We start from the raw sequence: 57,671 nt of genomic DNA, 5'->3' as shown, positions 1-57,671 counted from the left end.
GATGGGCCAGTTAGGTAACCTGTCCCAATCAAAGGTTCGTTGACTAAGGGGTTGCCCCTAGAAAACACCCCCCATGACTGTCCCGACACGTATCTCCAATATCACTCTAGACACTGGATCACCTCCTTTCAAATGTGTTGCCGATAGGGGTAGCCTGACACAGATTTTGTGCCTGTCAAACCCTTTTACGCAATCGGTGCGTTCATTTTTCTGACAATGAGGCGGAAAGGCAAAAGTGCCGCCAAAGCGAGCAAAAGCTTTACCCCCCAGTCGGCAACGGCCATTGACACCCACAGCGGTGCCGCAGGGCCAAGACCCAACAGCGGCAGAACCTCATTGGCCCAGGATACGTCATTGCCCGGTTCCAGTCCGGCCAGCGGAGTCGAGAAGGCAATCGAAAAGAACAGCGCCGTGTCGAGCGACGACCCGATCAGCGTCGACACCAGTGGCGCGCGCCACCATACACCACCACGAAAGCGGTCAAACACCGCCACGTCCAGCAGCTGCGCGGTCAGAAACGCCACCCCCGAGCCGATGGCAATCCGCCAGGTCACCAGCGGGCCAAACTCGCCCATGATCTGCGTGCCGATCAGCGAACAGGCGACCCCGACGGCAAAGCCCACAAACACCACCCGCCGCGCGGCCTGTGCGCCATACAGCCGGTTGGTCAGGTCTGTCACCAGAAAGGCAAGCGGATAGGTAAAGGCACCCCAGGTCAGCCATTGGCCGAACAGAAACTGCACCAGAATATTAGAGGCCACGACAGTCGCGGCCATGGCAAAAATGCCAGGCAGAAGTTTTTGCATCATGTGATCCGTTTTTTATGCAAGGTCGCGGAGACTTGCCCCCCGATGGAATAGGGACGTGCTGCCCTAATGCAGCCCGCAAGGCCTGTCAATCCGCCAGCCGGTATTCCACAATCTCGGTGCGCAGGAGCGACAGGAAGTTGTCATCCGAAACCATCGTCAGCCGGATCGCCCCACTGTCGTCTCGCCAGACCGACATCCCCTCCAGGTTGCCATGCTGCCCGGTCGATGTCTGCAGATCCACCCGCGGGTCGGTCAGGCCCTTTGCCGCCACCCGGAACGACCGCACCCGGCTGGCAAAGCCGGCAATACCGTGAAACGACCGCTCCAGCACATACAGCCGCCCGTCCGGCCCGAAATCAGCCGACACCGGCAAGAAGCCACCCTCGCGCGGCAGATCAAACGGCTGCGTCCATTTCCCCGCCGCAAAGCGCCAGACCGGAAAATCCCGTCCTTCGATGTTTGGCTTTTGCCCGGTCAGCAGCCGGATCGGTTTGGCATAGGTCACTTCTTCGGGAATGGTGTAGAGCACCCCCTGCGCGTCAATCGCCAGCGACTCCAGCGACGCATTATGCGGAAACCGTGCAAATTCGGGCGGGGTCGGCAGGTTTTCGGCCTGACCATGAATGTCACGGTAGCGCAGCACGCGTGTAACGCCCTCGAACGAGACATAGGTGGTCCCGTCCGCCGCCACGGCAATGCCCTCGCTGTCATTGCGTCCGGGGGCGAGCGGGGTGTCGGTGTTCGACTTCAACCGCGTCACCGGACCCGCCTCCACCGCCGCGATTATTCCCTCCGCCGTCCGGCGCAGTTGCCCCTGCACAAAAGCCCCGCGATCATTCAGCGCGATAAAACGGCTGCCATCCGCCGACAGGTCAATCGCCGAAAAGCCGCCAAAGCGTGCATCGGTCATCGACCAGCGAAATGCCCCGAGAAACCCCGGGGGCGGGTTGGGGTCAGCGCTTCCTTGCAGCCCGAGGGCAACCACCAGCGCCGCCGCGATTACCGCGAGGCGAGAACGTCTTGGCATTGATTGGGCAGATCCGCCATGGTGAACTGGCGCGGATGGCGCGCGCGCGGCACATCCGGGTCAACAGGTTTTTTCGTCGTGCTCTTGGGCGGATTCAGATAGTCGGTCACCCACCAGTTCAGCGTCTCGTCACAGCCGTTGCCGCCCTTTGACAGCTCGTTCACAGTCGGGGTCTGGGTTTCGCACAGCCGCGCGCCCTTGGGGCATTTCAGCCGCACATGGAAATGGGTGTCATGCCCCGCCACCGGGCGGATCTTTTGCAGCCATTTGGTGTCGGCGCGCTTTGCCGTCTTGCACATCTCGATCTTGACGGCCGCCGCGACAAAGATCCGGTCCACGCGCGGGTCGAGCGCTGCCGCCCGCATCACCGCCTGATGGCGCGCCGTCCAGTTCCGGGTCACCGATTTCTGGTTGGCCGAGCGCACCGGGATCGACGAGATGTTTTCGCGCTCGCGCCGGGTCAGGTTCAGCCGGTCAGGCGGCAATTGCCAGATATCCGCATCCAGCCCGATCTGATGGCTGGCGTGGCCGCTGGTCATCGGCCCACCGCGTGGCTGGCTGATGTCACCGATATACAGCCCCGCCCAGCCAATCTGCTGTGCTGTCCGGCTCAGATCAACCAGAAAATTGATCATCTCCGGGTGGCCGAAATTCCGGCCCCGCGACAGACGCATCGCCTGCCAGCTTGGCCCGGTTTCCGGCAATTCCACCAACCCAGCCGCACAGCCCTTGGCATAAGACCCCACCGGCATCGGCTTTTGCTGGCTGGGGGCGGCATGCGCGCCAAACAACTGATTGGCCAGCTGCTGCGCCTGCGCCATGCCCGGCAAGCACAAGGCCGCCGCCAGTATCAGGGGTCGGATCATGCGTACTCTCCCTCCGGTTTCACCCAGAATAGCAGGAACAACCCGATCAGGAACAGCACGATCAACGGGGTCACGCCAAGTTGTTGGCTGCCGGTCAGATCGGTCACCACCCCGATCGACAAAGGCGCAATAAACGACGTGGCCTTGCCCGCCAGCGCATACAATCCGAACGCTTCGGTCATCCGCCCCGGCTCTGCCTGCCGCACCATCATCGTGCGGCTCGACGATTGCAGCGACCCGCCGCCCGCGCCGATCAGCGCGCCAAGGATATAAAACCCCACATCGGGCAAGATGCTGTCCGGCCCGACCGGCACCCCAAGCACGCTGTCCCGGCTGACAAACACCACCGCAACCGCGACCAGAGTCAGCACCACCACGTTCAGGATGATGACCGGCTTTGGCCCCATCCGGCTGTCCATCTCGCCGCCGAGCCACGCAAAGATCGCCCCGGTCAGCGCGGCGATTATGCCGAAAATCCCCACATTGGTCACCGACCAGCCCAGCACCCCCGCCGCATAGATACCGCCAAACACATACATGCCGTTCAGCGCATCGCGGTAAAACATCGACGCGCCCAGATAGGCAAACAGGCTGCGCTGCCGTGGCAGACGCGCCAGCGTCGATTTCAGCTCCGGCCAGGCGGCGCGCAAGGCTTGCCGGATGCCCATCGCATCCGGTTTGCGCGGCTCCTTCACCCATAGGAAAAACGGGATCATGAACACCGCATACCAGATCGCCACCAGCGGCCCGACCGACCGCGTGCCTTCGCGCGTCTCCGGGTCCAGTCCGAAGATCGGCGATATGCCCAGTAAGGTCCGCCCGGACGCACCTTCGGCCAGCAACAACAACATGATGATCAGCGCGACAATCCCGCCCAGGTAGCCAAAGGCCCAGCCATTGCCCGACACCCGGCCCAGATCCGCGCGCGGGCAAAGGTCAGGCAGCATGGCATTGGTGAAGGTTGTGGCAAACTCCATCCCGATCAGGCCGATGCAAAAGAACAGCATCACGAACCAGACATTGAAATCAGCAGGTGCGGAAAACCACAGCATCCACGCGCCAAGCACATAGAGCGCGGAAAACAGCCAGATGAACACCATCCGCCCGCCTGACTTGTCGGCCACCGCCCCCAGCAGCGGCGACAGTACTGCAATGATCAGCCCCGCCGTGCCGATCCCATAGCCCCAGATCGCCTGCGCGGCCGATCCATCACCGATCACCGACACCACATAGGGCCCGAAAATGAAGGTCAGCAATAAGGTGTTGTAGGGCTGACTGGCCCAATCAAAAAAGTACCAGCCCCAGATCCGTTTGCTTGCCGCCGTCATTTCAGTCCCCCGCTGGCCCTTGTGGGCTTTGGCGGGATCAAGCCCGAAAAGGATGACGGGCGCAAGACGGGCCTGTGGCCGGGGCGGGGGCTATTGCATCGGCGGCCAGGGCCGCTGCGCATCCGCCGCAACCCAGGCGGTCACCCAGTCCGGCAGGGCCGGGCTTTCGGGCGACAGCCCGAACGCCCGCGCCATCTCGGCCGGGGGCACAATGCCGCCCTTGCCGCGCTCGCCTGCCCCGGTCACCGCTGACCGGATCAGGATATGCGAGGTGCACTCGCCACGCCGCCACATCGACTGCTCGATATACAGGAACCGCGCGTCCCAACCGATGATCCGCGTCCGCATCTCCAGCCGGTGAAACATCTTGACCCGCTTGCGATAGCGCGTGGTGTTGCCCGCCACCGCCAGCCCCCAGCCGCGCGCCTTCAGCACCTTGTGCAGCCCCATCCGCTGCCCCAGCGGAATCCGCCCCAGATCATACAGCGTCAGCGTGCGGCCATTGTTCAGCTCCATCCACGGGTCGATATCCCAGGGCCAGCAGATGTGATGGCTGACATGCGTGTCAAAAAGCCCCAGCTTTGGCGCGTTGCGGAATTTGAACAATTCCTTGAACATTCGGGCATAAGGGTACATGCGCGGCCTATCGGTTTCGAACCCCTCTCCCCTGCCCCGCCCTTACCCGAACGTCAAGTCAGACGCAGCGGAAGGCGGTTGCCCTTTGGGGGGCCGGTTGATACCACTGCCACAACAGCTTGTGCCAACCTGCGGCACCACCACATCCATGGCTTCTGGAGGCCCCGAATGACCTCGGTTCTGCAAATCCTGCTGCTGATCCTCGACATCGTGCAATGGATCATCATCGCCCATATCATCATGAGCTGGCTGATCAATTTTCAGGTGCTCAACCTGCGCCAGCCGCTTGTGGCCCAGATCTGGGATGGCATCAATCGCCTGCTGGACCCGGTGTATTCCCGCGTCCGCTCGGTGCTGCCCAATCTCGGCGGGCTGGATCTGGCGCCGCTGGTGGTTCTGCTCGGGGTCTACGCGCTGCGCATCATTCTGATCAACAACGCCGCCCTGTTCCTCTGAAAGCCGCCCGCGTTTCATGCACGACCCCCACCAGCTCTTGCAGCAGATCTTCGGCTTTCCCGGCTTTCGCCCGGGACAGGAAGAGATTGTGCAAGCCGTGCTGGCGGGCCGCAACACGCTTGCCATCATGCCCACGGGAGGCGGCAAGTCGCTGTGCTTTCAGCTGCCCGCGCTGTGCCGGGAGGGCATCACCGTCGTCATCTCGCCGCTGATTGCGCTGATGCGCGATCAGGTCCGCGCGCTGAAGGCGGCGGGGGTGGAGGCCGGGGCGCTGACCTCGGGCAACACCGATCAGGAAACCGAGGATGTGTTTGCCGCGATTGACGATGGCCGGTTGAAACTTCTTTACATGGCGCCCGAGCGCCTCGCCTCCGGTGGCGCAATGGGGCTGTTGCGCCGCGCCAATGTCACGATGATTGCCGTGGATGAGGCGCATTGCGTGTCGCAATGGGGCCACGACTTCCGCCCCGATTACCTGCGTATCGGCGAACTGCGCCGCGCGCTCAACGTGCCACTGGCGGCCTTTACCGCCACCGCGGATGAGGAAACCCGCGCCGAGATTGTCACCCGGCTGTTCGATGGCACCCAGCCCGAAACCTTTCTGCGCGGCTTTGACCGCCCCAACATCCACCTTGCCTTTGCGGTCAAGGACAAACCCCGCGACCAGATCCTGCGCTTTGCCGCTGCCCGCAAGGGCCAGTCCGGCATCGTCTACACCGCCTCCCGCGCCCGGACCGAGGTGCTGGCCCAAGCCCTGCGCGAAGCCGGTCATTCCGCCTGCCACTACCACGGCGGGATGGAGGCGGAGGAGCGCAGGCGGGTGGAAATCCGTTTTCAGCAAGAAGACGGGTTGATCGTCGTCGCCACCATCGCCTTTGGCATGGGCATCGACAAACCCGATATCCGCTGGGTCGCCCATGCCGATCTGCCGAAGTCGATCGAGGGCTATTATCAGGAAATCGGTCGCGCCGGGCGCGATGGTGCCGCCGCCGAAACCCTCACCCTCTATGGCCCCGACGATATCCGCCTGCGCCGCACCCAGATTGACGAAGGCGCCGCCCCCCCCGACCGCAAGGCCGCCGACCATGGCCGGCTCAACGCCCTGCTCGGGCTGGCCGAGGCGACAGCCTGCCGCCGTCAGGTGCTGCTGGGCTATTTTGGCGAAACCTCCACTCCTTGCGGCAATTGTGACCTCTGCGACCGTCCGGTGGAGGTGTTTGATGCCACCGAATCCGTGCGCAAGGCGCTGTCCGCCATCCTGCGCACCGGCGAATGGTTCGGCGCGGGCCATCTGATCGACATCCTGACCGGCAATGCCACCGCCAAGGTCCGCGAAAAGGGCCATGATCAGCTGCCCACCTTTGCCGTGGGTCGCGACCTGACCAAACCGGCCTGGGGGGCCGTGTTCCGCCAGATGATGGGCCGCGATCTGGTGCGCCCCGACCCCGACCGCTTTGGCGCGCTGAGGATGACCGAGGCGGCCCGCCCGATCCTGCGCGGCGAGGCGAGCATTTCGCTGCGCCGCGATACCATCACCTCGGCCATCCCGCGCGTGGCCGTCAAGACCTTGGTTTCGGACGAAGATGCGCCGCTGTTGTCCGCGCTCAAAGCCAAACGCCGCGCGCTGGCCGAGGCGCAGGGCGTCCCCGCCTACGTCGTCTTCCCCGACCGCACCCTGATCGAGATGGCCGAACGCAAGCCCGCCACGCTGGATGACATGGCAGGCGTCACCGGGGTTGGTGCGAAAAAGCTGGAAAGCTATGGCGCGGCCTTTCTTGCCGTCATCAATGGCGCGGCAGAGTCGCTGCACCCCGCCCGCCAACGCCTTGCGGGCAGGCCCTCCGGCCCGATCTACGACCGTCTGGCCGAGGTGCAGCTGACGCTGTTGCGCGGTGAGGATGGCACCGGCAAACCGCTCAGCCTGTCGCCCGGCATCCTGCGCCGCATCGCCGAAGCACGCCCCTCCACCCTCTCCGATCTCGACCGGGTGGGGGAGCTTGGCCCGGCAAAGATTGAGCGTTTTGGCACAGCCTTTCTCGACGTTCTGCGCGACGCCTGACCCCATAGGGGTTTACACCACCGCACCACACCATATCTTGTGGGTCCAAGGAAAGGGCCTGCCATGCTGACCGTGATCTCCCCCGCCAAAAAGCTCAAAGAAGTGCCGCAGGCCCTGCCCGACGGCCATCAGATGACCGAGCCGGAGTTTGCGGCGGAGGCCCTTGAGCTGGCCACCCTTGCCCGCGCGCTGTCGGTCGATCAGCTGCGCAAACTCAGCCACATTTCCGAGCCGCTGGCCCGGCTGAACCGCGACCGCTTTGCCGCGTTCAGTGCCACGCCCGCGCCCGGCACGATCTATCCGGCGGTGCAGTGCTTTGCAGGCGACACCTATCAGGGGCTGGAAGTGCGCACGATGCCCGCCCCCCCACTGGACTGGGCCGCCGGGCACCTGCGCATCCTGTCGGGTCTCTATGGCCTCTTGCGACCGTTTGATGCCATTCAAGCCTATCGGCTGGAAATGGGCAGCCGCCTTGCCAACCCGAAAGGCGCCGATCTGTACGCCTTCTGGGGCGACCGCATCGCCCAAGCACTCAACACCCTTGCCGCCGAACAGAATGCCACCGCGCTGATCAACTGCGCCTCGGTCGAGTATTTCAGCGCGGTCGACAGCACTGCCCTGCGCCTGCCGGTGATCACCCCCGTCTTTCTCGAAGAGCGCGACGGGCAGGCCAAGACCGTCAGCTTGTGGGCCAAGCGGGCCCGTGGGGCGATGGCACGCTATATCTGCGTACATCAGATCACCAGCCCCGCCGACCTGCGCGGTTTCACTACTGGAGGTTACAGCCACCGCGCCGACTTGTCTGCCAACGGCCAGATGGTGTTTCTGCGACCCGCCCCGGCACAACAAGCTGCCTAGGCCGCAATACCCACGGGCCGTGCCTCGTCTGGGCAAAACGCCTCCATCACCTCCAGAATCGTGGACTTGCGCAGAGGTTTGGTTAGATACCTGTCCAGCCCTGCCGCCAGTATATCGGTGCTGTCCCCATCCATGGCATGGGCGGTCAGCGCCACGATCGGCACATGGCTGCGGCCATCCTCGATCAGGCGTATCGCACGTGCCGCCTCACGCCCGTCCATTTCGGGCATCGAAATATCCATGAAAATCAGATCCGGCTTCCAGCTCTGATACAACTCCACCGCTTCCCGCCCGTTGCTGGCGAATTTCAGGTCGATGTCGATATCCTTGACCATCTTGGCAAACACCAGCTGGTTGGTGCGGTTGTCTTCGGCCGCAAGCACCCGCATCTGACGGCGCCCGCTGACCGGCACCGGCGGGCTCGCCACAGCGACCGCCCCGGCCCCCGGCACGCACACGGACAGAGCCTGCAGATGACGATACAGATCCGACCGAAGCAACGGCTTTTGCAAAATCGCCGTCAGATCCGCATCGCCCCCGGCCTCGCGCGCGGCACAGGGATGCGACGATAGCATGATCAGCGGCATACGGTGCCCCGCCGCGCGGATCTGCCGCGCCAACGCCAGCCCGTCCATCTCGGGCATGTCGTGGTCGGTCAACACCACGTCAAATCCGCCATCCCGCGCCAGCGTCGCCAGCGCCTCGGACCCCGAGCGGCACAGCGTGACGGCGATGCCGTGCGGGGTCAGCTGACGTTCCAGAATGGTGCGGTTCAGGAACTGGTCATCCACCACCAGCGCCCGCCGCAGCATGATCGGCAACCGCGACTCGGGCGTGTCGTCCGACACCGGCAGACGGATCCTGAACCCAAAGCACGCGCCTTTGCCCTGCTCGCTGTCGACCCAGATCGTCCCCTCCATCCGCTCGATCAGGCGGCGGGTGATGGCAAGGCCCAGACCAGTACCCTCAAACTTGCGGTTCTGCTGATCTTCGACCTGATTGAACTCGCCAAAGATATGCTCAACATTGGCCGCAGAAATCCCGATCCCGGTATCCTCGACCGTGACATGCAGTTGCTGGCTGCCCTCTGCCTCTTCCGGGCCGACCACCCGCACCAGCACATGCCCCTGATCGCTGAATTTGACCGCATTGCCGATCAGATTGGTCAGCACCTGCCGGATCCGCCCCGGATCACCTACAAAGCGGGTCGGCAGGAACATGTCGTAATCAATCATGAGGTCAAGCCCCTTGGCCCGTGCGCGGGGCTGCAGCAGCATTGTCACCTCATGGATTGTGCGTTCCAGATCAAAAGGTTCGGGGTACAGGGTAAGCCGCTCAGCCTCGATCTTGGAATAGTCCAGAATGTCGTTGATGATCACCAGAAGCGCCTCACCCGATGAACGGATGGTTTCGGCAAACAGCCGTTGCTCTTCCGAAAGCTGCGTGTCGCACAGCAGCTCGGCCATGCCCACCACGCCATTCATCGGGGTGCGGATCTCATGGCTCATGTTGGCCAAAAACGCCGATTTCGCCCGGTTTGCCGCCTCGGCCTGCAAGCGCGCGGCCTCCAGCGCCGCCTGCTGCTCTTTCCAATCGGTGATATCGACCCGAAGACCGACGCGGCCGCCATCGGGCGTGCTCTGTTCCAGCACGCGCAGCCAGCGGCCGTTGCCGTATCGTTCTTCATGGATCGACGACGGTGCCCGGTGCGCCGCCATCCGTTCCGACATCCATTCCGCCTCACGCCCCACTGCCTCGGCATATTTTCCACGCGCAAGTCCGTGGCGCAGAATATCTTCAAACGTGACGCCGGGGCGCAGAATTTCCGCGCTTTCAGCGTGAAGGTCACGGTAACGTTGATTGCAGGTCAAGAGCCTGTCCTCCCTGTCAAAAAGCACAAATCCATCTGGTATCGCCTCAATCGCGGCCCAGATCCGCATCTGTTCAGTGATGTCGACCGCAAGGGTGACCAGATCGCCGTCGCGGGCACGACGATCCATCAGGCGCAGATAATTGCCGTTGGTCATCTGTACGACCACCGGTTCAATTCCCTCCGCCTCCAGCCGCGCCAGCATCCGCGCGACCCAATCCGCCACCGGCTCGCCTTCCAGCCGGACCAGCCCCTGTTCAGCCGCCAGCTGCAACATCGCGCCATAGCTGACCCCGGAGCTGGCCGCTTCCACCGCAAAGGCTGTCAGAAAGGCACTGTTCGCAGCCACCATCTGCAGGCCGGAATCAAACACCGCAAAGCCATCACGGATCGTGTCAATCGAATCCCACAGCCGCCGCTCGGCCATGACCGCCAGCGTATGCGCCTGCTCCAGCGCGGTAACGAATCGCGCATTTTGCCCTTTCAGCGCCTCGGCTTCCGACTGCGCCTCACGCACCACAGTACGCTGCACCACAATTTCATCCGACAGCACGCGGGCATGCACCGCCAGTTTTTCATTGGCAGCGAACAATTCCCGGCTTTTCTGTTCCAGCAAACGTTGAGCTGCCAACCGGGCGCGCCGTTCCTTTGCCAACCGTTCCGTCATGTCCATCGCGACCCGTTTCCCCGTTCCGCTTTCTGCCGCGGGGCCCAGACCGGACCATAACGGCATCAGAATGAACGGAGGATTAACATGACAATTCGTGTCATCGCCTGCAGGGCGCTTGCGCCGCACGGCCCGGCACATCATCATGCGCCTGTTCAGACAAGAGGTTTTGACATGCGGTTTTTTGCTCCGGTCCTTGCGGCGTCTCTGGTTTTCGCCCTGCCCTCCTTTGCGCAGGACCAGTCCTTTGTGCCGGAAAAACGCGCGGTGCTGGCGCAAGATACCGATCTGCCCGGCGGCGATGTCGCGCAACTTTTCGACACCACGCTGGAGGCCTGCGAGCGCGCCTGTCTGAGCAACACGCAATGCACGGCATTCACCTTCAACACCCGCAACGGATCGTGTTTTCCAAAGGCCAATCCCGGTGCAGCGGCCCCCTATCAGGGTGCTGTTTCGGCCCAGATCCTGCGCGCCGATCCCGGGTCTGAGGCCCGCGCCAGCACCCGCCGGGCCGAGCTGCGCTTTCTGTCTGATTCCGACCTGCGCGCCGCGCGCGATCAGGCCGAATCGCTGGGCCGGACCCATATGGCCAACGGCTTCCCCGCCGAGGCCCATGCGCAAGCCTCGTCCGAGGCCGAAGCGCGGGACGATCTGGCCGCTGCGGTCCGCTTTGCTGGCGCCGCGCTCAGCCTGCGCGACACGCCGGACGCCTGGCTTGAATACGCCCGCCTGTCGCTCAACGCCGCCAATCGCAACGCCTCCGGCCAGAGCGCACTGCGCGAACAGGCGCTGCAAGCCACCGTCAACGCCTATCTGCGCGCCGAAGCCGCCCCCCAACGCCACACAATCCTTGTCACCATGGGCGACGCGCTGGAGGTGACGGGCCGGGGCCGTGACACCGTGGGCGCGTTGCGCTTGGCGCAGTCGCTGCAACCGCGCGACGACACGGCCGCAGCGCTTGATACCGCCATCGGTAAATATGGCTTCCGCATCACCGACCACGAGGTGCAGGCCGATTCCCTGCGCCCGCGCATCTGCGCCAGCTTTTCCGAAGATCTGGTCAAGGCCGGGGTGGATTACGAAACCTTTGTCCAGCTACCGCAACCGGGCCTGACCGTCACCTCTGACGGCTATCGCAGCCTGTGTGTCGAGGGGCTGGCCCATGGAGCGCGCTATACCGTGACCTTCCGCGAGGGGTTGCCTGCCGCCGACGGGCAGGACATGGCGAAATCCGTCGCCATCACAGCCTATGTCCGCGACCGCAGCGCCGGGGTCCGCTTTCCGGGCCGCGCCTATGTGCTGCCAAAAGGCGACTCAGCCGCGATCCCGGTCGAAACCGTCAACACCGACAAGCTTGACCTGACCCTGTTCCGCGTCACCGACCGCAACCTCTTGCGCGCGTTTCAGAACGGCTATTTCAGCCAGCCGATTTCCAACTGGCAGGAAAACGACTTCAGCGGCGAAGTCGGCGCGCAGGTCTGGTCCGGCAACGCCACCGTGGGCCTTGACGTCAACCGCGACGTCACCACCCGCCTGCCACTGACCGAGGCGCTGCAGGGCCAGCCTGCAGGCGTCTACGCGCTCAAGGCCGCCATCCCGGGCGAAGACCCGTATGAGGTGCCCGCGGGCTGGCAATGGTTCGTAGTGTCCGATCTGGGCCTCACCACCATGTCGGGCGTGGACGGGCTGCATGTCTTTGTCCGCAGCCTTGGCACGGCGCAGGCCACGACCGGCGCAACGGTCGAACTTCTCTCGACCGCGAACGAAGTCCTTGCCACCGCCACCACCGATGCCATGGGCTATGCCCGTTTTGATGCAGGCCTCACCCGTGGCACCGCAGGCGCTGCTCCGGCCCTGATCGTGGCGCGCGATGGGGCTGACGACCTCTCCTTCTTGTCGCTCACCGACCCGGAGTTCGACCTGTCGGATCGCGGGGTTGAGGGGCGCGCGCCCGCCCCGCCGGTCGATGTCTTTCTGACCACCGATCGCGGGGCCTACCGCGCGGGTGAAACGGTCTACGCCACCGCACTTGCCCGCGACAGCACCGCTGCGGCCGTTCCCGGTCTGCCGCTCACCGCCCGGCTGAAGCGCCCTGACGGCGTCGAATACTCCCGCTCACTCGTCGAAGATGCCGGCGCGGGCGGCCATGTCTTTGCCCTGCCCATCGCCGGCACCGCCCAGCGCGGCGTCTGGCGGCTGGAGGTCCTGGCCGACCCCGATGCCGAGCCGCTGACCTCGCAGACCTTCCTTGTTGAGGATTTTCTACCCGAGCGCATCGACTTTGATCTGTCGCTTGCCGAGGGGGATCTGCGCCTTGGTGACACCCCTGACCTGACCATCAACGCCCGCTACCTCTTCGGTGCCCCCGGCGCTGACCTTGCCATCGAAGGCGAGGTGCTGTTGCGCGCCGCCAAAGAAATTGCGGGCTTCACCGGCTATGTCTTCGGCCCGCACGATGAACCCTTTGACGCCCGCATGGAATCTTTCGGCGGCGAGCGTACCGACGACTCCGGCGTGGCCACAATCTTCCCCGCCTTCCCCTCTGCCGACGCCCCGCAGCAACCGCTGGAGGCGCGGTTTACCGTCCGCGTTGCCGAAGGCTCGGGCCGCCCGGTGGAGCGTCAGCTCACCAAACTCCTGACCCCGACGACCCCGATGATCGGCGTCCGCCCGATGTTCGAAGACGTGGTGGCCGAAGGCACTGAGGCCCGGTTCAACCTGATCGGCCTTGGCCCTGACGGCAAACCCGCCGACATGGACGTGGAGTGGCAGGTCACCCGGATCGAGACCAATTACCAATGGTATCAAAGCTATGGCAGCTGGAACTGGGAGCCGGTGATCTCACGCAGCATCACCGCCGAGGGCAATGCCAAGCTGGGTGCGCAAGCAACGGAAATCAAAGCCCCCGTGCAATGGGGCGAATATGAGCTGCGGGTGAAAGCTGCCAATGGCGCCGTCACCTCCACCACCTTCTACGCCGGCTGGTACGCCCCCGCCGATGTGACCTCCACCCCCGACACGCTGGAATTGTCGCTCGACAAACCGGCCTACAAATCCGGCGACACCGCCACGCTGCGCATCGTGCCGCGTGCGGCGGGCACCGCGTTGGTCACCGTGCTGTCCAACCGCCTGATCGCCATGCAGGCGGTCGAGGTGACAGAAGGCGAAAACCTCATCACCCTGCCGGTCACCGATGACTGGGGCGCGGGCGTTTACGTCACCGCATCCGTCCTGCGCCCAATGGATGTGGCCGCCGGCCGCAACCCGGCCCGCGCGCTTGGCCTGACCCATGCTGCTGTTGATCCCGGAGCCCGCCAGCTGGAAGTGACGGTCGAGACGGTCATCGAAGCCGCCCCGCGCGGTCCGCTGGATGTGGCGATCAAGGTTGACGGCATCACCGAGGGCGAGGCCGCATGGGTCACCATCGCGGCGGTGGATCAGGGCATCCTGAACCTGACCGCCTTTACCCCGCCCGACCCCTCGGGCCATTACTTCGGCCAGCGCAAGCTGGGCATTGGCATCCGTGACGTTTATGGCCGGTTGATCGACGGGCTGAACGGCGCCACCGGCACCGTCCGCTCTGGCGGCGATGCGGGCGCGCAGGCCCGTCTGCAAGCCCCGCCGCCCACCGAAGAACTGGTCGCCTATTTCACCGGCCCGGTTCAGGTCGGTGCCAATGGCTATGCCCGCACCACATTCACCCTGCCCTCCTTCAACGGCAGCGTCAAAATCATGGCCGTGGCATGGTCTGCCAAAGCCGTGGGTCAGGCCAATGCCGACGTGTTGGTGCGTGATCCGGTCGTGGTCACCGCCAGCCTGCCCCGCTTCATGGCCCCCGGCGACAGCAGCCGGATGCTGCTGGAAATCGTCCACGCCACTGGCCCCTCGGGTCGCATGGGCCTTGACGTAACCGCCAGCGGCGTGACGCTTGGCGCGGTTCCCTCCGGCTTTGACCTCGGCGATCAGGCCAAAACCGTCTTTGCCGTGCCGGTCACGGCGCGGGACGCGGGCATCCAGACCATTACCGTCGCCCTCACCACCCCGGACGGCAAGCAACTGGTCAAAACCCTCACCCTGCCGGTGCAATCCAACGATCCCGAGGTTGCCCGCACCACCCGCATGACCCTTGCCCAAGGCCAGACCCTCACACTGGACGATACCATCTTCGCCGGTCTCGCCCCTGCCTCTGCCAAGGCCAGCATGGCCATCGGCCCCTTGGCCCGGATGGACGCACCCGGCCTCTTGGCCGCGCTCGACCGCTACCCCTATGGCTGCACCGAGCAGGTCACCTCCAAGGCCCTGCCGCTCTTGTACTTCGATCAGGTCGCGCAAGCGATGGAGCTGAAAGGGGCCGACAACATCCGCCTGCGCATCGAACAGGCGGTTGCCGAGATCCTGACCAATCAGGGCGCCGAGGGTGGCTTTGGCCTGTGGTCGCCAGGCAGCGGGGATCTGTGGCTTGATGCCTATGTCACCGACTTCCTCAGCCGCGCCCGGGCGCAGGGCCATGCGGTGCCTGACCTCGCCTTCCGCCGCGCGCTCGACAGCTTGCGGGCACAGGTCAACTACGCCCCCGACTTCGACGCCAATTCCAACGGCGGCGGCGAAGCCTTGGCCTATGCGCTCATGGTGCTTGCCCGCGAAGGCGCTGCCGCCATCGGCGATCTGCGCTATTATGCCGATGTCAAAGGCGACGATTTCCGCACCGCCCTCGCTCAGGCCCAGCTTGGCGCAGCCCTTGCCAGCTACGGCGACCAGCCCCGCGCCGACGCGATGTTCCGCCGCGCCGGTGCGCGGGTTCTCGCGCTGACCGCGACGGAAACGGAGCAGACCTTCCGTGCCGATTACGGCACCAACTTCCGCGACGCGGCCGCGATCCTCACCCTCGCGGTGGAATCCGGCACCGAAGCCATCAACCAGGAGGCGCTGACGATCCGCATCTCCGGCAATGCAGCCACCCTGTCCACGCAAGAAGCGACATGGGCGCTGATGGCGACCAACGCCCTGATCGACCGTCCGGGACTCGACGGCATCACCCTGAACGGCGCAGCCCTGAGCGGCCCGCTGGTCAAGGTGCTGACCGCAGACACCGGCCCGGTCGCGGTGCAGAACAGCGGTGCCGACACCCAGCTGACCCTCACCGCTTACGGCGTGCCGCTGGAGCCGGAACCCGCAGGCGGCAACGGCTATGCCATCACCCGCAGCTACTACACGCTGGAAGGGGAGCCTGCGACGCTTGACAGCATCCGCACCGGCGACCGGCTGGTGACGGTGCTGGAGGTGACCCCCTATGGCAAGGGGGAGGCGCGGCTGATGGTCTCTGACCCGCTGCCCGCCGGGTTCGAGATCGACAACCCCAACCTGATTTCCGGCGGTCAGGTGGCCAATCTGGAATGGCTGAACCTTGAAGCCAACGTGGCCCATAGCGAGTTCCGGCAAGACCGCTTCCTCACCGCGATCGACCGCACCAATGGCGATGCCTTCCGCCTGGGTTACATCGTCCGCGCCATCTCGCCGGGCGATTTTCACCACCCCGCCGCCTCGGTCGAGGATATGTACCGCCCGTCGTTCCGCGCCCGGTCCGACACCGGCCGGATGACGATTGCCGAGTGACGGACACAGGGGGATGCGCGCAAGATACGCCTTCGCCCTCGCCGCGGGCCTGTTCCTGACCGGACTGGCCCGCGACCGCTTTGACGACTGGATCACCGCCACCGCCCTGCCCCAGCTTGCGCTGGAAACCTCGGTCGAGGTGACAGACCGCGACGGCACCCTGCTGCGCGCCTATACCGTGGCCGATGGCCGCTGGCGCATGGCGGTCGATCTGACACAGGTGGACGAAGACTACCGCGCCATGCTGATCGCCTATGAGGACAAGCGGTTCTACGACCACGCGGGCGTCGACCTGCGCGCGATGAGCCGCGCCGTGGCACAGGCCCTGCGCAATGGCCGCGTGATCTCGGGCGGCTCTACCCTGACCATGCAGGTGGCCCGTCTGCTGGAGGCTTCCGGCACCGGCGCGATGGCGGGCAAGCTGCGCCAGATGCGCGTGGCCTGGGCGCTGGAGCGTCGGCTCAGCAAAGACCAGATCCTGCAACTCTACATGCACCTCGCCCCGTTTGGCGGCAATCTCGAAGGTGTGCGCGCCGCCTCCTTCGCCTATTTCGGCAAGGAACCCCGCCGCCTGACCCCGGCAGAGGCCGCGCTGCTGGTGGCCATTCCGCAAGCCCCCGAATCCCGCCGGCCCGACCGCGCCCATGCCCGCGCAGTCGACGCGCGCGAACGCGTTCTGGCCCGTGCCCTGCGCGATGGCATCGTGGCGGGCGATATGGCGCAGGGCGCGCTGACCGAGCCGGTGCCGCATGCCCGCCAGCCCTTCCCGGCCCTTGCCCCGCATCTGGCCGACCGCGCCCGCGCGCAGGCCCCCACGGCAACCCGCCACATCCTCACCCTGCGTGCCAGCCTGCAACGCAGTCTGGAATCGCTGGCCCGCGACGCGATCGCCACGCAGGGCGAACGCCTGCAGATCGCCATCGTCGTCGCCGACCACACCTCCGGCGAGATTCTCGCCTCGGTTGGCTCCGCCGCGTTTCAGTCCGACCAGCGCGCCGGGTTTGTCGACATGACCACCGCGCTGCGCAGCCCCGGCTCCACCCTGAAACCGCTGATCTACGGCCTCGCCTTTGATCAGGGCCTCGCCCATCCCGAAACCATGATGGAGGACCGCCCGCAGCGCTTTGGCACCTACGCGCCGCAAAACTTCGACCGCCAGTTTCGCGGCACCATCCGGGTGCGTGACGCGCTGCAACTGTCGCTGAACCTGCCGGTGGTGCAACTGCTGGATGCCATGGGCCCGCCACGCCTGCTGGCCGCTTTCGACAAGGCTGCCATTCGTGCCGTGGTGCCCGGCGGCCAGCCCGGCCTCGCCATCGGCCTCGGCGGCATCGGCATCAGCCTGACCGACATGGTGCAGCTTTACGCCGCCATCGCACGCGGCGGTGTGGCGCTGCCGCTGACATGGAGCATGGAGGGCACACGGGCCGAAGGTCAGCGCCTGCTGTCCGCCGCTGCCGCCTGGCAGGTCGGCGATATCCTCGCCGGTCTGGCGCCGCCGCCCGGCGCGCCTGCCAACCGGCTGGCCTACAAGACCGGCACCAGCTATGGCCACCGCGACACCTGGGCCATCGGCTATGATGGGCGGCATGTGGTCGGTGTCTGGCTGGGTCGCGCCGATGGCACGCCGGTGCCCGGTGCCTTTGGCGCAGACCTTGCGGCCCCGGTGCTGTTTCAGGCGTTCAGCCGCATCGCGCCCCGGCTGGAGCCGCAGCCGCCTGCACCACCCTCAACGCTTCTGGTGTCAAACACCCAGCTGCCGCAACCGCTGCAACGCTTCCGCCCGCGCGACAGCCTCGCCGCCGATGCCGATGCGCCTGCCGTCGCCTTCCCACCCGACGGGGCCGAGGTCGAACTGCTGAATGGCGCGCTGATGGTCAAGGTCTCCGGCGGACGCGCCCCCTTCACCTGGCTCGCCGATGGCGTGCCGGTCGTGATACAGGACCGCGCACGGCAAGCGCTGCTGACCCTGCCCGGCACCGGCTTTGTCAATCTTTCGGTCATAGATGCCTCCGGCCGCTCCGCCCGCGCCTCAGTGCGCCTGCGTTGACGTCAGCAAGATCATCGCATCGACCTGTAGTTTGCCAGTCCGACGGAAAGACCTTTTCGGTCCTTCACCTAGCTCTTTCTCAGCTTGGCCTGTTCAAGCGACCAGTATTCCATTTCAAACAGTCGTAGCGGATGAAGCGGCGCAAAAATGCCGTAGCGTTCTGCCGCAGAAACAACACGCACCATCTGCATGGCCAGATCGGCCACAATCCTGGCGTCACCAGCGGATTTTCCGATTCCGAAAAGACCCAAGCCCGGAACAAGAACCAGCCGCGGCAACGGATCAAGCATGATCTTGGACTCAGCCGTCCGGGCCGCGCCCTGATCAAAATACTGCCGGTACCGGGTGGCGAAATCGCTCAAAGCGGCATCAATGTCAGCCATTGTCGCATTGCGCCGGAGCACAAGCGGAAACGGCTTCAACCGGATGACATGATCCGGTGTGACAGTGCCGCGTTGCAGCGCCTGCACATATTCCGGCTGGTCAAGGATCGCCCGGATCAGCTCAGACGTGCGGAAATCAAGCACCGCTGTCGCCCAGCCATGGCCGCGCTTGTTCATCGCCTGCTGCAGACGCTGCCCAAAATCCCGGTCCCGTTCCGGCAGTGCACAGTCCGCACCCGGCTCAGGGTCCAGTGCGGCACCCTGATCGGATAGATAACCCTCTGCCATCGCAGCAAACTCGATCATCCGCTGGTAGGATTGTTGCGCCGTTTCGCCAAAGGTGAAGAGACCATGATTGACCAGCCACAGCCCTTCGCAATCCGGATTGCTGTCATATATCCGGGCCGCTTCAATAGAAAGATCATAGCCTGGCATCACATAGTCAACGATGGCCAGTCGTTTGCCATAAATATCGGACCCGATCTGCGCGGCATCTGGTTGGTTGGCCAGCGCCAACACGGCAGAGGCGTGCGAATGATCCACGAATTTGGCGGGCAGGAATGCGTGCAGCAGGGTTTCCAGCGACGGGTTCGGCGCCGCCGGGTCCATCAGATTGGCCCGCAGAAAGGTAACCATTTGCTCATCCGACATCCTTGGCAGATCGCGCGCGGATTGCAGCGCCTCAAGGTCGAGCGCCGGCAGGCCCTCTGGCTCTATCGTGGCCAGATCCCAGCCGCTTCCCTTGACATGCAGCGTCGCGCGGCGTGATCCGTCGGGCCACAAACGAACGGTCTTTACCGAGGTATTGCCCCCGCCATGCAGCACCAGATCAGGATCTCCTCCGATCAGCCGCGACGTGTAGACCCGATCCGCCAGATCAACATCTGCCGGGTCTGGCCCCGCCGAAACACGATTATGGGCCGCTTCGGCATCATTCCAACGTGACTGCATGGCCCCCCCTTAATGCGCGGGATGAGAGATCAGGTCAGACATGCGCAGGTGATACAGATCCTTGCTGCGCGGGCCTTCCATGATGTCGTCTAACAGCGCGACCGTTTGGCGATAGTGCTCTGTCTTGCGGTGATCATCCACCGCCTCCGCTGTGCGGAAAACCTCGACGATGGTGAATTGCGTCGGTTCATCGCGATCCTGCAAAACATCGAAACGGAGATTTCCGGGCTCTTGTGTTGTGCCCTCATAATTGATGCGAAAGGCGTCGAGAAAAGCGTCAATTTTGTCAGGCTTCACCCTGATGTGAACCAATTGCACGAACATGCTCACTTCACCCCCGTCATGCCATGTTTGACGTTCAGCGCGTGGCGTTCGGTCCAGCTGTCGGGAACATCGCCGCCGGTGTTGTCGAACCACTCCTTGACCGGGATGCCCGAGATCAGCGCGACATTGCCCCAGGGCATCCAGCCGCCGGTGCGTACAATGTATTTGGCACCGTGATACCCTTCCTCGTGGAACCAGCTGTTCGGGCGGGTGTCGGGCAGGGCGTCTGGAAACACCTCATTGGTGGTGCCCCAGGCGTTGGGATTGTTGGCCTTGGCTTCCTCGATCATGTAGAAGGCTTCGACCCACATGTCCTGCCGGATGGCACTCAGCACCGTACGCAGGTCGGGCACGCCGGGGCACAGGGCAAGGTCGATGACACGGTCATCATAGACCATGGGAAAGCCCGCATCGACGACAAGCATGATGTCGTCATGCCCCATTTCAGAAATGGCGCGGCTGAGTTTGACGTTCAGAATACCTTTGCGACGCATGGTCGGTCCTTTCGTGGAAAAGCAGGTTCAGGCGTGACCCTGAACAATGAGTGAGATGATTTCGTCCTGGCTGGTCTCGGCCATGTTGCGGATCCCGGCCATCCGGCCCAGATGCAGGATGGCGACGCGATCACAGACCTTGCGCACATGGCCAAGGTCATGGCTGACCATGATGATGCCGATGCCCTGATCGGCCAAGTCGCGGACGATCGCCAGAACCTCGTCGCGTGCCGATGGCGACAGGGCAGATGTCGGCTCGTCCAGAATGATGTAGCGGCTGCCAAAGGCCGTGGTGCGCGCCAGCGCCGAAACCTGACGCTGCCCGCCCGACAGATGGCCCGACGGCGTACGCACATCAAAGGGGCGCACCGAAAAGCTGTTGACGATCTCTTGCGCCCGCTTGCGCATTGCGCCGTAGCGCAGAAAGCCAAAGCGGTTGGTGATCTCGCGCCCCAGAAAGATGTTGTGGACGACCGACATGTCGTCGCACAACGCCAGATCCTGATACAGCATTGCAATTCCGGCATCCCGCGCCGCGCTGGAATTGGCAAAGTTATAGGTTTCGCCATCCACCATGATTGTTCCGGCATCAGGGGCGGTGGCCCCGGCCAGAATCTTCATCAGGGTGGATTTGCCCGCCCCGTTGTCACCAAGAACGCCCACGACCTCGCCGGCTTCGACGGTCAGATCAATGTCTTCGATCGCCTTGACCGCACCGTAGGATTTCGCAATGCCGCTCAGAACCACGCTCATCGACTTGCCTCATTTTCTGGAAAGCCCGCTTGCGGGCAGGTGTGATCCGGGGTCGCAACCCCGGACCCTTGTGCTGTCTAGCGGTCAAGCTTGCCCGAGTAGCGGAACGCGTAATCCGTCTCTGTCGTGATCTGTTCCGGTGTCAGCCGGTAATCCAGCGCCTTGATGGTGGCGGCCAGAACCACCGGCACCGGCTGACCCTCGGCATGGGCGCGGATCGCTTCGGCGACAGCAGTGCCCCAGTCATCATTCACGCGGAAGGCCGTTACCTTCAGCCCGCCGTCCATGATCGACTTCAGCTCATCCGCGCCGCCGCCCCAACCGTTGATGATCACATCATCCAGCACCCCGCGTTCCGTCGCAGCAGCCAGCGCACCAAGGGCGATGGCGGTGCTGGCCGCATGCAGCATCTTGATGTCGGGATGGCGGCTGAGCAACGCATTGGCCCCCGAGAACGACAGCTCACGGTCGCCGTTTGCCTCGAAATGATCAACGATCTGCAGATTGGAATTGTCTTCGACGCATTTGGCAAAATGGTCAGACCGCTGCGAGTCGATCAGGCCCGGAATATAGCGCAGCAGCGCAATCTTGCCCTCGCCTCCGGTTTCCGCAATCGTCCAGCGGCAAAGCTCTTCGGCGCCGATGGTGTGGTCAAAACCGACATGGGTGATCGGCTGGTTCGCCGTGCCCAGCAGGTCGACAAACGGGTTGACCACATTCATCACCAGTGTCGGCACTTCGGCAGACAGGCGGGCGATGTTGGATTTCTGCACCTGATATTCGGTCGGCCCGATCACGACATAATCGAAATCACTGGCCAGGATCTGTTCAACCTGCGCGCCCTGACGGTCATGTTCATCGGGTTTGACCATGTATTCCACGATCTCGAACGGCACGCCCATTTCCTCCATCCGGGCGCGGATCGACAGGTTCAGTCGCGCCCAGGCATCCGAGGTTTCAAGGCTGGGAAACATCAGCGCGACTTTCAGCGGCTTGTCATAGGTCTTTTCCGAAGTAACCGCTGCGGCCTGCACCTTCCCCATGAACGCGGTCATGGCATCGCGTTCGGCAGGCAGCATTTCATGCAGTTCGGGCAACAGCAGATAGCCCCGCTCTTTGGCTGCATCCGGCACGGTTTGCGCGGTCGCATGCTGGGCAAGGCCCGAGATCAGCAGACCTGACAGCAACAGGCCTTTCAGAGACATCTTTCCGTTCATGGCATTTCCTCCCATTTTTGGTTCAGTGCATCCGGGTTGTTGGTCCTGCGCTCACTCTTCGGCGCGGGTGTTTCTGCGGGAATAGAGGGCGATGGTGATCAGGATCACCGCACCAGCGGCGACGTGCTGCCAGAACGCTTCGAACCCCAGCATGACGACGGCATTGGTGATGGTGGCCAGCAACCAGGCCCCCAGCAGCGTGCCGATGATTGATCCGCGCCCGCCGAACAGGTGGGTTCCCCCCACGATCACGGCGGCAACGGTGTTGAGCAGAATGGTCACGGCGCCCGAAGCCACCACCGCATCCAACCGGCCGGTCAGGATGATGCCGCCAATGGCCGCTATGATGCCCATGAAGACATAGACACCAACGCGATAGCCCGTGACGCTGATGCCCAGACGCTTGGCCGCCGTCGGGTTACCCCCGACCGCGTGCAGCCGCATTCCGACCCGGTGATAGGCAAAGATGCAATGTGCCACGACAACCAGCGTCAGCGCGATGATCAGCGGCATCGGCACACCCATCACACGCCCCCGACCGAGGAAGGTGATGACTTCGGGAAAGCCGAAAAAGACCCCTCCGCCGGCATAGACCAGCGCCAGACCGCGAAACACCAGCTCCGAGGACAGGGTTACGATGAAATCCGGCATCCGCAGCCGGGTAATCAGCAAACCATTGAACAGCCCGCACAGCGCGCCCACGGTCAGACCAACGAAGATCGACACCCAAAGCGGCAGGCCGAAATCCTTGAGCGCGGCAGCGAATGCCACGCTCGACAGGGTCAGGATTGCACCGATTGACAGGTCAATCCCACGCGCAGTGATCACGGCCGTCATGCCGATCCCCAGCAGCATGATCAGCGACGCATCCAGCGCAATCGCGCGCAGGTTGCCTACCGCAAAAAAGTTGGGGGCTGCCAGAGCCATACCAACCGCAATGATCGCCAGCATGGCAATCGGGGCAGCAAGCGGAACCTGGGTCGGGCCCAGAAGCGGTGGCATGGTGGCACGCCAGCCCGTTTCCCCCAGAAGTGCAGCGCGGCGTTCGTCGGCCGATGACATGTTGTCGGTCGCGGGCGTCATCTCGTCTCCTGCAGTGTTCAAATGTTCACAATAAAATCATATGAACAGAACAACAGGTTTTGTGTCAAGCGCTAGCTGAAAAGAAAACGGCCCGCCATCAAGGCGGGCCTGCGCGACAAGTAGACAGGTCAGCCCAGAAGAGCGGGAGCCGTTTCTTCATCCGTGATGAAAATATTGATAAATCCCCCGCGCAAGGCGGCGCGGATGGCCTGCACCTTTTCTGCGCCGGCCGCAGCCGCGATCACCCTTGGCCCGTTGCGCAAATCGGACAAAGGCACCCCAACGACCCTGTGATGCAGCGGCAGATCCACCTCTGCCCCGTCCGAGTCGATGAAGCGGCACAGAACATCCCCCACCACCCCGCGCCGCCGCATCGATTCAACTTCGTTCGGATGCACATAGCCATGCCGGATCACTGTCGCTTCCGGCGTCAGCCCACCGATGCCCACCAGCGCGAAATCGGCCTGCATCGACATTTCCAAAATGCTGCGCACACTCGCCTCATTGCGCAAGGCGGCCGCAATGTCGCCGCTTTCCACAATCAAGGGGGCTGGCACCAGATAGAATTTCTGCGCCCCGCCGACGATGCGCAACCCGTCTGCATAGGCTTGTACGCCGCCGGTCAGGCTGACCAGATCCACCCGCCGATCAGTGGCCAGATGGCCCAGACGATGAATCGCCGCCCCCACCATTTCGCCCCAACCAACCGCCAGCAAGCTGTTTTCCGGCAGATGCCGCATCAAGTATTGCGCCGCGGCCTGCCCCAGCCTTTCACTGACACGTACACCGTCCAGCCGGGGAATCACCCGGACTTCGGCAATACCGAAGTGCTCTTCGATGCGGCGCTCAAGGTTCAGACACCCCTGCAAAGCGGAATTGATCCGCAATTCCAGCAGACCGGTCCGCCGCCCCATTTCCAGCAAGCGTGACACCTTGATACGCGGAATCCCAAGGCGCTCGCCGATTTCCTGCTGCGTTTGGCCGTCGTTGTAATAATACCAGGCCGCCCGCGCCATCAGAGCTTCTTCATCATCTATCAAAGGGTGATCCAAAACCGCTACCTCCGCGCATATCGGTGTGCCCCGAGAAAAAACCTTGACCCGCACACTTAGTCACTGTTCATATGTTTACACTAGAAACTTTTGGTCTATTCGCAAGCGGTGACGCACAGAATCTCCCACGTGTTGCGCCCGCGAACATACCTATAGAAACACAGAGGGCGACATGTCAGGGCCAGACGGGAAAACAGCACAGTATGCGCGCAATATGCGTCTGATCGGACACTGCGATCAAGGCGGGCGTAGCGACGGCACACAGATCATGGTTGCGGATGGTTTTGCCTATGTGGCACATATCTTCTCGCAAGGCTTCAGTGTGCTCGATGTGCGCGATCCCACCCGGCCGAAGACAATCCGCCACATCGCTGCCCCTGCCAACACTTGGACGTTGCATCTTCAGCAAGCTGACGGTCTTTTGTTGGTGGTGCACGCACAAGACCAGTTTCGCCGCGCCGACATTCGCCATGAGGCTGACTATTACAAGGCCGACACCCGCGACACGGGCAAATCCACCGCCACCGGCCAGCGTGACTATTCCGCTGGGATGGCGGTGTATGACCTTTCTGATCCGGCGGACCCAAGACAGATTGGCTTCATGGCAGTCAATGGCATTGGCCTGCATCGCATCTGGTATGTGGGCGGACGCTGGGCCTATGCCTCGGCCCAACTGGAAGGCTTTAGCGACTTCATCCTGATCACCATCGACATGGCCGACCCGACCCGGCCGGAAATCGTCGGGCGGTTCTGGTTGCCGGGAATGAACATCGCAGCGGGAGAGGTGCCGGACTGGCCACTTGAACGCGGGCGCTACAGCCTGCATCATCCGATTGTCCATGATGACATCGCGTACTGCGGCTGGCGCGACGGCTGCCTTGTGATTGTCGACCTCGCCGACAAATCCGCCCCGAAGCTGTTGGCACATCGCAACTGGGCACCGCCTTTTGGCGGCGGCACCCACAACTGCCTGCCCTTGCCCGACCGTGACTTGCTGGTGGTAGTGGATGAAGCCGTGCTCGACAATGGCGAGGATGGTGACAAGCCGATCTGGCTGTTCGACATCCGCGACAAGACCAATCCTGTCAGCATCTCGACCCTCCCCAAACCATCCGACCGCGATTATCTGGCCGTGGGGGGCCACTTTGGCCCGCATAATATCCACGAGAACCGTCCCGGCAGCTTTGTCAGTTCGAGCCTGATCTTTTCAACCTGGCAGAATGGTGGGCTGCGCATTCATGATATCAGCGATGCCTATGCCCCGCGAGAGGTGGGGGCCTTTGTGCCGCATGCCCCGGCCCGCCACGTTGACCCCCGGCCCGACCGCCCGTTGGTCATCAACACCACCGACGTTTTTGTCGACAAGGCAGGGCTGATCTACTTTACCGATTTCAGCGGCGGCGGCCTGCACATCGCCGAGTTCACTGGCTGAGAGGGAAAGATCAATGACCCGATATTACCTGGCAATCGACGCAGGCACCGGCAGCGGCCGGGCAGTGATCTTTGACCACAATGGCAATCAGGTGGGGCTGGGCCAGCAGGAATGGACCCACATCAGCGAACCCGGCGTGCCCGGATCCATGACATTCGACTGTCAGACCAACTGGCGCATCCTGTCGGACTGTATCCGCGCCGCGCTGGCAGATGTCGGGATTTCTGCGGACCAGATCGCAGCCGTCAGTTCCACCAGCATGCGCGAGGGCATCGTCCTTTATGACCCCGCCGGGCAGGAACTTTGGGCCTGTGCCAATGTCGATGGCCGGGCGGTACAGGAAGTGACGGATCTGAAGCAGCAGGATGACGGCATTGAAGCCGCCTTTTATGCTGTCAGTGGCCAGACCTTTGCGCTTGGCGCCTGGCCCCGGCTGGAATGGTTGCGCCGAAACCGTCCGGCTCTGCTGGACAAGGCCGCCAAGGTTTCGATGATCAACGACTGGGTTCTGGCCCGTCTGTGTGGTGAGATTGTCACCGAACCTTCAAACGGCGGCACCAGCGGCCTGATCGACCTTGCCACACGTCAATGGTCACCTGCCCTGATCGCACGGACTGGCCTGTCGCCTGATCTGTTTCCCGCCATGGTGGAACCGGGAACGGCGGTCGGCCGTGTCTCGCACAAAGCGGCCGCTGAAACCGGACTTGCGCCCGGCACAGCGGTCATCTGTGGTGGCGGTGATGTTCAACTGGGCACTTTGGGTCTCGGTCTGGTAGATGAGGGATCTGCGGCAGTTCTGGGGGGCACCTTCTGGCAACAGGTCATCAACATTGGATTGGGGCAGACGGATGCCACGAGGCGGGTGCGGATCAACCCACATGTGCAAGCGGGGCTGAATCAGGCAGAGTGCATTTCGTTCTTTGTCGGCCTGACCATGCGTTGGTTTCGTGACACTTTCTGCCAGGAGGAACAGGCTCAAGCCGCAGCCCAGGGCAGAGATGCCTATTCCGTACTGGAACAGATGGCTGCGCAGGTGCCGCCGGGGGCGAATGGCATTATCCCGATCTTCTCCGACGCCATGGATTTCGGTCGCTGGTATCACGCAGCCCCTTCATTCCTGAACATGTCGATCGAGCCGGGGCATACCACAAAAGCAAGCCTGTTCAGAGCCTTGCAAGAAAACGCCGCGATCGTCTCGGCGATCAACCTGGACCGGGTGCTGGACTTCGCCGGTGTAAGCATTGACCGCCCCGTGGTCTTTGCGGGCGGCGCGTCAAAAGGCGGCCTCTGGTCACAAATTCTGGCAGATGTTCTGGGGCGTCCCGTCGCCATCCCCAAAGTGCGCGAGGCTACGGCGCTTGGCTGTGCCGCCGCCGCGGCATGTGGGGTCGGGCAATTTGCAACCCTGGCAGAAGCAGGGCGCAGCTTTGCCGCTACAGAGCGGATCATCGAACCAAATACCACAACCAAATCAATCTATGCGCAAGCACGGGCCGACTGGCTCCAGGCCTATGCCGCGCAAAAGACTCTGGTCGATCAAGGCGTGACCACAGCGATGTGGAAAGCACCGGGGGCCTGAATATGCACCCGGCGCCTTCGAGGATGGTACGCCCAGCGTACGAGGCCCATGGGGCGAACCATGTGACGCGTCCCGAGCTTCAATCGCCTGCATCAACGCCCTTGGGACGTGATGCATATGCAATCAGTCCTTGCGGTCGTCCTTGAACGTGCGGTGACCGGAAATCATGGTCGACACGATGGACTGTCGGCTCATGATGTCTTCGCGGATCGCCACATAGATGTGAACGATCATGAAAATCACGATCCACCACATGCCCAGATGATGCAGCGTGTGCAGGCGCTGACTGTTCCATGTCAGGGTATGGACCCAGCCGAACAGGGTGTCCGTCAGGCTTCCCGCTTGCGCGCCCTCGGCATAAAGCGCCATGCCCGTGACAATCATGAAGCTGACGCCAAGGGTGATGAAGAAGAACATCGCCAGCTGCGCCAGGGGATTGTGGCCGACATACTTCTTTGGCTCTTTCGCGATGAACAGGTACCAGCGGATCTCGTACCAGACCTCGGCCCAAAACGATGCGGACCAGAACGGGACGTAGAAGAGTTGGCGTGCGTGATGGTTGCCAAAGAACGCCCAGTAGATGCGGCCCAGAAAGCCCACGGTCAGGATCATCCCGGCCGCGAAGTGGGCAAACCGGATATAGCCAAAGACAAACTGGTCCGTCGCCTCGCCAATCTGCATGGATGGCAGGGGCGAACCGATGAAATAGCCGGTGACGCACAGGACAAGGATCGCCGCCGCATTGATCCAGTGCCATATCCGCACCGGCGCTTCGTAGACATAGATCGAGGTCTGGCGGCTGACGGTGGCCAGATCTTCGGGGGCGACGTCATGCGCCGCGATGGGGGAGGACGGGAGCGCCATGGCCTAGCCCGCCATCATCAGCAGGCCCGACAGGGCAACGCCCGCGCCCATCGCCTGCTGAACCAGCGGCCGCGCGGCGACTGACCGCGCGATGCCGATCCCCACAAGATGCAAAGCGGCGGTCGAGATCACGAAACCGGCCAGATAACCAAAGACGTTGCCCGCCGCCTCGGTCGCATGGGCATGCCCATGGGCCGACGCAAATCCTGCAATCGCCATCAACGACAGCCCGGTCAGCCATCCGCCCTGCCCCCGGCGCGAAACGACGGTCAACAGACCGAACACCACCACTGACGCCACAATCACGGTCTCGACCATCGCAAAACCGACCCCGGCCCAAGAGAGGCCTGCGCCCAGAACCATCGCCGCAATAAAGGCCACAGCCCCCGCCCAAAAACGGGACTGCAGCACAAAGCCCGACCACAGGCCTACGGCGAGCATCGCCAACAGGTGGTCCGACCCCAATATCGGATGGGTCAGCCCATGCCAGAAGCCCGAGACATCGCCATGGCCGGTATGGGCCAGCGTCGGCCCCGCAATCAGCGCGACCATCGCCGCAAGTGCAAGTTTATGCATTATTTTCCTCCCTCAGCGGACTTTGACAGTGGCCAGTTCGTGACCGTCGGGTGACATCACATGTGTCGAGCAGGCAAGGCATGGGTCAAAGCTGTGCAGCGTGCGCAGAATTTCGACCGGCTCTTCGGGGCGCTCGACCTTGGTGTTCATCAACGCGGCCTCGAAGGCACCAATGTTGCCCGCCGTGTCGCGGGGGCTGCCGTTCCAGGTGGTCGGCACCACGCATTGATAGTTTTCGATCCGGCCATCCTTGATCTTGACCCAGTGGCCCAACGCGCCGCGCGGGGCTTCGGTCATGCCCACGCCCTTGGCTTCTTTCGGCCAGGTAGAGGGATCCCATTTCGCCACATTGGCAGTGGATTCGTCGCCGTTCCGGATGTTGGCGATCAGCTTGTCGAAAAAGTGCTTTTGCAACCGCCCGCAGTATTCGCTTTCCAGCGCCCGCGCCGCCGTGCGGCCAAGGGTCGAGAACAGCGCCGACACTGGCAGGTTCATGGTGCGCAGCAGCCCGTCGACCTGATTCTTGATGTCTTCATGCCCCGAGGCATAGCCGACGACATAGCGCGCCAGTGGCCCCACCTCCATCGCGTGGCCTTTCCAGCGCGGGGCCTTGATCCACGAATACTTCGCCGCCTCGTCGATCTGCTCGATATTGGTGCGGCTGCCCTTGGCGTTCGGGCCAAGTTCGTATTTCGGGGTGGTTTCGCCATCCCATGGATGCAGGCCCTTGCCCGCTTCGGCGTATTGATACCACGAGTGATCGACAAATTCCTGAATCTGCTCGGGGTCGCGCACATCAACATCCTGCACGTCGTTCAGATTTCCGTTGATGATTGCGCCGCGCGGCAGGTGCAATTGCGCAGGGCTGAAATCATTGGCATTTTCAGGAATGTCACCATAGGCCATGACTGCCTGCCCCGACAAGCCACCGCCATAAAGCCAATTCTTGTAGAACCCGCCGATGGCCACCACATCCGGCAGATAGACGTTGCGGTTAAAGGCGATGCATTTGTCGATGATCGACGAGACAAGGTTTAGCCGTTCCATGTTGATCGCGCCCACAGCCCCGGTGGAATGCACGTTGATCGGACAAGGCACGCCGCCCACCAGCCAATTGGGATGCGGGTTCTTGCCGCCAAAGATCGCGTGGATCTTGACGATTTCTTTCTGCAGATCCAGCGCCTCCAGGTAGTGGGTCGTGGCCATCAGGTCGGCTTCGGGCGGCAGCAGATAGGCCGGATTGTCCCAATACCCGTTCTTGAAGATCCCCAGCTGCCCGCTTTCGACAAAGGCTTTGAGACGGTTCTGCACATCGCGGAAATAGCCGGGGCTGGACAGCGGGTGGTTCGGGCCAACGGTTTGCTGCAACTCGCTGGTCGCCTTGGGGTCGGCGCGGAGTGCATTGATCGGGTTGACCCAGTCCAGCGCGTGCAGATGGTAGAAATGCACGACGTGATCATGAATCTGCAGGTTCAACTGCATGATGTTGCGAATGGAATTGGCATTGTCGGGGATAGTGATGCCCAACGCATCTTCTACCGCACGCACGCTGGTCAACGCATGGGTGCCGGTACAGACACCGCAGATCCGTTCGGTAAAGGCCCAGGCATCGCGCGGATCGCGCCCTTTCAGGATCACTTCCAGCCCGCGCCACATGGTGCCGGTGCTGACAGCGTTGGTGATGACGTTCTGGTCATTGACGTTCACCTCGCATCGCATGTGGCCCTCGATCCGGGTGACCGGATCGACCACGACCCGCGTGCCGCCGGTATCAAGGGTAAAGCCATTCGGCGTGTTGACGGTCATGGCTTAGCCCTCCACCTTGTCTTGCGTCTTTTTCTGCGCGCGCTTCAGCGCAGAAATCGCAGCATGCACCGCAACCGCGCCCCCCACGACACCCGCTGCGGCAAGGCCCACCTGATCGGCATTTGCCTCGACGCCGAACTGTTTGATGTTGGTCAGCCGGTCATAGAAACCGCCCTGATCCCAGAATCCGTCCTCGGAACAGCCGATGCAGCCGTGTCCCGACTGGATCGGAAAGCTGATGCCCTCGTTCCACCCGATGGTGGAACAGGCGTTATAGGTGGTCGGCCCCTTGCAGCCCATCTTGTAAAGACAATAGCCCTTGCGGGCGTTGTCATCGTCCCAGGCCTCAACAAACTGGCCCGCGTCAAAATGCGGCCGGCGATAGCACTTGTCATGAATACGTTGCCCGTAAAACATCGCCGGCCGCCCCTGGCGATCCAGCTCGGGCAGCCGGTCGAAGGTAAGCATATAGGTAATGACGCCGGTCATCACCTCGGCGATCGGCGGGCAGCCCGGGATCTTGATGATCGGCTTGTCGGTGATGACCTTGTGGATCGGCGTGGCCTGGGTCGGGTTCGGCTTGGCGGCCTGCACACAGCCATAGCTGGCGCAAGCCCCCCATGCGATGACAGCCTTGGCCCCTGCTGCGGCCTCCTTCAGCTTTTCCACGAACGGTCGGCCGCCGACAATGCAGAACATCCCGTCTTCGTTCAGCGGCGGGTTGCCTTCCACGGCCAGGATGTAATTGCCCTTGTGGGTCTCCATCGCTTCGGCAAGTGCTGCCTCGGCCGCATGGCCTGCCGCCGCCATCAGAACGTGGGAATAATCGAGGCTGATCATCGACAAGACCACATCCTTGGCCAGAGGATGCGCACCGCGGATAAAGCTTTCGCTGCAGCAGGTGCATTCAAGGCCATTGACCCAGATCACCGGCGTACGGGGTTTCGTCTCCATCGCATGGGCGATCTCCGGCACGAAGGAAGGCCCCAGCCCCAATGCACTGGCGGTCAGCGAACAGTATTTCATAAAGCTGCGCCGGGTAATCCCCTGACGGCGCATGACCTCGTAGAAGGTTTCGATCTGGCTCAAGGCTGGCCCTCCCCCTTTGTTCCCGATGCGCCGGGCGCACCTCTCCTTTGGGCAGCAGATCAGCGATCACAGGATAGGACAAAGAGAAACATACAATGGCATACAATGAATATTATCATGCCATTTCATGACTTTGGCTCTAAGGCTTCATGCCCGCTCTGGATGCGTTCTAACCAGCTTTCCAGCCGATTGGTCAGGCCCTTTCCGCCCCACCCATCACGCGGGCTGCGGCGATCATCGCCTGGCCGAGGGCCAGCCCCCCGTCATTTGCGGGCACGCTTTGGTGGGTCAGAACGGGCGTATCGCCCAACCCCCAAAGAACAGCGCCCAACAATCCGACATTCTGAAAACACCCGCCGGACACCACCACAGCACGCGCATCTCCCGCCTCGACCAACCGGCGCGCGGCACCGGCAAAGGCAAGACCCAGCCCGGTCTGGAACCTCTGGGCGATCACGCCCCGTTGTATACCGCGCGCAAGGTCATCCCGCATTGCCGCCCAGATCGGGGTCGGGTCCAGCATCTGGCCCGCCTGACCAAACTCATAGCCACCGCCCTGTCCGGCAGGGCAGCGGGCCGCCAAAGCCTCCAGCCGCATTGCCGCCTCGCCCTCGTAGCTCTGCGCCTCGGGACAGATGCCCAGACAGGCCGCCACCGCATCAAACAGCCGCCCTGCGCTGGATGACATCGGCGCGTTGATGCCCTTGGCCGCAGCCTGCCGCAGCACATCGCGGGGCGCGTCAGCAAACAGAGCATCCGCCCAATCCGTCATTCCCGCCTGATCCAGCCGCACCAGCGCATTGCGCCACGGCGCGCGCGCGGCCCGGTCACCTCCGATCAGGGGCGCAGGGCGCAACCCTGCCTGCCAGGTAAAGCCGCGATAGTCACCCAAGAGCACCTCACCGCCCCAAAGGGTGCCATCCGGGCCCAGCCCGGTGCCGTCCAGAATGATCCCGGCGACCTTGCCCCCGTCCAAAGGCCAACCGTTGTCGGCCAGACAGGCGGCAAGATGGGCATGGTGATGCCAGACCTCTGCCACGGGCAAGCCCATGGCCATGCCAGCCTGAGTGGCACGATAGCCGGGGTGGGCATCCACAGCGACAACAGCGGGGTGATGATCAAAGAGCGCCCGGTAGTCGACCAATGCCTTTGTGAACTCGTCAGCGCAAAGCGCATCGTCCAGGTCGCCCAGATGGTGCCCAAGCAGCGCCTGCCCGTTTTTCACAAGGCAGATCGCGCCCTTCATCTGCCCGCCCAGCGCCAGCACCTGCGGCGCTGCCTCAAACCCCGGCGGCAGGGGCAGCGTGCCCGGCACCCGCCCCCGCGCACGGCGCAGGATCATGGGCGGCGTGCTGCGCTCCACGCTGTCATCCAGCCGCCGGGCGATCTCGCGGTTGTGCATCAGAAAGCCGTCGGCAAATCCCGCCAGCTTGTCGCGGGCCTCGGCATTGCCGATCACCTGTGGCTCACCCGACAGATTGCCGCTGGTCATGACCAAAGGGCCGCCAAACGCCCCCAGCAACAGGTGGTGCAAGGGCGTATAGGGCAGCATCACCCCCAGACTGTCCATGCCGGGCGCCACTGCCTTGGGCAGCCTGTGCCGGGATCGCATCACAACCACCGGCGCAGCAGGATCGCGCAACAGCACCATATCCGCCGCTGACACTTCGGCCAGAGCCGCAAGATCGCCCTCGGCAACCATCACGGCAAAGGGTTTGAACGGCCGGTGTTTGCGGTCGCGCAACAAGGCCAACACCACGGGGTCTGACGCATCGCAGGCCAGATGGAACCCGCCAATCCCCTTGACCGCCACCACGCCCCCCGCCCGCAGGCAGGCCACGGCAAGCGACACGGCATCCCCCGGAACCTCTGCCCCGCCCGCCTCATACCACAGGCGCGGCCCGCACTCCGGGCAAGCCACCGGCTGTGCGTGAAAGCGGCGATCACCGGGGGCTTCATACTCGGCCCGGCAAGCGGGACACATCGGAAAGGCGGCCATCGTTGTCTGCGCCCGATCATAGGGCAGACCGTTCAGGATGCTGAACCGCGGCCCGCAATGGGTGCAGTTGGTAAAAGCATAGCCCCGCCGCCGCCCCTGCGCTGCGATCTCTGCGGCACACGCGGTGCAGGTCGCGGCATCGGGGGTGACCCGGGTTTCCGCCCCCCGCCCCCGGCTGGGGGCAATCTCGAACCCTTCCGGCACAGCCCCCGAATACGGCGCTACCGTAACTGCATCCACCCGCGCCAACGCCGGTGCCCGTGTCGTCAGCGCCTCGGCAAAGGCCTCGACCCCCTCGCCCACAGCAACGATCCCGACGCCCTGCGCATCGTTCCAGACCTGCCCGCGCAGGCCCATCTCGCGCGCCAGCTGCCAGACAAAGGGGCGGAAACCCACCCCTTGCACCTGCCCGCTGACCCGGATCGAAACCGCCTTGCCCTTCATCTGTTCCCAAACTTCCACGGGGTGTCCGGGGGCTGGCCCCCGGTCCTGCCCTTGTTGCTGCTAATGCACCGTGCACACCATGCAGGGGTCAAAACTGCGCACCACGTGCTGGACAGCCAGCGGAACCGGCCCCTCGACCGGCGTGCCTTCCAACGCGGCTTCCAGCGGACCAGCCACGCCTTGCGCATCGCGCGGGCTGAAGTTCCAGGTGGTGGGCGCGATGATCTGATAAGTGGCGATTCGCCCGTTCCGGATGCGGATCCAATGGCCCAGCGCGCCACGGGCCGCCTCGACCAGGCCCTCGCCGATACCGTCGCGCGGTAGGGAACCCTGCACCATGAAGCTTTCGCCAGGCACCAGATCAGCCACCCAACGCTCCATCAGGATCTGGGTGCGCGCCAGTTCCAGAAGCCGCGCGCCCACCCGGGCCAGCACCCCGCCCTCCACCGCAAGCGACAGTGCAAGCGGGTGGCCATCTACCACCTGCCGCGCCAGCGCGCCCACCTCCATCGGCAGTCCGGCCAGACGTGGAGCCTTGCACCAGCTATAGCCTGGGTCTCCCATCGCCTCGTCGGGGATGGTCATCCCGTCCAGCGGATGTGCCGCAGTGCCCGTCATCCAGGCATGGCTCAGATCCTCACGGATGTCGGCTGGCCGCACCGTGCCGGGCTGTCCCTGCATCAAGCTGCCTGCTGCAAAGCACGGCCCCTCATGGGTCGGATAGGCCCCAAACGACAAAAACCGCCCCGCCCCCCGGCCCAGACTGTGAAGACCCAGATCATCCGCAATCTCAAGGAACAGCGCCACATCCCCGCCGGACCAGCGCAACAGGGCCGCCGCATCCGGCAGGGCGCAGAAATCCTCCAACCGTCCACCGAACAGCACTGTCTCCAGATAGCGGCGAAAGGCGCGCAAGGTGGCCCCCAGCCGCGCCTTTTCGCGCGGCCCCGGTGCGCGTGTGACCCCGCCGGGCTGGATCGCCAACGTATGGGGCCACTTGCCCGCCATCAGCCCCATGACATGCAGCAATTCCGCCCGCGCCTGCACGGCGCTTCGTTGCGCGCTGCCTTCCATCGCGGTGAACCGCTCTACAGCGCGCAGGTGCCAGGGCCTGCCAGAGTAATCGGGGCGTGCAAAGTCGGGCATGAAGAACAGGTGGAAATGCGTCAGATGGTCGGCCACATTCTCTGCCGCATGGATCAGCGCCGTCGCGATGGCACCCTGCGGCGTGGGCGTCAGCCCCATCGCCGCCCCCAGCGCCCGCGCCGCCGCCGCCGATTGGCTGATCGAGCAGATGCCGCAAATGCGCGGCGTGATCACCAGCGCGTCGCGCGGATCGCGTCCCTCAAGCATCCTTTCGAACCCGCGATAGAGCGGTGCATTGACCTGCGCGCGGGCTACGTGGCCATCAGCCACATCCAGCGTCACCTCCAGATCGCCCTCGACCCGGTTGAACGGACCGACCACCAACCGCGCCTGGGTCATCGCGGTTTGCGCAATGTGGGCGGTACCACAACCCGGTCAGACCGGGCGTTGGTGCCAATACGATGGGGGGTTGCCGCCTTTGACAGCGAGGCCAGAGCCATGAACCAGGCCTTTGGCATGTCGGTGGGCAAGCCCACGGGAATGCCAGTAATCTTGGGCGTATCGACAAAGGCGTGGCTCGGATCCTCGAACTGAGGTGCGGTGCAGTTAACGCAAGGATAGCCGCCACGGGTGCAACTGCCTTCGCCATTCCAGGGCCGGATGTTGCAGTCGCCCACCGCCTGCGTGCCGATGCAGCCAAGGTTTTCCATCATGCAGCCCTGTTCCGACAGCTCGCGCGCACTGGCCTTGTATTCGTAGAACTCGTTCTTGGGGCAGCCGTGATGCACCAGATGATCGGCATAGAACCGTGGACGGGCATAGCCATCCACCGCGATGGTTTCGCCCGCCGCCAGCATCATCAGCGTCTCGGTCACCCAGCCCGGATGGGTGGGGCAGCCCGCCACGTTGATCACCGCCGCGCCGGACCCGCTGCGCCATGCGGGCGTGAACAGACCGCCCGCATGGGCCCCATCATATTGCAGGCCGACCGCATCGGTCGGATTGCCGCCCGCCGCCGTAACGCCGCCGAATGCGGCACATGTGCCCACCGCCACCACATGCCGCGCCTTCGGGGCAAGCCGTTGCACCCAGTGCATCAGACTTTGCCCCGTGCCCGACAGCATCTGAAAACGCCCCGTCCCCAGCGGGCCCCGTGCGATTGCCCCCTCGACACACAGGATATCCAGCACTGTGCGCCCCTCGGCCAGGTCATCAAGGATCGCCCGCGCCTCGGCCCCGGTTTCAAGTGACAGCGCCGGATGCCACAGCAGACGGATGCCGGCATCCTCCAGCATCTCGATCACGCCGGGGCTTTCGGCGCACAACAGCGACATCGTGCATCCCCCGCACCCCGATGCCTGAAGCCATAGCAGCGTGGTCATCCCTCGTCCTCCGTCGGCAAGGACAATCGAAAGCACGCGCCCCCGTCCGGTGTGTCGCACAGCGTCAGGGTGCCGCCGTGCTCTTCGGTGATCTTGTGGCTGATCGACAGGCCCAGCCCGGTGCCGCGCCCCACCGGTTTGGTGGTAAAGAACGGGTCAAAGATCGCGGTGCCAAGGTCGGCCGGAACACCGGGGCCATTGTCTGCCACCGTCAGCACCGCCCGGTCACCACAGCGTTCGACCGACAGCCGGATCAGGCCATCGGCCTGCCCTTCCAGCGCATCGACCGCGTTCTGCACCAGGTTCATCACCACCTGCTGGATATGACCGGCCCGGCCCAGAACCTGCACCGGGGTCAACGGTTCCATTTGCATCGCGACAGACTGTTTCATCCCGCGCGACACCCAGCTGGCCGCGATCCGCACCGTCTCGGCCAGATCGAATACCACCATCTGGCCCGAGCCATCCGATGACAGCCGCCGCAAATCCTCGACGATGTCGCGCACCCGTTCGGCCCCGTCACGGGCACCGTTGATGGCGTCGCGCAGGTTCGCCACCTCGCGGTCCAGCCGCAGGTCGCGGCGCAGCTGCATCAGCTCGTCCCGGCTCGCCCCTTCCTGAACGCGCGCGAAATAGGCCTCGAACTTGCCGGCATAGCGTTCCATCGCATGGGTATTGGCATAGACAAAGCTGATCGGATTGTTCAGCTCATGCGCCACCCCCGCCAGCAAACGGCCCAGCGAGGCCAGCTTTTCGGTGCGCACCAGTTGCGCCTGCGCCGTCTTGAGCGAGTCGTGGCTGCGGCTGAGTTCGGCATAGGCCGTGCGCAGGGCACCCAAAGGCCGTCCCGTCAGCACAAATCCATCGACCCGGCCCCGGTCATCCAGACGCGGCGCGATGGAAATATCCAGCGGCTCCGTCCCGCCATCCGTCAGCAGATTGGCCTCGAAACTGCTGGTGCGGCGACGGTCCTGCACAATCTGCAGCATGGCCAGGACCACAGACTTGTCATCCTCGGCGAACATCTGGGCCAAAGGCTCTTCCAGCAAGCTACGCCCCGGCCCGGCGAGCTGCGCAAAGGAATCGCTGATCCGTGCAATCCGCCCGCTGCGGTCGACCACGATCAGTACATCCGACACCGAAGACAGGATCGCCGTCAGAAAGGTGCGCATCTCCTCCAGTTCGGCATTCTTGCGCTCCAGCTGTTCCTGATAGCCCACCAGGTCGGCATAGGTGCGGTCCATCGCCGACAGCACCTCGACCCAGGCGTCATCGGAGAAATGCGCCGGGCGGTCAGGGTTGGAGGTGTTGATCAGCGATGCCATGCCGGAATCATAGAAGTCGCCCGCCTTGAGGAACAGAAAAATCATCACGGGTCTGCCGTGGTTCGTTTTGCAGGGCCGGGCTGGGATAAAGCTTTCCACATCACGCACAAAGTAGAAACGATCCTTTCACTTCCAAGTGCATGCGTGCACTCAGAAATCCGGCATTTTCCTTTTCTTTCTGTGCCTTGAGGATTACCCGCCGCTGCAAGCTTTTCCCTTCTCTTGGCCGCTGAAAACAATACTCTCACTTCCAAGCGAATGTGAAAGCCATTCGACCAGACACAAGGGGGGAGACCTGTGGCGCTGAACGTTTTGATTCTGGGCATTGGCAATGTCCTGTGGGCCGATGAGGGTTTTGGCGTGCGCTGCGTCGAGGTGATGGCCGACACCCACGCCTTGCCTGATCATGTCCGCCTGCTGGATGGCGGCACGCAGGGGCTGTATCTTCTGCCGTTCCTCGAAGAGGCCGATGCGCTGATCGTGTTCGACGCCATCGACTATGGCCTGCCGCCCGCCACAATGAAGGTGGTCCGCGATGGCGATGTGCCCGCCTTCATGGGGGCCAGAAAGATGAGCCTGCATCAGACCGGCTTTCAGGACGTGATCGCGACGGCGCAGCTCATGGGCTATTGCCCGGCGCAGATGGTGCTGATCGGGTGTCAGCCGGTCGAGCTGGACGATTACGGCGGCGGTCTGCGCCCGCAGGTCGCAGACCGGATCCCCGAGGCGTTGGCCATCGCCCGCGCCATTCTGGCCGACTGGAACGTCACGGTGGACAAAGGTCGCACCGACAGCCCCCTGCTTGCCGACCCTTCGATCCGCCGCGATGCATATGAAGCCGGACGCCCATCCGAAGACATGGCGTGCAGACTGGGTGATGATCGCTTTTTCCCCGAGGTTGTGTGATGTGCGTTGGCATTCCGATGCAAGTGCTGGCCATTGACGGAATCGTGGGTCACGCACAGGACGAACACGGGGTTCATCTGCTGGACATGTCGCTTTTGCCTGACGCACAGGTTGGCGATTGGGTGCTTGGCTTTCTGGGTACTGCACGCCAGATCCTGCCCGAAACCGAGGCGCTGTTGATCCGCAAAGCACTGCAAGGCATGTCATCCATCATGGCAGGTGGCGACGCTGGTGATGCCTTTGCCGATCTGGACGCCCGAACACCCCGCCTCCCCCCTCATCTGCAAGCCGCGCTGGACGCCGGCCAAACCATAGGGTGACCCATGCACGACCACGCGCCATACGATCTGCCCAAGACGACTGTGCTGCACCCCCTGATCGCCCGTCTTCAGGCAGAGTTCGGCTATCCGCGACTCGCCTGCTCCGATGAAGTTGCCGGTTTTCTGGCCCGCCCAGGCGTACACTGCCTGTTCATCCCCGGTGACGCGCGCCGCAATCTGGAAACCGTCGATGCGGCTGTGATCCTGCCGGAATTGCGGCTGGCCTTTCAGGGTGCCTTTGACTGCGCGGTGGTCGATGACGCCATCGAGGCCGACCTGCGCGAGCAGTATCGCGCGCTGAAGACACCGGGCCTGCTGTTCTTTCGGCAGACCGACTTCCTTGGCGCGGTGGAAAAAGTCCGCGACTGGTCGGATTACCTCGCCCGCGTCACCCATTTCCTGTCGCTCAAAGCTGCCTGAGAGGTTTGCCCATGGTCTCCCCCTTCACGCTTCCGCCAACCGGCTTTGGCCCCGGATCGCAGCCTGACCCCGACGGCGAATTGCAATATATGCCGATGCCTTCGGGAATGCGAATCTATGCCCCGCACATCCCCGATGCCGACGACACCGCTGCCATGGCCGAAGCCGTGGCGATGCTGGCGCGGATGGCCGACGCCTGCAGCGATGTGGCCAACGGCGCTGCACCCGTCACTTTCGATCTGGCCACCCTGTCACCCGCGGCCCGCGAGGTGCTGGCTGATGCGTTGGGTCAGGGCGAAGTGTCGATGAAGCTGCGCGGCCTGCCAGCAGTGCTGGTGCAGGAAAGTGTGTTTGCCGGTGTCTGGCTCTTGCTGGCCGCAGGCATGGATGTGGTCGAGGTGGCCCCCGTCCCGACCCTTGCGATGAGCCGCGCGCATGTCCCCCATCGGCCGGCCATCGGCGTTCTGGCCCGGCCCGTGCCGGGGCTGGCCAATGCCCCTGCCCTGCTGGCCGAACTGGTCGACAAATCGCTGACCCGGAAGGCCGGTGCCATAGCGCATGTGGTCAACCTGTCGCTTTTGCCGCACACGCCCACAGACCTTGACTGGCTGTCCGAGGCGCTTGGCGAAGGGGCAGTAACCGTGCTGTCTCGCGGATATGGCAATTGCCGCGTCACCGCCTGCGCACAGCCCCATGTCTGGAAGGTGCAGTTCTACAACTCGATGGATACGCTGATCCTTGACACCTACGAGGTCTGCGAGATCCCCGAGGTGGCCATCGCCGCTGCCGAGGATCTGACCGACAGTGCCACCCGCATCCGAGACGTGATCGAGGCCATACAATGATCCCCGGTTTCGAAGGCAGCTATCTGGGCGCGTCCGACAAGATCAGCCCTGCCGCGATCATGGAATGCAAGATCTGCTGGATGCCCTATGATCCGGCCATGGGCGATGAAACGCGGCAGATCGAACCAGGGACTGCATTTCTTGACCTGCCCGAGGACTGGACTTGCCCCGGCTGTTCCGCGCCGCGCGCGCAGTTTCTGGTGCACGACGATCCTGGTGCGCCCTCATCCGTCCAGAGGGCGGAGATGGAGGCGCGGACCACAGCGCTGGTCGCCGACTTTACCGAGGTGTTCCATTCGCGGATGCGCGATCTGCCGATGGTCAATCAGGCCCTGCATGTTCAGGCGGTGGGGTTCCAGCCCTTCGCCGGTGGTTTCCTTGGCATCCTGATCGCGCCGTGGTTCATGAACCTCGTGCTGCTGCCGGGCCCTAACCACCCGGTGCTGAAGGTGGGCGCGAAAGAGGTGCTGACCTTCCCCTCGGGCGACTATGAGTTCATGCATGCCACGCGCGAGATGGTCGGTGCCTACATGGCCTGTGCGCTGTTTTCGCCCATGGGCGATTTCACCAGCCAGTTGCAGGCGGTCGACGTCGCCCGCGCCGCGATGGTTGAGCTGCTCAAGCCCGAGAACCGGGCTGAAACCGACCGCACCGCCGATATCCGCGCCCGGCGCGAGGCAGAACTTGCGCCGCCGCCGGAACCCGACAGCACCCCGTCGCGCCGCAAGCTGATCACGGGGGGTCTGGGCGCATGACCTTGGGCGCGGCCCAGATCCGACCAGGGCCGGGAGGCTGGCAGATCGACCGGCAGCCCGGTGCCGATCTGGCTGCGCTTTTGACAGGCCGCCCGGCAGACGAAGTGGCCAGCCTGCTTCCACGTCTGTTCAACCTGTGCCGGATGGCGCAGTCGGCGGCCGCCTGCCTTGCGCTTGGCTTGCCGTACGACCCCGATACCAGCGCCGAGGTGGTCCGAGACCATCTGGCGCGCATCTTCGTCACCTTGCGCCGCGCGTCTGACCTCCCCCCCTTGCGCCCCGATCCAAAGGGCGTACTGGGCCCGATGGCCCGCCTGCCCCGGACCCTGACCGAGCTGACAGCGTGGATGGCAAGCCCACTTCCCGTTGCCGAACTGGCGTGTGCGGTGGAGCAGGGCTTTCAGTGCGGCATCGGCGTGGCGCGCGCCCTGCCCATGCCGCAGGCTGCAACCGCCGGGGCATTTGAAAATGCGCCCGCCGGGCGGCAGGCCGCTCACCCGCTCTTGCGCGCGGTCGAAGCCGATCAGGGCCGCAGCCCGCTGTGGCGCTATCTGGGTCTGTTGGCCGATCTGGAGGCCGCACAAAATGGCGTACTGGCGCGCCCGCGGCGGCTGGCCGATGGCACGGCGATGGTGCAGGCAGCGCGCGGCGTCTATGCGCTGCGTCTGGGACAGGCGGGGGGCCGCGTGACCTCGGTTCTGCGCCTGACGCCGACCGATCACCAACTGGCTGCGGGGGGCGCACTTTGCTCTGCGCTTGCGCTGGTGCCCGGCAACCGGCCCGACCTGGTCACGCGGCTGATCGCGCTGCATGATCCCTGCATCCCCGTGACCGTTGCGCAGGTGCAGCATGCATGAAATGAGCCTTGCTGAAGGTATCCGCAGCATCGTGCAGGATCAGGCGCGGGCCCATGGTTTTGCCCGCGTCACGGTCTTGCGGCTGGAAATCGGTCGCTTTGCCGGGGTTGAAAAACCCGCGCTGGAATTCGCTTTCGACGTGGTGATGCGCGGCAGCCCGGCCGAAGGCGCGCGGCTGGAGATGATTGACCTGCCGGGTCAGGCGCTCTGTTATGATTGCAGCAAGACCGTTGACATCACTCACCGGCTTGACCCCTGCCCGCTGTGTGGCGGTGGCAAGCTGATCCCGCAAGGGGGGGACGAGATGCGGATCAAGGATATGGAGGTGGTTTGATGTGCACGGTGTGTGGGTGCAGTGATACGGTGACGGCGGATGGCAAGCCCATCAGCCATGACGAGGCGCATCGACTGGGCCTTGCCCACTTTCACCCGCCCGCCTTTCGGCCCGCCGCCCCGGCGCTTCCCTTTCCGCATGTGCAGGCGGGCGGTCAGGATCATCACCATTATGGGACGGGGCCTGCAGGGGTTTCGGTACCGGGCATGACGCAAGAGCGGCTGATCGAGGTTGAAACCTCGATCCTGGCCAAGAACGACGCGATCGCCGCGTCCAACCGCCGGGTTCTGGATGCTTTGGGGGTGCTGGCGCTGAACCTTGTGTCCTCGCCGGGGTCGGGCAAGACCACGCTTTTGTGCCACACGATCGAAGCCTTGGGCGACGCGCGCCTGGCTGTGATCGAGGGCGACCAGCAGACCAGCGCCGATGCGGACCGCATACGCGCCACAGGCGCCCGCGCAATCCAGATCAACACCGGCAAGGGCTGCCATCTGGATGCAGCCATGGTGGGCCATGCGATCGACGATCTGCGCCCGCAGCCGGGATCGTATCTGTTCATCGAAAACGTCGGCAATCTTGTCTGTCCCGCCGCCTTTGACCTGGGCGAGGATGCCAAGGTCGCAATCCTGTCGGTGACCGAGGGCGAGGACAAGCCGTTGAAATACCCGGACATGTTTACCGCCGCCCGGCTGGCCATCCTGAACAAGACCGACCTGGCCCCGCATTGCGACGTGGACCTTGATCTTTACGAGTCCAACCTGCGCCGGGTAAACCCCCGGATCGAGATCCTGCGCGTCTCGGCACGCACCGGCGACGGCATGGCCGCCTGGCTGGACTGGCTGCGTGCGCGCCTCGCCGGGAAATCCACATGACCAGCCCGCGCGCCACGCTTTTGCTGGTCGATGACGAACCCCATTCCCTGTCGGCCATGCGCATGGCGCTGGAGGATGAGTTCGACTGCATCACCGCTGCCGATGCCGAAACGGCCCTTGCCAAGATGGAAGAGGAATGGGTGCAGGTGGTGATCTGCGACCAGCGGATGCCGGGCCGAACCGGCGTAGAACTGCTGACCGATCTGCGCGACCGTTGGCCCGATGCGGTGCGTATCATCATCACCGGCTATACCGACCCCTCTGCGATGGCGCAGGCGATCAATGACGCCGGCATCCACCAGTTCATCACCAAACCCTGGCATCCCGATCAGCTGTTGATGGCGGCCCGAAACGGGGCGAGGCTGTTCCAACTGGCGCGCGACAACGAACGCATGGCGTTGGAGATGCGGTTCCTCGCCTCGACCAGCCAGACAAAGCTGGAAAAGCGCCGCGTCGCCTTGCGCGACGGGATGGGGTTCGAAACCCTGCTGCGCAGCCCGCAGAGCCCGATGAATCCACTGATCGACACAGCCCGCCATTATGCCAGCTTCGACGTGCCTGCGGTGCTGTTGGGCGAGGCGGGGACGGGCCGCGCGCGTCTGGCGCGGGCGATGCACTACGGATCCTTGCGCTCGGACAAGCCGTTTCATGCGATCAACTTGGCGGGCCTGCCCGACGATCTGGCGACGGTGGAGTTGTTCGGGGCCAAGCGTGGCATTCTGCCCGGTGGCGTCAACAAGATTGGCCTGGCGCAAAAGGCCGACCGGGGCACGTTGTTCGTCGAAGGAATCGAGCACGCCTCTCCCGCACTGCAACTAACGCTCTGGCGGCTGATGGACGAGGGCAGCTTCAGCCCTGTCGGCGGACAAGAGGTTCTGACCACCAATCTGCGCCTGATCGCCGGGGCCGGGCCTGATCTGCCCGCGCGGGTGGCAGACGGGCGCTTTCGGCTGGACCTGTACTATGCGCTGGCCGTGGCAGAGCTGGCGATCCCGCCCTTGCGCGCCCGACGCGGCGATGTGGCATTGCTGGCGCAGCATTTCCTGTCGGATCTTGCCGCCAGACATGGCAAGGTGGCCCACGGTTTCGCACCTGCTGCGCTGGAGTTTCTTGAAAATTACGACTGGCCCGGCAATCTGCGCGAGTTGCACAATGAAGTCACCCGGATGCTGATCTTTGCCAGCACACCGCTGCTGGGGGCAGACCTGATCTGCCGCCCGATCCTGCAGGCCCTGCCTTCGGAAACGGGTGCCGACCGCACCGCACAGGCGGTGCTGGTGTCAAACGGCACGCTGAAAGACCGGGTCGAGCTGATCGAGATGCGGATTTTGCGCGAAACCCTGACGCGGCACCGCTGGAACAAGAGCCGGGCTTCGGTAGAACTGGGCCTCAGCCGCGTGGGGCTGCGCGCCAAGCTGGACCGCTATGGCATCGCCGATCATTCGGGTCAGATGCAGGAAGAAGAGGAGGAGTAGGTCATGTGTCTGGGCATTCCCGGAAAGATCACCGCCATCACCGATGCGGCCCGCCTGATGGCAATGGCAGATGTGTCGGGTGTGCGGCGCGAGGTAAACGTGGCCTGCATCACGGGCGATGACCCTTCCGCCCTGATCGGCCAATGGGCGCTGATCCATGTCGGATTCGCCATGAGCCTGATTGACGAGGATGAGGCCGCCAAAACGCTTGAAGCGCTGCGCGATCTGGGCGAGGCGCAGGAAACGCTGAACCAGATGGCTGCCTCGGACAAGGCCCTGGCCGCCGGGGTGGAAACATGAAGTTCGCCTCCGAATTCCGCGATCCCGCCGCCGCCCGCGCCCTGTTGTCTGCCATCGCCCGCAAGGCCGACGAAATCGGCGCAACCCGCGCTAACCCTGTCCATATCATGGAAATCTGCGGCGGGCACACCCATTCGATTTTTCGCTATGGCCTCGACAAACTGATCCACGAAGGCGTGGAGTTCATCCACGGCCCCGGCTGCCCGGTCTGTGTACTGCCGATGGCGCGCGTGGATGAATGCGTCGAGATCGCGGAAACGCCCGGCGTGATCTTCACCACCTTTGGCGACGCGATGCGCGTACCCGGCCACCGAAAATCCCTGTTGCAGGCAAAGTCGGGCGGTGCCGACATCCGCATGGTCTATTCGCCGCTCGATGCCCTTGAACTCGCCCGCCGCAATCCGGGGCGCGAGGTGGTGTTCTTCGGCCTCGGTTTCGAGACCACCACTCCGTCAACTGCGCTGTCGATCCAGGCTGCTGCGCGTGAAGGCCTGAACAACTTCAGCGTGTTCTGCAACCACATCACCGTACCCGAACCGATCCGGGCGCTTCTGGGCGACCCTGACATGATGCTTGATGGCTTTATCGGGCCGGGCCATGTGTCGATGGTGATCGGCATCCACCCCTATGACTTCATCGCGCGCGACTTCGGAAAACCCATCGTGGTGGCGGGGTTCGAGCCGACAGACCTGCTGCAATCGGTCCTTATGGTGTTGACGCAAGTGGCCGAAGGCCGCGCGGCGGTGGAAAACCAGTATGCCCGCGTGGTGCCCGAACATGGCAACCCGGTCAGTCTTGCCGCCATCGCCGATGTCTACGAAGCCCGCCCCAGTTTCGAATGGCGCGGCCTCGGAGAGATCGACGCCAGCGGCCTGCGCATCCGGCCAAGGTACGCGGCCTTTGACGCCGAGGAAAAGTTCGGCATCGGCTATGCCACCGGCCGCCGCAACGTGCCCGAAGTCGAAGGCTGCGCCTGCGGTGCGGTGATGATCGGCAAGCTGAAACCCACACAATGCCCGCAATTTGGCAATGGCTGCACACCCGAAATGCCTCTGGGGGCGCTGATGGTATCGTCCGAGGGGGCCTGTGCGGCCTATTGGCAATATGCCGGCGCGCGCGAGGCGATGGCATAGATGGCGCTGCGCGATACCCATGTGACAATGGCCCACGGCGGCGGCGGGCGCGCAATGCGCGACCTGATCGACGAAGTGTTTACCTCGGTCTTCCAGCCGCCCGGCATGGAAGATCAGGCCCGGCTGATGGAAGCCTCCCTGCAGCAACCCGGTGCGCGGTTGGCATTCACCACCGACAGTTTCGTGGTGACCCCACTGGAATTTCCCGGCGGCGACATCGGCACCTTGGCGATCTGCGGCACGGTCAACGATCTGGCGGTCGGTGGGGCGCGGCCCCTGTGGCTGTCGGCGGCTTTCATCATCGAAGAGGGCTGCGAAATCGCCCTTCTGCGCCGCATCGTCGCCTCGATGGCGGCCGAGGCGGCGCGCGCGGGTATACGCATCGTCACCGGCGACACCAAGGTGGTCGAACGCGGCAAGGGCGATGGCGTGTTCATCACCACGGCGGGGGTCGGGGTCATTCCCCCGGGTCTTGACCTTGGCGCGCGCCATATCCAGCCCGGCGACGTGGTGATCGTCAACGGCGTGCTGGGTGACCACGGCGCCACCATCCTCGCCGCACGGGGTGATCTGGCGCTGTCCGTGGACCTCAACTCGGATTGTGCGGGGCTGGGGCATCTGATGCAGGCGGCCTTGACGGCCGCCCCCGACCTGCGCGCTGCGCGCGACTGCACGCGGGGCGGCCTTGCCTCTGCGCTGAACGAACTGGCGGCCGAGGCCGGGGTGGCCATCGAACTGGACGAAACACGCCTGCCCTTGCGTCCTGAAGTGGTGGGGCTCTGTGAGCTCCTTGGGCTCGATCCGCTCTATCTGGCCAACGAGGGGCGTCTGGTTCTGTTCTGTCCGCCAGATCAGGCCGGGGGCCTTGTGGCTGCTCTCCGGTCGCTTCCCCATGGCGAAGGGGCTTGCATCATCGGGAAAACGCTGCCGGCCCCAGCTGGCCGCGTGACGCTGCGCACCGCCTTTGGTGGGGCCCGCCTTGTGGACATGCTGATCGGGGAACAACTGCCGCGCATTTGCTGAGACGCCCTCGGGAACCAGCGAAGATGCGCCTTTCTCTCCAGAGAGTGAGTGTCCGCCTCGGGCTGGGCAAGAAAGCCTGCATCTGACACGCTGAACGGGCCTTTTGGAAGAAAGCCCTCGCATAGACACAGCCCGACGGTTTGCGCCGCCGCCTTTACGCTGACCGAGCCCCCCAGCATCCGCACACCGAAGCTGGGACACAAGTTTGTGACCGGCGTAACGAACCCCAGCTCACGGCGAAATGAAGGACGTGGCCCAAAGAAGGGGCCCTTTGTCTGACATGGAGAACGAAATGACACTCATGAAATCGACGCTTGGTCTCGGCGCTGCGCTGACATGTGCGCTGAGCATGACAGCGGTAACCGGTGCCCACGCCCAAGAAGGAATGGAAAAGTGCTTTGGCGTCGCAGAGGCCGGGCAAAACGACTGCGCGGCCGGACCGGGCACCACTTGCGCCGGCACCTCGAAAGTCGACTATCAAGGCAACGCTTGGAAACTGGTTCCGACTGGAACCTGCACCACGATGGACCTGCCTGCCGCCGCCGATGGCAGCGCCCGCGCCGGTTCGCTGGAAGAACTGACCCGCGACATTCCTGCATGAGCTGACAACGGCAGAGAGGGCTTGTCCCTCTCCGCCACTATTTGCCGAAAGGACCGATGAGAATGTTGCCAAGGACCGTTGGAGCAGGCTTCAAACCAGACCACTTCGCCGCGATCCGCCATGACTGCGGCCCCGTCGGCTTTCTGGAAGTGCATGCCGAGAACTACATGGGTGCAGGCGGTTTGCCCCACGCCCAGCTGTCTGCCCTGCGGGCCGACTTTGCGTTGTCTCTACATGGTGTAGGTCTGTCAATCGGCGGCCCAGGGCGGCTTGATGCCAATCATCTGGCCCGGCTGAAGAGCCTCTGCGCTCGGTATGAGCCGGCGAGCTTTTCCGAGCATCTTGCGTGGTCAAGCCATGGAGCCGAATACCTGAACGACCTTCTCCCCCTGCCCTATACTGAGGAAACGCTGTCGCTGGTCTGCAACCATGTGGACGAGGTGCAGACGGTATTGGGCCGCCGCATGCTGCTGGAAAACCCATCAACTTATGTGCTGTTTGAACAATCCACCATTCCCGAGGTCGAGTTTCTGCGAATGGTGGCCGCGCGCACCGGATGCGGGCTGCTTCTCGATGTAAATAACGTCTTTGTCTCCTGCACCAACCACAGAATCGACCCGCGTGTCTGGCTGGCGGATTTTCCGCTCGATCTGGTGGGAGAGATCCATTTGGGCGGCCATACCGAGGAGGAACTGCCCTCGGGCCTCTTGCTGATTGACGCCCATGGAACTCCGGTCGCAGATCCGGTTTGGGCGCTTTTTGATGAGGTTATCGCAAAGGCAGGCCCGATCCCGACTTTGGTGGAGTGGGACAACGACGTTCCCGAATGGCCAGTCTTGCGGGCCGAAGCTGCGCGTGCGCGGGAAATCCTTGATCGTGGAGGGATGGCTCTTGCCCGCGCATCCTGAATTCACCACGGCTTTTGATGCCAGCCTGAGGGGGGCACCTCTGCCCTTTGGCGTGACCGCAGCATCACCGGCAGAGGTCGAGCAACGCTTCGCTGTCTACCGCAACAACGTGGCCGTCAGCCTGACCGCGGCACTGGCCAAGCGGTTTCCGGTGATACAACGTCTGGTCGGCGAGGCGTTCTTTGCTGCCATGGGCCGGGTCTATTCCGAAGCGCACCGACCAAAATCTCCTGCCCTGCTGGAATGGGGCGACAGTTTCCCTGAGTTTCTGGACGGCTTCCCACCGCTGTCAGGCTATCGCTACATGGCAGATGTCGCGCGGATCGAGTATGCGCGCGGGGTGGCGTTTCATGCGGCTGACGCCCGGTCTGCCAGCGCAGAGAGCTTCATCAGCGCTTCCCCGTCGCAGCTGCGGCTGCACCCATCGGTGCAAGTGCTGCGGCTTGATCATCCGGCAGTGTCGATCTGGCGGCAGAACCAGCCGGGGGCCACGCCGGAAAAGCTCGTCCTTGCGGGGGCCGAAATTGCGCTGATCCTGCGGGGCCCCGGTTTCAACGTGCCTGTGCACGCAATCACCGAAGGGGATGCGGTGTTGATCGACCACATCCGCCGTGACGCAAGCCTGACCGTTGCTGCCGAACTGGCCCAATGGGCCGAACCGTGCCACGACCCGCAACCCCTGATACTGCGCCTGTTTCAAGCGGGCGCCATTCTCGATCCGCAGGAGGACACCTGATGCTTTCACGGCTCAACCGGCTGAACGGTATGTTCGACCGCATCCCGTACGATGTCGTGGCTCTGGCTCTTCGGGTGTTTCCCGCCATGGTCTTCTTGCAGTCCGGTCGTACAAAGGTGGACGGTGTGTTTTCGATCAAGGATTCGACGTGGTTTCTGTTCGAGCACGAATATGCCCTGCCGGTGATCCCGTCGAACCTTGCAGCCATTCTGGCCACCACCGCCGAGCATGTGCTGCCCATTCTCATGATCCTTGGCCTTGCCACACGGCTGTCGGCTTTGGGGCTGTTGGGAATGACCGCCGTCATCCAGATCTTCGTCTATCCAGGGGCATGGATCACCCATGGTCTCTGGGCGGCAGCGCTTCTGGCAGTCGTGGCTCGGGGGCCGGGCACGCTTTCGCTGGACCATGTTTTCGGGCTGGATGACGCAACCAGACCCGGCGCCGACAGACTGGCTACTGCAAAATGATGTGGCATGATACCGGCCCGCTGATCCAGCCCAAGGGCGGGTTTTGGCTGCCGATACCGACGCCTGCCGCATGAAAAGCACCAAGGGTGGCCGCATCCCCCGGCGAACAGGAACGCCGCACCGGCCTGCGCCTGCGGCTCATCTGCCACCGCCGGGGACCAAGTCTGCTGGTCGCGGAAGAGCGGTTGAATTCGAAGAGCCGAGCGGTGGCATAGACATCGAAAGCCGGGCGCGGCGTGGCAACCGTACCGATCTTCCTGCTGGTGCCGCAGGACACCCTCCCCCGCCTGATCGAGATTGACGCCCCCGTTCCCGCGACCGCAACGAGCGCAGCTTTGTCGAGATGCGTCGGCGCCTGATGGCAGAGTTCAGCCTGCATTGAGGCAGAACCGGGCTGCAAACCGGGTTTCGCCTGTCAAACAGGAGCAAATCGTTCCCAGGACCGAGAGGCCCGTAAATTGCCGACGGCCTGATTTCGCGATGCGGTCGCAGGTCAGGCTCTGCCAGGACTACCGGCAGGCCTATGGGGAGTGCAGCGGCCAATGAAACGTTCGGATGCCTGCGGGTGCATCTGAAATGGCGGAACCCGGAACAAATCCGCAGGTTGTCATGCAAGACAAACCTGCCGCAGCGCACTTGGAGGCCGCATGTTCCGCCCTATGCTCACAAAGCAATTCTGGATCGACCTCTACACAGAGATTTCGGAGGACAACGTCTTCAACGGAGCGGCGGCGCTCGCCTACTATCTTACGCTCGCGATTTTTCCTGCCTTCATCGTGATCATGGCGGTGATCCCTTATCTGCCGATCCAGAACATCGATCAGGCCATCATGGACCTTCTGCATGAGGCGCTGCCGGGCGAAGCCGCAGCACTTTTGGAAGAGACGGTTGCAGAGGTCACGCAGCAGCAGCGCGGAGGCCTGCTGTCGGTCGGCATCCTTTTTACACTGTGGACCGTGTCCACCGGGATGTATGCGATCATGCAACACCTCAACATCACCTGTGACGTCGAAGAGGCGCGCAGCTTCATCAAGGCACGCGTCGTTGCACTCCTGCTCAGTGTTGCCTTCATCGCTCTGGCGATCGGGGCGCTCACGCTGATCGTTCTCGGCGGCGTTATCGAGGGCTGGCTCTTCAGCCTGTTCGGTGAGAGCGAGATCATCGTGATTGCTTTCCGGGTGATCCGCTGGATCCTGATCGTGCTTGGGCTGCTGCTGGGTTTCGCGATGGTCTATCGCTACGCGCCCAACGTCGAGCAGAAATTCCGCTTCATAACGCCCGGCGCCGTGCTGGGCGTCGTCATGCTGATCGTGGCGTCGCTGGCTTTTACCGTCTACATCCAGAACTTCGGCGACTACAGCGCCACCTACGGCTCGATCGGCGCCGTTATCATCCTGATGCTCTGGCTCTACATTGCCGGGCTCGTGATCCTCTTCGGCTCGGAAATCAACGCGTTGATCGAACACTATGATCCCGAGGGCAAGCGCAAGGGCGAGAAGCGAACCCACAGGCAGGCAGGCGGCCCCCTCCACAGGTGAACCGACGACGCCTTCCGCATGGTTGCCCCGAAGCGAAGCGGCACCCCGTTTCCTGCCAGAGCCGCAGTCCTGGCCCTGAAGCAATTCAACAGCCCGCCAGCCAACCGCCCACTGGCAAACTGACGCCTCCCCGCACGAAGCATCGCTCGGAACTCTGGCGCCTTGCGTTTCCACCCAAGGCGCTCTGCGCGTGGCGCGGTCATGAGGAACCCGTCAAGGTGCGAAGCGTTCCGATCATAAGCCAGACAGAAACCGCTCGGCCAAAGGTGCCCATACATGAACACGTCTCCCCGGATCAGGACCGACACAATCCTTCTGACAGCGGGGCTGTTGCTGATTGGCTATCTGCTCGGACACGTGCTCCTTTTGGTCTTTGCGGCACTGCTTCTGGCGGTCGGGCTTGACGGACTCGCACGGGCCATTGCGAGGCGGCTACCGGTCTCACGAGGCTGGGCGCTTGTCGGTGTCACCCTGTGCCTCACAGCGCTCATGGTCGGAGCAATGGGCCTGTCGACAGTGCGCCTCATCCAGCAAATGGGTATGGTAGGCGAGCGGGTTGCTGAATTTGCGCAACGGCTTCATGCTTGGCTGAGCGACCTCGGCGCGATGGATCTGGTGGAAGATGGCAGTTTTGGCCTTGCCGGTTCGGTGGGCGACCTGGCCGGGACAGCAATGACCTGGGGCATGACGGCATTCGGCGCGCTCAGCAGCCTTGCCCTCATCCTCGTGCTCGCGCTGTTTCTTGTGGTGAACCCGGACCTCTATCGTAGGGGAGCGGTCATTCTGGTGCCCCCAGACCGGCGGGGTCTGGGGGAGGACACGCTGTCTGCCATAGCCCGCGCCCTGCGCTGGTGGTTTCTGGGGCAGATCGCGTCGATGGCGCTTCTCGGCATGACAGTCGGCCTCGGACTTTTCATGCTTGGCATTGATCTCTGGCTGGCGCTTGCGGTGCTGACGGCGCTGCTGACCTTCGTGCCGTTCCTCGGTCCGTTGATCGCGACGGTGCCGATCGTGGCGGTAGGGTTTGCCGAGGGCACTGAGACCGGGTTGATCGTTTTGGCAGGCTACATCGTGATCCAGACCATCGAAGGAAACATCATTACCCCGATGATCCAGCAACAAGCGGTCGATCTTGCGCCAGCGCTGCTGATTGCGATGCAGGTTTTTCTCAGCCTGATTTTCGGTCTGACCGGTCTGATGCTCGCTGCCCCACTGACGATTGTGGCCATGGTTGCGGTGCAAAAGCTCTGGGTCGAGCATATGCTGGGCGAGAACTTGGGCTGACGTGCATGCTTCGGGTCTTCGCTGATCTCGTCTCTGCGCTCACGGCGGTCCCCCTTGATACCGCTTCCTTCGTGGAGCGAGGCTTTCAGCGTGACAAGGGTCGCCTCGATCTTGGCAGCTTTCGCTCGGTTTTAACAGGTAAAGGCGGTAATTTTCGACCAATCCGGCGCATGCCTCAGACATTCCGCCTGGCCTGAAAGGTGTGTCAGCGCTTTACTTTTACAGGAGCGTAGGCCACGTTTCAGACAGCGCGTTTTCGCCGTGCTGCTGAGGTGCACTCGCACAGAGCGTTGCGAGTCTGGGCGCCGCTCTGGTCGGCCGCAGGGGCCGGACCAGACGCGGCGAGCGGTATTTCGGGGGGCAAAGACGGTCATGAAGCCGACCAAGACCCATATCGACAAGGTGATGTCAGCCTCGCAATCGGCGTCAGCACCGGCGCGATCGTTGCTTGCGGCCTCCTGGCGCCGGTCTGTCACTGTTCACGGGCTCGATCCGGGTCACTCTGCGCCGCCGGACCGCATCGACGCGGCGTTGTTGTCCTATCGACGTCAGGCGCTGGATCAGTTCCTGCAGATCGCCGCGCCAAAGCTTGACCAGTTGTTCGGGCTGGTCGGACAATCGGGCTGCGCAGTGCTGCTGTGCGATTCCGACGGTGTGGTTCTTGACCAACGCTGCCGCGACAGCGACCGCGCCGTGTTTCAAAGTTGGGGGCTGTGGCAGGGCGCAAGCTGGTCGGAGGCCAACGAGGGCACCAACGGCATCGGCACCTGTCTCGCGGAAAAGCGGCGCGTGATCATTCACCGCGACGAGCATTTCATGGCGCGCAACACTGCGATGAGCTGCATGGATGCGCCGATCTACGGTCCCGACGGACAGATCGTCGGCGCGCTCGACGTGTCCTCGGCGCGATCTGACCAGACCGAAGCCTTCAACCGGCTGATCGCAGCCATGGTCACCCAAAGTGCGCGCCAGATCGAGGCCGACACCTTCCGCGCCGCGTTTCCCAAGGCGCGCATCCTGCATGCCGATGCCGATGACACCGAGGCCGCAACATTGCTGGCAGTCGATGCGGACGACATTGTGATCGGTGCGACCCGCGGTGCCCGGCGGGCCTTCGGCATGGCAGCTTCTGGCCCCCTCGCGCCGGTTCCCGCCTCGGATCTGTTCGGACGCGATGAAGGCCGTCGTGGATTTGAAAAGGCCGAGCATGCCGCCGTGATTCGGGCCCTGACACGGGCCGGCGGCAATGTCTCACAAGCGGCGCGGGAGCTTGGCGTGGGCCGCGCGACGCTGTACCGGCGCATGAAACGGCTGGGGATCGGCGAAACTTCGGCAGATCTGTCTCAGGACTGAGACAGATCGCCCCCGGTGTCGCCTGTCTCCCGGCTGACAACCTCTGCCCCGCCCGCCATCTTGCCCTCATTCCCCGGCGGAGGACTGGGGTAGGAGGAGGAAACCATGAACGAGATGACCCAGACTGCGGCGCTTCACGCCTCGCCGTTCAAGACCCGCTACGACAATTACATCGGCGGTGCCTTTGTGGCCCCGGTTGGCGGGCGCTATTTCGACAATGTCACGCCGATCACCGGTGCCGTGATCTGCCAGGTGGCGCGGTCCGACAAGGCCGATGTCGACCTGGCGCTTGATGCGGCGCACGCCGCCAAGGAGGCCTGGGGCAAGACCTCGGCCGCTGAACGCTCGAACATCCTGCTGAAGATCGCGGACCGGATCGAAGCCAATCTTGCCGTGATCGCGACTGCAGAGACCTGGGACAACGGCAAGCCGATCCGTGAGACCATGGCCGCCGACATTCCGCTGTCGGTCGATCATTTCCGTTACTTCGCGGGCGTTCTGCGCGGGCAGGAAGGCACGATGTCGGAAATCGACGCGGACACCGTGGCCTATCACTTTCACGAACCGCTGGGCGTGGTCGGCCAGATCATCCCGTGGAACTTCTCTATCCTGATGGCAGCGTGGAAGCTGGCTCCGGCGCTGGCGGCGGGCAACTGCATCGTGATGAAGCCTGCCGAACAGACACCGGCGGCAATCATGGTGCTGATCGAACTGATCGGCGATCTGCTGCCGCCCGGTGTGCTGAACATTGTCAACGGCTTCGGGGCAGAAGCGGGCGATGCGCTGGTGCGCTCGGGCCGGATTGCCAAGATCGCCTTCACCGGCTCCACGGCAACGGGGCGCAAGATTGCCGAAGCCGCGGTGAGCAGCCTGATCCCCTTTACGCTGGAACTGGGTGGCAAATCGCCGAACATCTTCTTTTCCGATGTGATGGCGGCGGATGATGCGTTTCTTGACAAGTCAGTCGAAGGCTTTGTCCTGTTCGCTTTCAATCAGGGCGAGGTCTGCACCTGCCCCAGCCGCGCGCTGATCCAGGAAGACATCTATGAAGAGTTCATCGCGCGCTGCATCGCCCGTGTCCGGGCGATCAACCAGGGCGACCCGCGCGAGATGGCCACGATGGTGGGCGCGCAGGCCAGCAAGGCGCAGCATGACAAGATCATGTCCTATTTCACCATCGGCCGCGAAGAAGGTGCCGAGGTTCTGGTCGGCGGCGATTCCGCCCGGTTCAACGGCGATCTGGCGGGGGGCTATTACATCCAGCCGACGATCCTGAAAGGCCACAACAAGATGCGGGTGTTCCAGGAAGAAATCTTCGGCCCGGTCGTGTCGGTGACCACTTTCAAGGACGAGGCCGAGGCGCTCGCCATCGCCAATGACACGATGTACGGCCTTGGTGCCGGAGTCTGGACCCGCGACGGCACCCGCGCCTACCGCTTTGGCCGCAATATCCAGGCGGGTCGGGTCTGGGTGAACAACTATCATGCCTATCCGGCACATGCGGCCTTCGGCGGCTACAAACAGTCGGGCATCGGTCGCGAGAACCACAAGATGATGCTGGACCACTATCAGCAGACAAAGAACATGCTGGTCAGCTACAACCCCAACAAGCTGGGTTTCTTCTGAGGTCGTTTCGGATCATTCAGGCTTTCAGATCATTCCAGACGGGGCCCGCCATCGTGCGGGCCCCTGCCGTTTGAGACGCACCTACGACCTTCGCCCCCTTGTCGAAGTCGCAAGCGGGGCGCACCCTGTTGTCTGGCTCTGGATGAGAGGTTCGGTCAGGTCATGCACATCTTGTCACGCGTTGTGGCCCTTGGGCTTTGCCTCTGTGCCGGGCCGGTTCTTGCCGAAAGTGAAAGCCTTGGCAGCCTGAACCCTGACGAGATGAGTCTGGAGCGGATGGTGGAGGATGCCGGTCAAGGCAAGACGTCGATGACGGTCTGTGCCTCTGGCTATCTGATGACCAAATCCGGCCGGCATGAGGCCGCACGCGCGGTGTTTCAGCGCTGCGCTGAACAGGGTTACACCGGCGCGATGACCTGGATGTCACAGCTGGATGACAACGGGCTGGGCGCGCCGGAAAACCCCGACGCCGCCGCAAACTGGGACAGACGCGCCGCCGAGCTTGGCGATCCTGTCGGCATGTTCAACCTTGGCCTTGACATGATGCGCGGACGTGGCGTGGCGCAGGACAATACCGCAGGGCGCGCGTTGATCGACCGTGCTGCCGGCCTTGGCCTTCCGGTTGCCAAACGGATGCAATCTGCCGGCTATGATCTGGATGAGGTCACGCCCGATGCCGACAGCTGGAAATACGCGCCTCTGTATTAAGGCGCGTCCAGGATACGGGCCGGACTGCCACCCAATATGAGGCTACGATCGGCAAGCCGGTCCGCCTCGGCCCGGTCATGCGTGACGATAACCGTTGCCAGATTGCGGTCTTTGCGCAGGTGCTCGAACAGGGTCATCATGTCGTCAGCCAGTGCAGCATCTAATGAGACAAACGCTTCATCCATCAGAAGGACATCCGGCGTTGCCGCAAAAGCGCGGGCAAGCGACAACCTGCGCTGCTGCCCAAGCGACAGGGCGCTTGGGTAGACGTCGTATTTGCCGGCCAGATCAACCGATGCCAATGCGGCCTTGCCATCGCCTTGCGTGCAACCGGCGGTCAGGCAGATGTTTTCCAGAGCCGTGCGCCAAGGCATCAGGACAGGTTCCTGAAACACCATTGCCAGACGTCCCGGCAGGTGCAATGTTCCGGTCCATCGGGGGTGCAGCCCGGCCAGAATGCGCAGCAGCGTGGTTTTTCCAACCCCCGAAGGCCCGGTGACCGCCACGGTTTCGCCGGTCATGACCTGCAGCGACAAGGCCCCGAGAACCGGGGCCGCGCCGTGGCTGGCCGCGTGCAACGCCAGTGAGATGGCAGGCGTCATCAGCTCTGTGGCTGAACAAAGAGACCTGCAGGCAACTCGGTGACCTTGCCCACCAGGTCTTCGCCGCCCAGTTCGGTCATAAGGGTGAGCATCCGTTGTGCAGCCCTTTCATCCACCGCGCCGGGCGCCGGAATACCCGCGCGGAAACCGGCAATCAGCGCGTCAAATTCTGCATCGGTACTGGCGTTCATGATCGGGCGCAGGGCCGCCCATTCAGCATCATCCTGAGCCAGAATATCCTTGGCCGCCCGGCTGGCCGCAGCCAGACCGGCCACCAGTTCTGGATGGTCGCGCAACAGCGCGCCCCGCACAACATACCCCAGAAGCGGCGTATCAGGATCAAGGCCCAGCGCTTCGGCGGCCTGCCCCACCGTGATCAGCGGGCGCATCCCGGCAGCCTCCATCTTGGCGCCAAAGTGCCAGAAGTTGATGGCACCATCCAACTCACCTCTGACCGCTGTTTCAAAAATCAGCGGCGGCGCCCCGAACACCTGTTCCGTTTCGGCCGCGAGATCAAACCCGGCCTC

51 protein-coding genes and 1 pseudogene (1 of these 52 only partly in view) are annotated in these 57,671 nt (G+C 63.5%); 29 read left to right on the top strand and 23 right to left on the bottom strand.

All coding sequences use genetic code 11. The features are described 5' to 3' along the window. Nucleotides 1-185: 185 nt before the first annotated feature. From D1012_RS04475 to D1012_RS04455, 5 genes are all read right to left on the bottom strand, one after another. Nucleotides 186-809, bottom strand: a complete 624-nt coding sequence (locus tag D1012_RS04475) for a queuosine precursor transporter (RefSeq protein WP_118150159.1) — start codon at nt 807-809, stop codon at nt 186-188. 85 nt (nt 810-894) lie between these two features. Beyond that, complete coding sequence (locus tag D1012_RS04470) at nt 895-1,836, bottom strand: esterase-like activity of phytase family protein (RefSeq protein ID WP_118150158.1); 942 nt, start codon at nt 1,834-1,836, stop codon at nt 895-897. Next, nucleotides 1,809-2,702 carry a penicillin-insensitive murein endopeptidase gene (gene mepA, locus D1012_RS04465; protein ID WP_118150157.1) on the bottom strand — a complete coding sequence of 298 codons (894 nt, stop codon included), beginning with the start codon at nt 2,700-2,702 and terminating at the stop codon, nt 1,809-1,811. Before mepA ends, D1012_RS04470 begins: the two co-directional genes overlap by 28 nt. Continuing rightward, nucleotides 2,699-4,030 (bottom strand): MFS transporter, encoded by a 1,332-nt coding sequence (locus D1012_RS04460; RefSeq protein WP_118150156.1) that lies wholly within the window; start codon nt 4,028-4,030, stop codon nt 2,699-2,701. Before D1012_RS04460 ends, mepA begins: the two co-directional genes overlap by 4 nt. 90 nt (nt 4,031-4,120) lie before the next feature. Beyond that, on the bottom strand, nt 4,121-4,666 hold the full coding sequence (locus D1012_RS04455; RefSeq protein WP_118150155.1) for an acyl-CoA thioesterase: 546 nt from the start codon (nt 4,664-4,666) through the stop codon (nt 4,121-4,123). A 168-nt stretch (nt 4,667-4,834) separates the two neighbouring features. Here D1012_RS04455 and D1012_RS04450 point away from each other — a divergent pair, with 168 nt between their 5' ends. The 3 genes from D1012_RS04450 (at nt 4,835) to yaaA (ending at nt 8,039) form a co-directional block, all read left to right on the top strand. Further along, nucleotides 4,835-5,122, top strand: coding sequence for a YggT family protein (locus D1012_RS04450; protein ID WP_118150154.1), 288 nt, complete (start codon nt 4,835-4,837; stop codon nt 5,120-5,122). 16 nt (nt 5,123-5,138) lie between these two features. Further along, nucleotides 5,139-7,181, top strand: coding sequence for a DNA helicase RecQ (gene recQ / locus D1012_RS04445; protein ID WP_118150153.1), 2,043 nt, complete (start codon nt 5,139-5,141; stop codon nt 7,179-7,181). Between the two features lie 63 nt (nt 7,182-7,244). Continuing rightward, entirely contained in the window at nt 7,245-8,039 is a 795-nt protein-coding gene (yaaA, locus tag D1012_RS04440) for a peroxide stress protein YaaA (protein WP_118150152.1), read from the top strand. Here the strand turns inward: yaaA and D1012_RS04435 are convergent. Further along, nucleotides 8,036-10,582: a hybrid sensor histidine kinase/response regulator gene (locus D1012_RS04435; protein ID WP_118150550.1), complete on the bottom strand. Its 2,547-nt coding sequence runs from the start codon at nt 10,580-10,582 to the stop codon at nt 8,036-8,038. The two genes, yaaA and D1012_RS04435, sit on opposite strands and share 4 nt — an antisense overlap. A gap of 168 nt (nt 10,583-10,750) precedes the next feature. On the opposite strand from D1012_RS04435, the gene D1012_RS04430 reads away from it, so the two are divergent. Beyond that, entirely contained in the window at nt 10,751-16,189 is a 5,439-nt protein-coding gene (locus tag D1012_RS04430) for an alpha-2-macroglobulin family protein (protein WP_118150151.1), read from the top strand. 13 nt (nt 16,190-16,202) lie between these two features. Next, complete coding sequence (gene pbpC / locus D1012_RS04425; RefSeq protein ID WP_118150150.1) at nt 16,203-18,239, top strand: penicillin-binding protein 1C; 2,037 nt, start codon at nt 16,203-16,205, stop codon at nt 18,237-18,239. Nucleotides 18,240-18,307: 68 nt separating this feature from the next. Here the strand turns inward: pbpC and D1012_RS04420 are convergent, their stop codons facing one another. The 7 genes from D1012_RS04420 to D1012_RS04390 all read right to left on the bottom strand — a co-directional run bounded on the left by D1012_RS04420 (nt 18,308) and on the right by D1012_RS04390 (nt 24,484). Then, nucleotides 18,308-19,573, bottom strand: coding sequence for a class II aldolase/adducin family protein (locus D1012_RS04420; RefSeq protein WP_118150149.1), 1,266 nt, complete (start codon nt 19,571-19,573; stop codon nt 18,308-18,310). Between the two features lie 9 nt (nt 19,574-19,582). Further along, nucleotides 19,583-19,897 carry an antibiotic biosynthesis monooxygenase gene (locus D1012_RS04415; protein WP_118150148.1) on the bottom strand — a complete coding sequence of 105 codons (315 nt, stop codon included), beginning with the start codon at nt 19,895-19,897 and terminating at the stop codon, nt 19,583-19,585. A gap of 2 nt (nt 19,898-19,899) precedes the next feature. Beyond that, the gene (locus tag D1012_RS04410; protein WP_118150147.1) at nt 19,900-20,391 is read right to left on the bottom strand and encodes an RbsD/FucU domain-containing protein; all 492 of its coding nucleotides are present in this window, start codon (nt 20,389-20,391) and stop codon (nt 19,900-19,902) included. A 27-nt stretch (nt 20,392-20,418) separates the two neighbouring features. Next, nucleotides 20,419-21,144, bottom strand: a complete 726-nt coding sequence (locus tag D1012_RS04405) for an ATP-binding cassette domain-containing protein (protein WP_118150146.1) — start codon at nt 21,142-21,144, stop codon at nt 20,419-20,421. 77 nt (nt 21,145-21,221) lie between these two features. After that, entirely contained in the window at nt 21,222-22,361 is a 1,140-nt protein-coding gene (locus D1012_RS04400) for a substrate-binding domain-containing protein (protein WP_158569197.1), read from the bottom strand. A 51-nt stretch (nt 22,362-22,412) separates the two neighbouring features. Continuing rightward, nucleotides 22,413-23,444, bottom strand: a complete 1,032-nt coding sequence (locus tag D1012_RS04395; protein WP_118150144.1) for an ABC transporter permease — start codon at nt 23,442-23,444, stop codon at nt 22,413-22,415. Between the two features lie 128 nt (nt 23,445-23,572). Then, the gene (locus D1012_RS04390) at nt 23,573-24,484 is read right to left on the bottom strand and encodes a sugar-binding transcriptional regulator (RefSeq protein WP_233517016.1); all 912 of its coding nucleotides are present in this window, start codon (nt 24,482-24,484) and stop codon (nt 23,573-23,575) included. 226 nt (nt 24,485-24,710) lie between these two features. On the opposite strand from D1012_RS04390, the gene D1012_RS04385 reads away from it, so the two are divergent. After that, a complete protein-coding gene (locus tag D1012_RS04385; protein WP_199489438.1) occupies nt 24,711-25,928 on the top strand; it encodes an LVIVD repeat-containing protein in 1,218 nt (405 codons plus the stop codon). Nucleotides 25,929-25,941: 13 nt separating this feature from the next. Next, nucleotides 25,942-27,507: an autoinducer-2 kinase gene (lsrK, locus tag D1012_RS04380; RefSeq protein ID WP_118150142.1), complete on the top strand. Its 1,566-nt coding sequence runs from the start codon at nt 25,942-25,944 to the stop codon at nt 27,505-27,507. Between the two features lie 123 nt (nt 27,508-27,630). On the opposite strand, the gene cybH is transcribed toward lsrK, so the two are convergent. The 8 genes from cybH to D1012_RS04340 all read right to left on the bottom strand — a co-directional run bounded on the left by cybH (nt 27,631) and on the right by D1012_RS04340 (nt 38,078). Continuing rightward, nucleotides 27,631-28,371, bottom strand: a complete 741-nt coding sequence (gene cybH, locus D1012_RS04375) for a Ni/Fe-hydrogenase, b-type cytochrome subunit (protein WP_118150141.1) — start codon at nt 28,369-28,371, stop codon at nt 27,631-27,633. Between the two features lie 3 nt (nt 28,372-28,374). Next, entirely contained in the window at nt 28,375-28,947 is a 573-nt protein-coding gene (locus tag D1012_RS04370) for a HupE/UreJ family protein (RefSeq protein ID WP_118150140.1), read from the bottom strand. A gap of 12 nt (nt 28,948-28,959) precedes the next feature. Continuing rightward, nucleotides 28,960-30,753, bottom strand: coding sequence for a nickel-dependent hydrogenase large subunit (locus D1012_RS04365; protein WP_118150139.1), 1,794 nt, complete (start codon nt 30,751-30,753; stop codon nt 28,960-28,962). Between the two features lie 3 nt (nt 30,754-30,756). Further along, a complete protein-coding gene (locus D1012_RS04360; RefSeq protein ID WP_118150138.1) occupies nt 30,757-31,842 on the bottom strand; it encodes a hydrogenase small subunit in 1,086 nt (361 codons plus the stop codon). A gap of 193 nt (nt 31,843-32,035) precedes the next feature. Beyond that, on the bottom strand, nt 32,036-34,285 hold the full coding sequence (hypF, locus tag D1012_RS04355) for a carbamoyltransferase HypF (RefSeq protein WP_118150137.1): 2,250 nt from the start codon (nt 34,283-34,285) through the stop codon (nt 32,036-32,038). A gap of 60 nt (nt 34,286-34,345) precedes the next feature. Beyond that, the gene (locus D1012_RS04350; RefSeq protein ID WP_118150136.1) at nt 34,346-35,770 is read right to left on the bottom strand and encodes a nickel-dependent hydrogenase large subunit; all 1,425 of its coding nucleotides are present in this window, start codon (nt 35,768-35,770) and stop codon (nt 34,346-34,348) included. Next, nucleotides 35,767-36,753, bottom strand: a complete 987-nt coding sequence (locus D1012_RS04345) for an NADH-quinone oxidoreductase subunit B family protein (RefSeq protein ID WP_118150135.1) — start codon at nt 36,751-36,753, stop codon at nt 35,767-35,769. The genes D1012_RS04350 and D1012_RS04345 overlap by 4 nt, the downstream gene beginning before the upstream one ends. After that, entirely contained in the window at nt 36,750-38,078 is a 1,329-nt protein-coding gene (locus tag D1012_RS04340; protein ID WP_118150548.1) for a sensor histidine kinase, read from the bottom strand. Before D1012_RS04340 ends, D1012_RS04345 begins: the two co-directional genes overlap by 4 nt. A 297-nt stretch (nt 38,079-38,375) precedes the next feature. Here D1012_RS04340 and D1012_RS04335 point away from each other — a divergent pair, with 297 nt between their 5' ends. From D1012_RS04335 to D1012_RS04230, 22 genes and pseudogenes are all read left to right on the top strand, one after another. Next, on the top strand, nt 38,376-38,984 hold the full coding sequence (locus D1012_RS04335) for a HyaD/HybD family hydrogenase maturation endopeptidase (RefSeq protein ID WP_118150134.1): 609 nt from the start codon (nt 38,376-38,378) through the stop codon (nt 38,982-38,984). After that, nucleotides 38,984-39,304, top strand: a complete 321-nt coding sequence (locus D1012_RS04330) for a HypC/HybG/HupF family hydrogenase formation chaperone (protein WP_118150133.1) — start codon at nt 38,984-38,986, stop codon at nt 39,302-39,304. Before D1012_RS04335 ends, D1012_RS04330 begins: the two co-directional genes overlap by 1 nt. A 3-nt stretch (nt 39,305-39,307) precedes the next feature. Continuing rightward, nucleotides 39,308-39,724, top strand: a complete 417-nt coding sequence (locus D1012_RS04325) for a thioredoxin domain-containing protein (protein ID WP_118150132.1) — start codon at nt 39,308-39,310, stop codon at nt 39,722-39,724. A gap of 11 nt (nt 39,725-39,735) precedes the next feature. Beyond that, complete coding sequence (locus D1012_RS04320; RefSeq protein WP_118150131.1) at nt 39,736-40,569, top strand: hydrogenase expression/formation protein; 834 nt, start codon at nt 39,736-39,738, stop codon at nt 40,567-40,569. Further along, nucleotides 40,569-41,324, top strand: a complete 756-nt coding sequence (gene hybE / locus D1012_RS04315; RefSeq protein ID WP_118150547.1) for a [NiFe]-hydrogenase assembly chaperone HybE — start codon at nt 40,569-40,571, stop codon at nt 41,322-41,324. Before D1012_RS04320 ends, hybE begins: the two co-directional genes overlap by 1 nt. Then, nucleotides 41,321-42,181, top strand: a complete 861-nt coding sequence (locus D1012_RS04310) for a hypothetical protein (protein WP_118150130.1) — start codon at nt 41,321-41,323, stop codon at nt 42,179-42,181. Before hybE ends, D1012_RS04310 begins: the two co-directional genes overlap by 4 nt. Next, the gene (gene hypA / locus D1012_RS04305; protein WP_118150129.1) at nt 42,174-42,515 is read left to right on the top strand and encodes a hydrogenase maturation nickel metallochaperone HypA; all 342 of its coding nucleotides are present in this window, start codon (nt 42,174-42,176) and stop codon (nt 42,513-42,515) included. The genes D1012_RS04310 and hypA overlap by 8 nt, the downstream gene beginning before the upstream one ends. Next, nucleotides 42,515-43,387 (top strand): hydrogenase nickel incorporation protein HypB, encoded by an 873-nt coding sequence (gene hypB, locus D1012_RS04300; RefSeq protein ID WP_118150128.1) that lies wholly within the window; start codon nt 42,515-42,517, stop codon nt 43,385-43,387. The genes hypA and hypB overlap by 1 nt, the downstream gene beginning before the upstream one ends. Beyond that, nucleotides 43,384-44,862 (top strand): sigma-54-dependent transcriptional regulator, encoded by a 1,479-nt coding sequence (locus D1012_RS04295; RefSeq protein WP_118150127.1) that lies wholly within the window; start codon nt 43,384-43,386, stop codon nt 44,860-44,862. The genes hypB and D1012_RS04295 overlap by 4 nt, the downstream gene beginning before the upstream one ends. A gap of 3 nt (nt 44,863-44,865) precedes the next feature. Continuing rightward, a complete protein-coding gene (gene hypC, locus D1012_RS04290) occupies nt 44,866-45,162 on the top strand; it encodes a HypC/HybG/HupF family hydrogenase formation chaperone (RefSeq protein ID WP_118150126.1) in 297 nt (98 codons plus the stop codon). Next, nucleotides 45,159-46,295 carry a hydrogenase formation protein HypD gene (hypD, locus tag D1012_RS04285; protein WP_118150125.1) on the top strand — a complete coding sequence of 379 codons (1,137 nt, stop codon included), beginning with the start codon at nt 45,159-45,161 and terminating at the stop codon, nt 46,293-46,295. Before hypC ends, hypD begins: the two co-directional genes overlap by 4 nt. Next, a complete protein-coding gene (hypE, locus tag D1012_RS04280) occupies nt 46,296-47,318 on the top strand; it encodes a hydrogenase expression/formation protein HypE (RefSeq protein WP_118150124.1) in 1,023 nt (340 codons plus the stop codon). Nucleotides 47,319-47,619: 301 nt separating this feature from the next. Further along, nucleotides 47,620-47,919: a BufA1 family periplasmic bufferin-type metallophore gene (locus D1012_RS04275; protein ID WP_435530903.1), complete on the top strand. Its 300-nt coding sequence runs from the start codon at nt 47,620-47,622 to the stop codon at nt 47,917-47,919. 56 nt (nt 47,920-47,975) lie between these two features. Further along, nucleotides 47,976-48,827 carry an MNIO family bufferin maturase gene (gene bufB, locus D1012_RS04270; protein ID WP_118150123.1) on the top strand — a complete coding sequence of 284 codons (852 nt, stop codon included), beginning with the start codon at nt 47,976-47,978 and terminating at the stop codon, nt 48,825-48,827. Then, nucleotides 48,811-49,563, top strand: coding sequence for an HvfC/BufC N-terminal domain-containing protein (locus D1012_RS04265; protein ID WP_158569195.1), 753 nt, complete (start codon nt 48,811-48,813; stop codon nt 49,561-49,563). The genes bufB and D1012_RS04265 overlap by 17 nt, the downstream gene beginning before the upstream one ends. Beyond that, on the top strand, nt 49,563-50,033 hold the full coding sequence (locus D1012_RS04260; RefSeq protein ID WP_118150121.1) for a DoxX family protein: 471 nt from the start codon (nt 49,563-49,565) through the stop codon (nt 50,031-50,033). The genes D1012_RS04265 and D1012_RS04260 overlap by 1 nt, the downstream gene beginning before the upstream one ends. A gap of 5 nt (nt 50,034-50,038) precedes the next feature. After that, a pseudogene (locus D1012_RS22920) lies at nt 50,039-50,392 on the top strand (DUF6441 family protein); the annotation flags it as partial. 288 nt (nt 50,393-50,680) lie between these two features. After that, nucleotides 50,681-51,571: a YihY/virulence factor BrkB family protein gene (locus tag D1012_RS04250; RefSeq protein WP_118150120.1), complete on the top strand. Its 891-nt coding sequence runs from the start codon at nt 50,681-50,683 to the stop codon at nt 51,569-51,571. 276 nt (nt 51,572-51,847) lie between these two features. Then, complete coding sequence (locus D1012_RS04245) at nt 51,848-52,855, top strand: AI-2E family transporter (protein ID WP_118150119.1); 1,008 nt, start codon at nt 51,848-51,850, stop codon at nt 52,853-52,855. 372 nt (nt 52,856-53,227) lie between these two features. After that, complete coding sequence (locus D1012_RS04240) at nt 53,228-54,208, top strand: GAF domain-containing protein (RefSeq protein WP_118150118.1); 981 nt, start codon at nt 53,228-53,230, stop codon at nt 54,206-54,208. A 105-nt stretch (nt 54,209-54,313) separates the two neighbouring features. Continuing rightward, a complete protein-coding gene (gene exaC / locus D1012_RS04235; RefSeq protein WP_118150117.1) occupies nt 54,314-55,834 on the top strand; it encodes an acetaldehyde dehydrogenase ExaC in 1,521 nt (506 codons plus the stop codon). A gap of 162 nt (nt 55,835-55,996) precedes the next feature. Then, nucleotides 55,997-56,542 carry a tetratricopeptide repeat protein gene (locus D1012_RS04230; RefSeq protein WP_118150116.1) on the top strand — a complete coding sequence of 182 codons (546 nt, stop codon included), beginning with the start codon at nt 55,997-55,999 and terminating at the stop codon, nt 56,540-56,542. Here D1012_RS04230 and D1012_RS04225 read toward each other — a convergent pair. Both D1012_RS04225 and D1012_RS04220 read right to left on the bottom strand, forming a co-directional pair. Then, nucleotides 56,539-57,144 carry an ABC transporter ATP-binding protein gene (locus tag D1012_RS04225; protein ID WP_118150115.1) on the bottom strand — a complete coding sequence of 202 codons (606 nt, stop codon included), beginning with the start codon at nt 57,142-57,144 and terminating at the stop codon, nt 56,539-56,541. The two genes, D1012_RS04230 and D1012_RS04225, sit on opposite strands and share 4 nt — an antisense overlap. Next, nucleotides 57,144-57,671: the 3' portion of an ABC transporter substrate-binding protein gene (locus D1012_RS04220; protein WP_118150114.1), read on the bottom strand. It continues 447 nt past the right edge of the window; only the last 528 of its 975 coding nucleotides appear in the window; its start codon lies off the right edge, out of view — the gene reads right to left on this strand; it ends in the stop codon at nt 57,144-57,146. Before D1012_RS04220 ends, D1012_RS04225 begins: the two co-directional genes overlap by 1 nt.

The sequence above is a fragment of the Pseudotabrizicola alkalilacus genome, from assembly GCF_003443995.1.
GTDB lineage: Bacteria > Pseudomonadota > Alphaproteobacteria > Rhodobacterales > Rhodobacteraceae > Pseudotabrizicola > Pseudotabrizicola alkalilacus.
Note: the sequence above shows the minus strand (reverse complement) of the source record. Positions and strands in the feature narration are given on the sequence as shown.

Excerpts from the sequence above, each read along its gene's own strand:
- D1012_RS04475 (WP_118150159.1), bottom strand. The coding sequence starts at position 809 with ATGATGCAAAAACTTCTGCCTGGCATTTTTGCCATGGCCGCGACTGTC.
- D1012_RS04470 (WP_118150158.1), bottom strand. The coding sequence starts at position 1,836 with ATGCCAAGACGTTCTCGCCTCGCGGTAATCGCGGCGGCGCTGGTGGTT.
- mepA (WP_118150157.1), bottom strand. The coding sequence starts at position 2,702 with ATGATCCGACCCCTGATACTGGCGGCGGCCTTGTGCTTGCCGGGCATG.
- D1012_RS04460 (WP_118150156.1), bottom strand. The coding sequence starts at position 4,030 with ATGACGGCGGCAAGCAAACGGATCTGGGGCTGGTACTTTTTTGATTGG.
- D1012_RS04455 (WP_118150155.1), bottom strand. The coding sequence starts at position 4,666 with ATGTACCCTTATGCCCGAATGTTCAAGGAATTGTTCAAATTCCGCAAC.
- D1012_RS04450 (WP_118150154.1), top strand. The coding sequence starts at position 4,835 with ATGACCTCGGTTCTGCAAATCCTGCTGCTGATCCTCGACATCGTGCAA.
- recQ (WP_118150153.1), top strand. The coding sequence starts at position 5,139 with ATGCACGACCCCCACCAGCTCTTGCAGCAGATCTTCGGCTTTCCCGGC.
- yaaA (WP_118150152.1), top strand. The coding sequence starts at position 7,245 with ATGCTGACCGTGATCTCCCCCGCCAAAAAGCTCAAAGAAGTGCCGCAG.
- D1012_RS04435 (WP_118150550.1), bottom strand. The coding sequence starts at position 10,582 with ATGGACATGACGGAACGGTTGGCAAAGGAACGGCGCGCCCGGTTGGCA.
- D1012_RS04430 (WP_118150151.1), top strand. The coding sequence starts at position 10,751 with ATGCGGTTTTTTGCTCCGGTCCTTGCGGCGTCTCTGGTTTTCGCCCTG.
- pbpC (WP_118150150.1), top strand. The coding sequence starts at position 16,203 with ATGCGCGCAAGATACGCCTTCGCCCTCGCCGCGGGCCTGTTCCTGACC.
- D1012_RS04420 (WP_118150149.1), bottom strand. The coding sequence starts at position 19,573 with ATGCAGTCACGTTGGAATGATGCCGAAGCGGCCCATAATCGTGTTTCG.
- D1012_RS04415 (WP_118150148.1), bottom strand. The coding sequence starts at position 19,897 with ATGTTCGTGCAATTGGTTCACATCAGGGTGAAGCCTGACAAAATTGAC.
- D1012_RS04410 (WP_118150147.1), bottom strand. The coding sequence starts at position 20,391 with ATGCGTCGCAAAGGTATTCTGAACGTCAAACTCAGCCGCGCCATTTCT.
- D1012_RS04405 (WP_118150146.1), bottom strand. The coding sequence starts at position 21,144 with ATGAGCGTGGTTCTGAGCGGCATTGCGAAATCCTACGGTGCGGTCAAG.
- D1012_RS04400 (WP_158569197.1), bottom strand. The coding sequence starts at position 22,361 with ATGAACGGAAAGATGTCTCTGAAAGGCCTGTTGCTGTCAGGTCTGCTG.
- D1012_RS04395 (WP_118150144.1), bottom strand. The coding sequence starts at position 23,444 with ATGACGCCCGCGACCGACAACATGTCATCGGCCGACGAACGCCGCGCT.
- D1012_RS04385 (WP_199489438.1), top strand. The coding sequence starts at position 24,711 with ATGCGTCTGATCGGACACTGCGATCAAGGCGGGCGTAGCGACGGCACA.
- lsrK (WP_118150142.1), top strand. The coding sequence starts at position 25,942 with ATGACCCGATATTACCTGGCAATCGACGCAGGCACCGGCAGCGGCCGG.
- cybH (WP_118150141.1), bottom strand. The coding sequence starts at position 28,371 with ATGGCGCTCCCGTCCTCCCCCATCGCGGCGCATGACGTCGCCCCCGAA.
- D1012_RS04370 (WP_118150140.1), bottom strand. The coding sequence starts at position 28,947 with ATGCATAAACTTGCACTTGCGGCGATGGTCGCGCTGATTGCGGGGCCG.
- D1012_RS04365 (WP_118150139.1), bottom strand. The coding sequence starts at position 30,753 with ATGACCGTCAACACGCCGAATGGCTTTACCCTTGATACCGGCGGCACG.
- hypF (WP_118150137.1), bottom strand. The coding sequence starts at position 34,285 with ATGAAGGGCAAGGCGGTTTCGATCCGGGTCAGCGGGCAGGTGCAAGGG.
- D1012_RS04350 (WP_118150136.1), bottom strand. The coding sequence starts at position 35,770 with ATGACCCAGGCGCGGTTGGTGGTCGGTCCGTTCAACCGGGTCGAGGGC.
- D1012_RS04345 (WP_118150135.1), bottom strand. The coding sequence starts at position 36,753 with ATGACCACGCTGCTATGGCTTCAGGCATCGGGGTGCGGGGGATGCACG.
- D1012_RS04340 (WP_118150548.1), bottom strand. The coding sequence starts at position 38,078 with ATGGCATCGCTGATCAACACCTCCAACCCTGACCGCCCGGCGCATTTC.
- D1012_RS04330 (WP_118150133.1), top strand. The coding sequence starts at position 38,984 with ATGTGCGTTGGCATTCCGATGCAAGTGCTGGCCATTGACGGAATCGTG.
- D1012_RS04325 (WP_118150132.1), top strand. The coding sequence starts at position 39,308 with ATGCACGACCACGCGCCATACGATCTGCCCAAGACGACTGTGCTGCAC.
- D1012_RS04320 (WP_118150131.1), top strand. The coding sequence starts at position 39,736 with ATGGTCTCCCCCTTCACGCTTCCGCCAACCGGCTTTGGCCCCGGATCG.
- D1012_RS04310 (WP_118150130.1), top strand. The coding sequence starts at position 41,321 with ATGACCTTGGGCGCGGCCCAGATCCGACCAGGGCCGGGAGGCTGGCAG.
- hypA (WP_118150129.1), top strand. The coding sequence starts at position 42,174 with ATGCATGAAATGAGCCTTGCTGAAGGTATCCGCAGCATCGTGCAGGAT.
- hypB (WP_118150128.1), top strand. The coding sequence starts at position 42,515 with ATGTGCACGGTGTGTGGGTGCAGTGATACGGTGACGGCGGATGGCAAG.
- D1012_RS04295 (WP_118150127.1), top strand. The coding sequence starts at position 43,384 with ATGACCAGCCCGCGCGCCACGCTTTTGCTGGTCGATGACGAACCCCAT.
- hypC (WP_118150126.1), top strand. The coding sequence starts at position 44,866 with ATGTGTCTGGGCATTCCCGGAAAGATCACCGCCATCACCGATGCGGCC.
- hypD (WP_118150125.1), top strand. The coding sequence starts at position 45,159 with ATGAAGTTCGCCTCCGAATTCCGCGATCCCGCCGCCGCCCGCGCCCTG.
- hypE (WP_118150124.1), top strand. The coding sequence starts at position 46,296 with ATGGCGCTGCGCGATACCCATGTGACAATGGCCCACGGCGGCGGCGGG.
- D1012_RS04275 (WP_435530903.1), top strand. The coding sequence starts at position 47,620 with ATGAAATCGACGCTTGGTCTCGGCGCTGCGCTGACATGTGCGCTGAGC.
- bufB (WP_118150123.1), top strand. The coding sequence starts at position 47,976 with ATGAGAATGTTGCCAAGGACCGTTGGAGCAGGCTTCAAACCAGACCAC.
- D1012_RS04260 (WP_118150121.1), top strand. The coding sequence starts at position 49,563 with ATGCTTTCACGGCTCAACCGGCTGAACGGTATGTTCGACCGCATCCCG.
- D1012_RS04250 (WP_118150120.1), top strand. The coding sequence starts at position 50,681 with ATGTTCCGCCCTATGCTCACAAAGCAATTCTGGATCGACCTCTACACA.
- D1012_RS04245 (WP_118150119.1), top strand. The coding sequence starts at position 51,848 with ATGAACACGTCTCCCCGGATCAGGACCGACACAATCCTTCTGACAGCG.
- D1012_RS04240 (WP_118150118.1), top strand. The coding sequence starts at position 53,228 with ATGAAGCCGACCAAGACCCATATCGACAAGGTGATGTCAGCCTCGCAA.
- exaC (WP_118150117.1), top strand. The coding sequence starts at position 54,314 with ATGAACGAGATGACCCAGACTGCGGCGCTTCACGCCTCGCCGTTCAAG.
- D1012_RS04230 (WP_118150116.1), top strand. The coding sequence starts at position 55,997 with ATGCACATCTTGTCACGCGTTGTGGCCCTTGGGCTTTGCCTCTGTGCC.
- D1012_RS04225 (WP_118150115.1), bottom strand. The coding sequence starts at position 57,144 with ATGACGCCTGCCATCTCACTGGCGTTGCACGCGGCCAGCCACGGCGCG.